Here is a 54637-nt window from a genome sequence, read left to right on the forward strand (position 1 = left end):
GAAAACGGTCGTGTGGCCCTAGAAAAACTGCAAACCGTCCAGCCAGAGCTAATCCTGCTGGATCTAATGATGCCGGAACTAGACGGTTTTGGTTTCGTCGCAGAATTACAGCGCCACGAAGAATGGCGATCGCTCCCCATTATTATCATCACCGCCAAAGACATCACTGCCGAAGACCAGTTTCGCCTGCGCGGCTACGTTGAACAAATCCTGCAAAAAGGAGCCTACAGCCAGGAAGACCTGCTGGTGAGAATTCGTCAGTTGGTGGCTGCCTGCCAGCAATCCGCATGACAGCCAGGATTGAGAGATAAAGAGATGATGGGAGGAGACTTTGAAAAATGCCTAAGATACTCTTGGTAGAAGATAACGAAATGAATCGGGATATGCTCTCGCGGCGGCTGCTGCGGCGGGGCGCAGAGGTGCTAATTGCGGTAGACGGGGCGCAGGGAGTGGAAATGGCACAGGCAGAGCAACCAGATTTGATTTTAATGGATATGAGCCTGCCCGTGATGGATGGCTGGGAGGCGACGCGCACGCTCAAGGCAGCGGCAGACACAAAGGAAATTCCCATTATTGCCCTGACGGCTCACGCGATGGCGGGAGATCAGGAAAAGTGTCGAGAAGCAGGATGCGATGATTACGATACAAAACCAGTGGACTTTGCGCGGCTGACAGGCAAAATTCAGGCGATTTTGGGGGAAGGCTCGCTGAAATGACTCCTGAGCAAGGCGTTCTGCTAGTTGTTGATGACAACGAAATGAACCGCGATTTGCTGTCTCGGCGGCTCCAGCGCCAGGGGCATACGATTGTGACGGCCAACAACGGGCGCGAGGCGATTGACAAAATGCGATCGCAGCCCTTTGACCTCGTGCTTTTGGACGTGATGATGCCGGAGCTAAACGGCTACGAAACGCTAGAGCGGCTAAAGCAAGACCCCAATCTGCGTCATATTCCCGTCATCATGATTTCGGCGCTGGATGACATCGAGAGCGTCGTGCGCTGCATCGAGCTGGGCGCAGAAGATTATCTGTTCAAGCCCTTTAACCCGACGCTGCTGAAGGCGCGAATCGGCGCGTGTCTGGAGAAAAAGCGGCTGCGCGACCAGGAACAGTCCTACCTGAAGCTCATCCAGGCAGAGCAGGAAAAATCTGAACGACTGCTGCTGAACGTGCTGCCCAAGGCGATCGCCGACCAGCTCAAGCAAAGCTCCCAAACCATTGCTGAAAACTTCACCGAAGTCACCGTTCTGTTTGCCGACCTGGTGAACTTTACCGAACTCTCCTCCAAGCTCTCGCCCGCAGAGCTGGTAGAGCTGCTGAACCAGATTTTTTCCACCTTCGACCAGCTTGCAGAACTGCACGGTCTAGAGAAAATCAAAACCATTGGCGATTCCTATATGGTCGTCGGCGGGCTGCCTTTGCCCCAGACGGATCACGCTGAGGCGATCGCCCAGATGGCGCTGGATATGCAAACGGCGATCGCCCAGATCAACACCAGCCATATCCACCCCAGCTTTGGGCCACTGCAAATGCGCGTCGGCATCAACACGGGCCCCGTCGGCGCAGGCGTAATTGGCATCAAAAAATTCACCTATGACCTTTGGGGCGACACAGTGAACATCGCCAGCCGCATGGAGTCGCTCTCGCTGCCCGGCCGCATCCAGGTTAGCGCTGCCACTTACGATCGCCTGCACGCCAAGTTCCAGTTCGAGAAGCGCGGCGCGATCGAGGTTAAGGGCAAAGGCGAGATGACGACGTACTTTTTGCTAGGAAGTTAGCAGAGGAAAGAAAGAAGAACGAAGAGGGAAGAGAGAAGACGGAAAAATTTTCGTTTTTCGTTTTTCGTTCTTTGTTTTTCCTTCTTCCTTCTTACGTCATGCTGAGGGACATCAGCTCGTCCGACATTTCAAAATTGGCGGTGACGGACTGCACATCGTCCAGGTCTTCTAGCGCATCCATCAGCCGCAAAAGGTCAGAAGCCTGGGCGGGGTCGCTGACTTCGACGCTGTTGTTTGGGAACCAGCGCGGCTCTGCCTGGATGACCGGATAGCCTCGGTCTTTGAGGGCTTGGGTCAGGGCTTCTAGGTTGGTCGGATCGGTGAAGACTTCTGCGCCGGGAATATCGTCTTCCAGCGAAATTAGTTCATAGGATTCTGCGCCCCTTTCACGACACATCCTCGTCAATCACAGGCAGTTCCTTTTTGCTGGCAGGCGGCGGGCGCTTTCACCCGTCACCACGCCCTTTTGCTCAAACATCCAGCCGACGCAGCCCGTCTCGCCCCAGGTTGCCGCCGCGTTTGCTGAAGGCAGCCCGCAGGGTCGGGCGGGCAGTGCGGTTGCGTCGGTCAGCGCTTTCGATTAGGATGGCGATGCCGCCGGGACCATAGCCCTCGTAGCGGATAGCTTCCCAGGGTTGTCGCCCGCCCAGCTTGCCCGATCCTTTGGCGATCGCCCGCTCGATGTTGTCATTGGGAATGCCTGCCGCCTTTGCATTTTCGATGGCCGTGCGGAGATGAAAATTGCCCGCCGGATCAGGCACGCCGTTTCGCGCTGCGATAATAATTTGTCGAGAAATTTTTGCGAACGTTTTGCCCTTGACGGCATCCACACGAGCCTTTTGCCGCTTAATGTTCGCCCACTTACTATGTCCTGCCATGCACTCGATTGGTAAAACGCTTCTCTACCAGTTCCTGTAGTTTAGTTCCCGGAGTCCTTGAAGAGCCTCGAAACCCGTTTCCGAAACCCATCTCCTGAAGTTGCGTTGCGCCCCGGAACCTGCCAAAGCAGCCTACCTAACGCAAACACTATCCTAGAATAACTAGACTCAGATTCAACTGGAGGACACTCCGATGGTTGTTTCAGAATTGCAACGGTCTAAGGCTTCCGCCGCGCCCCAGTGGGCGATCGCCCTGCCGCCTGCCCTCCGCACCTGGCTAGAAGCAGCATTGAGTCATCTATCTGTGCCCCTTTGCTTAGATTTTTGGGGACGCGAGCAACTCTGGGTTCACTGCGATGCCAACAATCCGCCGCCGCTGACGCTCCAGATTCGGCATCCCGGCATCGTGCGATCGCTCTTGATGCGCCACGATCCGCTGGTGCTAGTGGAGGGCTATCTCAACGGCGACTGTGACTTTGTGGGCGATTTGGAAACACTGGTTATTGCAATGCAGCAGTTGGGCCGAGTGCCCATGCCGCTCAACTTCGCTACGCTGCAAGCCGCTCGCGCCGCCCTGTCGCTGCCCTCCCTCAAACTCCAGCCCAGTCCTTTCCCTGAAAAGACCCGCCACACCCCAGAGCAAGATCGAGCCGCTATCCATCACCACTACGACATGGGCAACAATTTTTATCAGCTCTGGCTCGATCCACAGATGGTCTATTCTTGCGCCTATTTTGAAACCGAGCAAATGTCGCTCGCCCAAGCACAAGAGGCAAAGCTAGACCTGATCTGCCGCAAGCTGCGCCTGTCGCCAGGGGAAACGCTGCTGGACATTGGCTGTGGCTGGGGGGCGCTGCTGCGCTGGGCGGTGGAGCGCTACGGCGTGCGCGGCTTTGGCATTACGCTCAGTCAGCAACAGTTCGACTATAACCAAGCGAAAATTGCGGAACGGGGCTTGGGCGATCGCCTCCAGGTGCAGCTCATGGACTATCGCGATTTGCCTCAAACGCCCACGTTTGACAAGATCGTATCTGTGGGCATGGTGGAACACGTCGGTCGCAGAAACCTGCCCGTTTATTTTCAGAGCATTGGGCGATCGCTCAAACCCGGTGGTCTGTTTCTCAATCACAGCATCACCGCCAGCACCGAGTGGAACGGCAGCAGCCTGGGCGAACGGTTTATCAACCGCTACATCTTTCCCCACGGTGAGCTGCTACAAATTTCGACGCTGCTGGCGGCGGCCGAAGCAGCAGGTTGGGAAGTTGTAGATGTAGATGCCTGGCGACTCCACTACGCCAAAACCCTGCGCTGCTGGGAAGCCAATTTGCAAAACGCTGCTGCTCAGGCAAAACGCCTCCTGGGTGAGGCGATGCTGAAGCGCAACCAGGAAAATAACGGGCGATCGCCCGCAATGTTTAGCGATGTGCCTCAAAGCCACCCCTATCGCTATCTGCAACTCTGGCGGGCCTATCTGCTTGGCTCTGCCCTCGGCTTTGAACAGAATCAGATGGGGCTTTATCAAACGCTGCTGCGTCCAAAGTCTGAGACCTGCTGGAATTTGCCGCTGACTCGCGCAGGCTGGCTGGCTTAGCGCCATGACGTGATGAAGTGATGAGGTGATGGAATCTTGAAGCAAAGGCGCAAAAACTAAATCCGGCCTTGCAAGTCCCAAAACCACTCGCTGGGCGACGCTTTAGGCAGCGCTGTCTGTGAGTAGCTTCAAGACTTGCAAAACCGGATTCTGGAGATCGCGCTCTGGCGATATTGGCAAGCTGATGAGGTTTGTTAGAGCGAATTTAGAGCGAATGTGGAATGCTCAATAGGGCGATCGCCCCACGACTCATCCCGAACCATTAACCCCTGAACCCCACTAGCGGCGACCGCGATAGGGCACCTTGTTCAAATAGTCGATATCGTTGGCGCGGAGCGTTTGAGCATAGTTGCCCTTGGCACCCACAGCGGCGGCCATGTCGCGATACTTGCGGGGGTCGCCCTCGGACAGCATCCGCTCCTGGAACTTGCGGCTGTAGAACTTCTCCACCACAAAGCGCCAGTCGGTCTTGGTGGTTCCCACTTTGTCGCGAAACTCTTCGCCGTAGCGCGGCGTGACCAGGTTAAACGGACGACCCTCGTCGCGGTTGCCCATGCGCTTGCGCTGGTAGGGCACGGTGTAGTCGCCAAAGGCGTTGGTATATTCCTCGCTGTCTAGCAGCGCGTCCACAAAACCGTCGAAGCCCTTGGTAGCGATGACGATTGACCAGGCAATGGTTTCGTCTTGGTTGTAGGCTTTGCGACCCAGCAGGCGGCGCAGCGTAATGTCCACCAAGCGATAGTTGTCGTTCACGCTGACGACCTGGCTATAGAAGCGCTCAGACAGCGCCAGCCCGCGCACAAAGTCGCGCACGGTGATCACACGGTTCTTGAGCTGAGATTCCAGCGCGGGCTGCCGGTTGAATTTGAGGATCTGATGTTCGCTAAACACCTGGCGATAGGCCGCCCAGATGACTTGCTGCATATCGGAATCGTCCGCAGCGTCTTCGAGGCGATAGATGTACGGAGTGTCCTCGTTCTGGTCAGCAGCGCCAAAGCTGCGAACCCGTTGGTTCTGAGTGGTTGGTTTGTATTCAAGCAACGGCAACGCCATTCAAGTATCTCCCTTCAGTTTTATGGAACGTCTGAAATGGTTCAAGCCAGCGGTTCTAACGATAGTTCAACGATGGTCTTTGGCTTATTATCCCGTGGATTGAACCCCTAGACTCCATCTGCAATCAGCTTTTTTGCAAATGGAATCCAGCTTATCCGGTGGCTCCGGGCAGCGAACTCACCAGCGCCAGCACCGCCAGCATCAGCACCAGCGCTAGCACGACAATCGACACACGCCCCCAGTTGGCCGTTTTGAGGAAGGTTTGCAGGTCGAAGGGCTGGTCAAAGTTCAGGGCAAATCGACCTACAGGGACATAGAGGCGGGGCTTCGGCAGCTTGTCGCGGTAGGCGGCTCCGTAGCGCGGCGTGAAGCTGAAGGGGCGATCGCCCATCCGTTTGCGCTGGTAGGGCACCACGTTGTCGCCAAAGGACTGAGTGTATTCGTCGCTGTCAACCAGTGCATCTACGAACCCGCCCCAGCCTTTTGTCGCAATCACAATCGACCAGGCGATTTCTTCGTCTTTGTTGTAAGGCGCACGACCAAGGAGCCGCTTCAGGCACATTTCCACCAGGCGATAGTTGTTGTTTGGCTCCACCACCAGCCGATAGAATCGCTCCGACTTGGCCAGCCCCCGAATGAAGTCTCGCACGGAAATGGAGTGATTGCGAAGCTGAGTTTCCAGCGCAATTTGCCGGTTAAACCGAAGCTGCTCTTGCTCGTTAAACACCTGGCGATAGGCGGCGTTGATCAGCTCGTCTACTTCATCGGCACCACGAGAGTCTTCGAGCCGATAGACATAGAGAATATCGCCGTTGGTATCGACCGTGCCGAAGCTGGAAACCCGCTGGTTTTGGGTGGTTGGCTTGTAGTCTAAAAGAGGCAATGTCATCTCGATTTCTCCTTCAATATCTGAAAGGTGAAGAGACTTCTTGCACAGAGTTGAGAATCAGGAATTTACGCTGGTTTGAATCAAAACGAGCAGTGTTTTAGTTCAGGTTTAGGGAACTGGAGGGATTGGATGCGGTGAGCAGGCGATCGCCCTTTATCCAAAAAACTGTAAGCCAAAATACACACGCTTTAAAACAAAAGAACAAACTCCTGACAAAAAAACGAACGGTTCTGAAATGCAGCTTAGTCAACGTTTAGGAAGCTAGCGAGAAAACTAGCGTGAATTATATTTTGAATTGACTAAACCCAGTTGCTCTCATGCAAGAGGTCACAATGTTAGGACGGGACGTGTAAAACGAGAAAGCGCATATCTTAAAACCGGATTTCAAGTGTTGGTGGTTGATCCGCAGCCTGCACAAAAAGCCCATACCCAAAAGCCCGTACAAACCACCAACCCCTGAAGTCCAGACCTTTAGCGGACAGGGAAGCTGGCCGAAGGACTGATCGATACGGGCACGCCCGCTGGGGTGCTGCTGCGGCTCATGTCGGGAATTTTGATATTCGCCGTAGACACCGAAGTAAATTGCATTGGCTTTGGCTGCACGGACTTGGCCATGTCGAGGAAGTTGCGAATATCACCCCACTTGTAGCGCTCGGCTTCCAGGCGATCGCGCCAGTAGTCGCCATAGCGCGGCGTGACCAGGTTAAAGGGGCGATCGCGATAGCGCCGCCGCTGATAGGGAACCGTGTTGTCGCCAAAGTTGGTGCTGTATTCGTCGCTGTCGAGCAATTGATCGACAAAGCCCTCAAAGCCTTCGGTGGCGATCACAATCGACCAGGCGATTTGCTCATCCTGGTTGTATGAGGCACGGCCCAACAGACGCTTCAGCGTAATGTCCACAATTCGATAGTTGGAATTGGTTTCCACCACCAGCTTGCGGTAGGTTTCCGACTTGGCTAGCCCGCGCACAAAGTCGCGCACAGTGATCGAGCGGTTCTTGAGCTGCGACTCCAGGTCGCTCTGACGGCTGCTCTTGAGAATGACGTGTTCGCTAAACACTTGGCGATAGGCCGCCCAGATCAGTTGCTCGATGTCGGAATTATCTGCCGCATCTTCCAGGCGATAGATGTAGGGGGTGTCTTCGTTGCCGACTTCATAACCGGGCACGCGCTGGTTTTGGGAAGCTGGCTTGTATGCAAGAAGGGGAATGCTCATGTTTTTTGAGGGATTAGGGATTAAGGGTTGGAGGTCAGGGGCCGGAACGGGAGAGAGGGTCAATAAAACAAGTCATTGCCTGACTCCTGACCCCTGATCCCTGACCCCTCTCTCCTAGTTCTTCTTCAGCGGCGGGATGTAGCTGTAGGGCAACCGAGCGGCGACGGGCTTAACGGTGGGCTTGGGGGTGCCGTTGTCTTCGCGGCTCATGTCGGGCACCTTGATGGCGCTGGAGGTGGAGCGGGCGACATCGCGCTGGGGCGTAAGCTGGGGCGTGATGATGCCTTTTGCCATGATGAAGAAGGATGCTGGAATCGCTTGCCGCACCACTTTCTTGTCGAGTTCGCCCGCCTGATACTGCCGCACTTGGTAGTAAGAGCGGGTCATCATTTCCCGCTCCAGCAGGCGGCCGCGCCAATAGTCGTTATAGCGCGGGTTCACCAGATTAAACGGTCGTGCCTCCATGCGGCGGCGCTGGTAGGGCACGATGTCGTCGCCAAAGTTAGAGCGATATTCGTCGCTGTCTACGATCGCATCGATGAAGCCGTGCAGACCCTTCGTGGCAATCACAATCGACCAGGCGATTTGCTCCTTTTTGCCGTAGGAGGGGCGACCCAAAAAGCGCTGCACCGTCAGCTCGACGACTCGATAGTTGGAGTTGAGTTCGGCGATTTGCTCTCGATAGACTTCCGACTTGCCCAACCCCCGAATAAACTCGCGCACAGAAATCGCGCGGTTCCGCAGTTGCGATTCCAAAAACGCCTGCCGATAGCTTTCCAGAATCAGATGCTCACTAAAAATCTGGCGGTAGCAGGCCCAAATGATGTTGTTGACATCGGTGTCGGAGGTGGCATCCGTCAGGCGATAGATCCGAGCGTCATCTTCATCTGGAACGTCGTAGCCGGGCACGCGCTGGTTCTGGGTTTTGGGTGTGATTTCGAGCAGGGGAATTGACATGGTGATTAGGGATTAGGGATTAGGGATTGGGGGTTAAGGGGCGATCGCCCGCCCTTCTCTTTCAGGAAAGCTATCGGGAACAGGCGGTGGAGATTGCAGCGTGGCGATCGCCCACCGAATGCGCGCCTGCACGGCAGTATCCGAGTCTTGAAGTGCTTGCAGCGTCTCGACAATCTGGGGCTGCAACGCCGAGGCGGATTGTCCCAGGGCGTGCAGACCGGCGATCGCCGCATAGCGGATTGACCAGTCGGCATCCTCCAGAATGCGAACCAGCGTGTCGTAGGTGCGGGATTGGGCGATCGCCCGCTCAGGCTCCGCCAGCTTTAGCCAGTGCAGTTGCCCCAAGCCCCTGGCAGCAGCGCGGCGCACGCTGGGGGCAAAGTCTGTCTCGGCGGCCGACAGCAGCACGTCCAACGCTCGCGGATCGGCGATCGCCGCCAGCGCCCGAATTGCGTAGGCCCGCGCGCCGTAGTTGTAGTCGTCCAGCAGCGTCAGCAGGGGCATCACCGCCGCTTCGCCCATCTGCACCAGCCCTTTCACCGCCATCACCGCCGCACCGGGATTGTTGAACCCCAGCGAGCGAATCAGCGTCGGAATCCCTTCCTCCAGGCGTGCCGCCGCTAGCGCCTGCACCGCCGCGATCAACCGTTCCGGCGAATCGGCCTGGTCGATGTCGGCGATGAGGGTGGCGAGGGGAGTGGGCATGGGGGAGGGGTGGATGGGTGATGGGGTGTTGGGGTGATGGGGTGTGGGAGCGATGGGGTGTAGGAGCGATGGGGTGTTTTCTCCCCCTCCCGCTCTCCTTTTACAACCTGCCTACAGCATCCCGTCCATCAGCGTTATTACCCGAATAGCATCGGCGCTGAGGGTATCGGGCGACTGACGGACGGCGCGTTCTAGCAATCCTTTGAGGGAAAAGAGCTTGAAGCTATTTTCGGTGGCGGCGGTGGCGATCGCCTCGGCGGCGGGGAGATAGCCCACAGCGCCCAGGTCAGACAGGGCGACGCGGCGCAGGTTAATGTCATCGCTTTGCAGCGCGGCCACCAGGCGATCGCCATAGGCGGCCTCTTCTGTAAGCTGGTACAGCGCCCGCACAGCGGAATATTGCACACGCTGAATCGGATGCTCCGCAAACGGTCGAATCACATCAACCGCTTCCACAGCACCCAGCGCACCCAGCGCTTCCAGGATGGCTTCGTAGGGCTGCGCCAGATGGGGCCGCCCCGGCACCTTCACCGCGGCCGCCACGCCGCCCGCCAGCAGCCCCAACAGCGCGGGCACGCAGGACGAATCGCCCAGCATCCCTAGCGATTGTGCCGCTGACTCGCGCACGTAGAAGTCTTCACAGCCAAGGCACTCGGTCAACCCCGGAACGGCACGGCGATCGCCCAGCTTGCCCAGCGCCCGGGCCGCATTCCGCCGCAGCGGATAGCCGCCCAGTTCCGTCCGGTCAGACTCGTCGCGCAGCGCTGCAATCAGCGCATCCACGGCCGCCGGATCAGACACGCGAAATTTCCCCAACCACCAGGCCGCGTAATAGCGCAGGCTGGTGTCGGGGTGAGCAAGATTGGCGATCGCCTGCTCCACCGTCAGCGTTTCTGCGCCAGCGGCTTCCGATACAGCGGTCGATTCCTCAAACTGCGTCTCCGATGTTCCGTCAAGCATTCCTGAACCTGGGGGGTCGCGTTCCGTCCAAAGGGGCGATCGCGTGCTTACGAGTCGCTCGTTAGCGGTTCGATCTTGACAATCTTGCCGCCCATCCGCAGGATGCGCTGCATCTCTTCGTTCATGCGGTTGTAGGGAACCGTGAAAAAGACGCTGCCGCTGTTGCGAATCGCATAATTGTTCTTGTCTGTCTCCTGGCTTTGGCGCAGACCCACCACTTCATAACGAAACATCCGCGCCCCCGAAGGCGAATTTGCGGCACTTCCTACAGCAGTTTGACCGTACATACTCTGTTCTCCATTGTTTTAGAGGGCAAAGGGAGGGATCAGAGGTCAGAGCGCTTAGGCCGAACCTAAAGCCTAGAAGCCTGTTAAAGGCTCAAGCCCGAACCCCCAACCTCTGATTCCTGAAACCTAGTTAGCGCTTGCCAGCGACACGCTGACGATCCGGCCGCCCTGGCGCTGGATTTGCTGCATCCGGGCAGAGAGCTGATCGTAGGGCACGAGGTAGGCGGTGCTGCTGCGGCGCAGCTTGGGATAGCCAACGCCAGAGCCGCCGTTCCGCAGACCTGCGACTTCGATGCGATAGACGCGGGCGCTTTCGCCCACAGAGCCGCCCAGGCACTTGCTGGGAGCCACGTCATCCGAAGCACGGAAGAAGGCAAAGCTGCCAACCCCAGAGGGACTGACGATGGAGGTCGGCTTGTTTTGGGCTAGGTCACGGGCGAGATGAGAGACGCGCCCCTCCGCCTGAGAGCGATCGCTATTGGCATAGCCGCGATAGAGACGGAACATGCGGTTAAAGGCGACCGTGCGGGCCCCGGCATAATACTCAAAGCCGCGATAGTAGGGCACGATGCTTTCGCCGAAGTTGGACTGATACTCCTCGGAGTCGATGTAGGAGTCGATATCCGCATCAAAGCCCTGAGTTTCGTAAAGATCCAGGTGGAAGATCACTTCCGACTCGTCGTAGGGCGCACGACCCAGCAGGTGCTTGTAGTTCAGCTCGATCACGCGGGTCTGGAAGTTGCCGTAGAGGAACTTCTGCTTGTACAGGTCAGACTTGGCAACGGCGCGGACAAATTCACGAACGCTGATATTGCCGTCGCGGAGGAGCGATTCGGCGCTGGTGAGTCGTTCGGACTTCATCAGGTAGTCGTTGCCCAACACCTGCCGATAGACGGCGCGGATGACGTTTTCGACATCCTCTTTGGTGTAATTGGGGCGGAGTTCTACCCGGGGCGCTCCGTCATACGGAGATGTTCCCAAACGGGATGCTGCTGCGGTAACTGGCACGGTCGATCTCTCCTTCGTGTTTGCGAATGGCTTGGAAGCGGTTGGCGCTTGAAGCTGACCCCAAACCCCAACCACTAGAAACCGGAACTCAAACGGGTAGCGGGCGATTCTTGAGGCTACCCTGAACCCTTAGACGGCGCTGATGCTAAGCACCCGGCCGCCAGCGCGATTGATCTGCTGGAGGCGTGTGGAAAGCTGATCGTAGGAAACGAGCAGGTCACGATTGCTGAGCCGCAGGGGGGCCCGGCCGCTGGCAGCGGACTGGGTATAGCGGACTCGATAGAGCTGGTCGCGATCGCCCGCTGCGGCACCCACCAACCCGGCTCCCGTTCCGACAAACTCGCTGACGCGACCCGTCGAAGGCGGCTGGATGGGCATGGGCAGGTTGCGAGCCACTTCCTGCGTCAGCCGGGGGCGGTTTTTGCCATACTGAGCGCGATCGCTGTTGGCATAGCCCCGATACAGCCGAAACATGCGCGTAAAGCCGACGGTCTTTTGCCCCCGCTGCGAGTTGAACCCGCGATAGGACGGCACGACCGAATCGCCAAAGCTTTCCTGATATTCTGCCGAGTCGAGGTAGGAGTTGATCTCTGCCTCGTAGCCCTGCTGGTTATACAGGTCAACATGGAAGGCGATCTCGGACTCATCGTAGGGTGCGCGACCCAACAGATGCTTGTAGTTCAGTTCGATGAATCGAATCTGGGGATTGGAATAGAAAAACTTTTCCTTGTATAGCTCAGACTGGGCGATCGCCCGCACAAAATCGCGGACGCTGATTTGCCCCTGCCGCAAAAGCGACTCTGCACTGGTCAGGCGCTCGCTTGCCATCAGGTGATCATTCCCCAGCACTTGACGATAGGCCGCCCAAATCACAGCTTGCACATCGTCTTCTGTCCAGCTTGGACGCAGCTCTACGCGATCGCTCGGCGAAAAAGCAGAAATACCCAATCGATCTGCCGCAACTAGACCGCTCATCTCAAATCCCTCCTCCTAAAGCTGACACTCGGTATTGAAAAAGCCCTTGTGACTAGAGGATGCTTGATCTTCAGCGTCCAGCGCAGAGAATCAACTTGATAAAGCTGAAACGAAAACCAAGAACAAAAGTCGAAACGCTTCACAAAGCTAGACTTTGCTGTTCCTGACAACTTGCGCTCCTAGACCACTCCGCTCTTGCCACAAGCGCGTCGAAATAAAACACAGATCCTCAACAGAGCTTCAGATCTTCAATCAAAATCAAAGATCGGCGTGAATATTGCTGGCAGCGACAATCCACCGCAGAGATTAGCTCAGATATCGCAAACCAGACCTCGCCTACAGATATAACAATGCCCGGAAAGGTAAACCCCTGCCAGTTGTGAACCAGCAATTGCTTACCTTTCCGGGCAAGCACAATCAACTAGCTCAGGGCGTTGATTGCGTAGTCGATGTAGGTGTTCGCTTCGTTCGCAGCCTGACCCGACAGACCGTGGTTAGCCTTGATGTACTTCAGAGCTTCCACGTACCAGCTGGGAGACAGATCGAAGGTGCGGTTGATTTCATCCAGACCAGCGATCAGGTACTCATCCAGAGGACCGGTGCCACCTGCAACCAACGAGTAGGTGATGATCCGCAGGTAGTAGCCGATGTCACGAGCGCACTTGGACTTGCCGCGAGAATCGGAAGCAAAGTTTGCGCCCTGCATCTGGGTGGTGTAAGGGAACTTCTGATACACGGCATTAGCAGCACCGTCGATCAGTTGCTGAGCGTTGTTGGTCAGCGCACGAGCAGCTTCCATGCTGGCAGCGGCACGCTCAAAGCGACCGTTGACAGCTTGCAGCTCGGTGTTGCTAAGGAAACGGCCTTGGGTATCTGCTGCGGCGATCGCTTCAGTAATCGGGGTCTTCATAGTCGAGATATCTCCCTAAAAAACCTAAAGTTGTCCTTGAGTATTTTGAAAACCGTCGGCATAAAGCCGAGAACTTAGGCTAGAGCCTGAGGCTGCACAGGACAGCGGTGGCCCATCACCAAAGCCAAATTACGCAACCGCAGCAGCAGCGCGATCGAAGTAGCTAGCGATTTCAGACACCAGCGCAGAGCAATCACCCTTGGTGATGCCGTTGGGGTCATTAACGATGGCGATCGCAGCGTCCTTCATTTTGGCAACACCAGCAGCCACAGAGCCACCGGGCACGCCCAGCGCTTGATAGGTTTCGCGCAAGCCGTTCAGGCAGCGGTCATCCAGAACACTGGAATCACCCGCCAGAGTTGCGTAGGTCACGTAGCGCAGGATGATTTCCATGTCGCGCAGGCAAGCAGCCATCCGACGGTTGGTGTAAGCATTTCCACCGGGCTGGATCAGCTGGGGCTGCTCTTCAAACAGAGAGCGAGCGGCGTTTGCAACGATAGTGGAAGCGTTGCTGGTCATGCGGTTAACGGCATCCAGACGCTTGCTACCATCCTTGACCACGTTGCTCAGAGCGTCGAGTTGGGCGCTGCTCAGAAACTCTCCCTTCGTGTCAGCCTGGGAAACGACTTTAGCGAAAGCATCTAACATGGACTCAATCTCCTAATCGTTTTGGTTGAGTTCGGTCTTAAAAACTGGATGAAAGGTAGCCCAGTCTTCACTGTTGCTGACGAATCGCAGTGCTGGGTTAACACAGCGACACATACAGCGTGGAATGGCTCCCACAGATGAGAGAGAACAGCTTAGCCGCTGGACTCATCTTCCCGGACGCAAGGTGCTTCTCATAAATCTGAGAAAAACTTCACAGTTAGATGAGAAGGTTTAGAACCTGGCAAACCAGCGAATTGTCGTACTCTGTCTGTGGTTTGTACCCTTCCGAATCTCTTTATACAATGCGGTTAACCCATTTACTTGTTACAAGTTATTAAATTGTATAGAACCGCTCAGATATTCCCGCTAAGCCTTGACAGGTAAGGCTTTTTGGCATGTTTCTGCAAATCATTTTCGGCATATTTGTTTACATTTCCGCCCCTGCCAGTTCCTCATAGAAGCAGGGTTTGGAATTTTAGATTCTCTTAAGAATTCTGGAAACCTTTGCCTGGACAAAGGTATAAATACTCTCTGAGGGCGGTCTGAGTCCACTCATAATTTTAAGCAATGTAAACAAGTCCTTCGCTAATTTGAGATTTGTCACACAAAACGCTGCCGCAAAACGCGCAAAAGCGTCGAAAAAGAGTCCGGCGGCGGGGCGATCGCCTCAATCTCTTTCTCAGAAATCGGGTGTTGCAGCCGCAGCTTCCAGGCATGGAGTGCCTGCCCCGGCAAGTTCACGCCGACGGATTTGCCGCCGCTGTAGACCGAGTCGCCTACCACCGGATGCCCCAAGTGGGCGCTGTGGACACGGATCTGGTGCGTGCGCCCCGTTTCCAGGTCAAATTGCATCAGCGTGTAGTTGCCGAGGCGCTCGATGACCTGCCAGTGGGTCACGGCTCGTCGCCCGCCGCGCTCTTCCGGCACGATCGCCATTTTTTTGCGATCGATTGGGTGGCGACCGATGGGCGCATCTACCGTGCCCGACTCTGACTTGGGCGCACCGTAGACCACCGCTAGATAGGTGCGTCGGGCGGTTTTGGTTTTGAACTGAGCCTGCAAACGCTGATGCGCCTGATCGGTCTTGGCGATCGCCAGCGCCCCACTGGTGTCTTTATCCAGCCGATGCACGATGCCGGGTCGCTGCACCCCGCCAATGCCCGCTAGGTCGGGACAGTGTGCCAGTAGCGCATTCACCAGCGTCCCCGTGGTGTGGCCCGGCGCAGGATGCACCACCAGACCCACGGGCTTATTCACAATAATCAGGTGTGCGTCTTCAAACAGGATGTCGAGGGGAATAGCTTCGGCTTGGAGCGTCATCGGCTCGGAAGGCGGAATAGACACAGTGAGGCGATCGCCCATCTGCACCTCTGCCTTTTTAGAGGTACAGGGAACTCCGTTAACGCACACCTGTCCTTGCTCGATCAGCTTTTGCAGGCGGGCGCGAGACAGGTCAGGCAGGTGCGCCGCGAGATAGCGATCGAGGCGATCGCCCCCATCGATTCCCGCATCCACCACTAGCTCCAGATCGGCTACATCGGCGGTTACATCGACGGCTGCATCAATGCCTTGGGACGCTGGCTCTAGGTCGTCAAACGCTTCATCGTCAACCGCTTCATCGTCAAAATCGCCTGAATCAATGCTCGGACGGTTAACCACAGTGCCTCCGCAGGCTGTCCCCATCAATGCCAGGTATCTTACTCAACATCCGGGCCGATTCCATCTTCTGGAAATACCCACTTGGGCGGCTCCATCGCTTTGCGGCGCAGCGCTTCCTCTGCCATTTCCAGCATCTTATCCAGCGACGTGGTTTCGATAAACTGCGATGCCTGGTTGCGATATTCCTGATTGGGACAGCGATCGCCCAGAACGCAGCCGTTTTTACACGCTTCGGCGCAGTTAATTTCGGTGGGGGTCATGGGGTGTTCTCCTTTTGAGTCAAGCGTTCAACGAATTTGGGCAGAATCGATTTTGGATTTTAGATTCTGGATTTTAGATTTTGGATCGCTAAACGAATCTGGACAGGATCGATTTTGGATTTTGGATGGATGACTTTGGATCGCCAATTGACCTACATCAGTCTCGCATAGCGCTCTTGATGCTTCCACCCGCAACCGAAGCCCCAAATCTCAAATCTCAAATCTAAAATCCCAAATCTGCCCCTCTACCTCAACCCTTCCCGCTGCCTAGCGGTCGAGCGGCTTGACCATCCAGATCGACTGTGGCACAAAGCCCAGTGATTCGTATAGCCGTTGGGCAGGCTGGTTTTGGCAGAACACATGCAGCCCCATCTGGCGATCGCCCCTCAGCCTGGCCCAATCTTCGGCTTGCCGCATCAGGGCCGTGCCAATTCCCCGGCGGCGATGCTCTGGTGCAACGTAGAGCAAGAAAATATGAGCATGGCGATCGCCCCGCACCTGATCCACTGCACTGCCCATCCACAAACAAGCCACCGGATCAGGAATTCGCAGGCCCCTATCTGCATGAGAACGAACCCACCACAGCGGCGTGTCGCCAGAGAAATATTGCTCGACGGTGTGCGCGAGATGGTCGAACCCTTCGCCAGGAAACAGTTCGCGGTAGGTGTGCTGCATAAACTTAACCAGCAGCGCTTGCTCAATTCCTGTGCTGCGGTAGATCAGGTATCCGGGGCACAAGTCGGCAGTGTCAATCACGGGTTACTAGAACGGGTTGCAACTGCTTAGCTTGCTGGGGCGATCGCCGCTTCATCCGGCAGCCCATGAATCAGCACATCCAGCGAGGAAGCCGTTTCTAGGGCAGTCAGATTGTCGGAATGACCCAGCCCAACTTGTTCCCCTGCTTCAATCGGCGCGGGCGCAGCCATGTCTTCGGGCAAAAAGATGCGGGCGCTCACTACCACCAGCGCCAGCACAAACATCAACACCACCAGCAGCGGCGCAATGTATTGACGAAAAATGGCCATTTCCTTCAGATCCTCTCGCGTATGGATTGGGGGTCTACTCTCATCCTATCGCTGCTGAGGGGGCAGCACGGTATCCGGGCGATCGCCCCGCCAACTCGCCCCGCCAACTACCCAAACCCACCCAACCCTAAATCTCAAACGACGGCTGCGGAATCTGCATTGCCCGCGCCAGTTCAGCCGCCACCAGCGGACGAGAAAACTCTGGCGGTGGCAGTTGTCCGTTTCGCAGCATTTCCCGCACCTTCGTCCCCGACAGGTGAATTCGTTCTTCGGGGGTGCTGGGGCTGGTTTTGGTGGTCGCCATCTGGTTGGTGCGGGTGCAGTAGAAAGCGTGTTCAAACTTCAGCGGCGTGATGCCCAGCGCTAGCGGGTCAAATTCGTCGAAAATATACTGCGCGTCGTAGGTTCCGTAATAGTCGCCCACGCCCGCATGATCGCGCCCCACGATGAAGTGTGTACAGCCATAGTTTTTTCGCACCAGCGCGTGGAAAATCGCCTCTCTAGGGCCGGCATAGCGCATTGCAGCCGGGTTGATCGCCAGAATCACTCGATCCTTCGGGAAGTAGTTTTCCAGCATGATCTCGTAGCAGTTCATCCGCACGTCGGCTGGAATGTCGTCCTCTTTGGTTGCGCCCACCAGGGGATGCAAAAACAGCCCGTCCACCACTTCCATCGCGCATTTGATAATGTATTCGTGGGCCCGGTGGATGGGGTTGCGGGTCTGGAAGCCGACGATCGTTTTCCAGCCCTTATCTCGAAACAGCGCCCGCGACTCGGCCGGGTCGATTTGATAGGTGGGAAAACGCGGATGGGCATCGCGCTGAAGCAGCCACACCGGGCCGGCCAGGTTCACCGGCCCCTGGCGATAAACCACCTTTACACCGGGATGCTTTTCTTCATTGGTGCGATAGACATGCAGCGCCTCGTGAACCTTGTCGTAGGTGTACTTTTGCGTCAGTTGCAGCACGCCAACAAACCGCCCCAGAGAGTCATCCAGCCGCACCAGCATCCCCTCTTTCAGCGGCGTGGCTTCTTCTTCCGTCACCGACAGCGTGATTGGGATCGACCACGGCAGCCCATTGGCCAGGTGCATTTCATCGACCACGCGCTGATAGTCTGCCTGCTCCATGAAGCCCGTCAGGGGGCTAAAGCCGCCGATCGCGATTAGCTCCAAATCTGACACGGCCCGCTCATCGAGCCGGAGCCGGGGCAAAAAGTCGGCTTTATCCAAAAACTCTTGCCGCTGCTCTGGCGTGCAGATTCGGTTAATCAACGTCCCGCCGTGGGCAGGGGCCGGATCGGGGAAGTGAGTCATGACTGCTTTAGGTTTTGTTTAGATTTGCTACTAGCCTTCATCCTACCAGCAGGGGCGATCGCATTTGAATTGCCCACTGGCTCCTCCCAGTCCCTCTAGCCCCCAGATCCTCTCCAAAGCCATGCCGCATAATCGAGTGATAGAAGGCAAGCATCTGAGCGAAATGCAATCCTTATGGTTTGAAATATTGAATTTGAGAGATTGAATTTGAAATATTGAACTAAAAATATTGAACTAGAGGTTGAATGATGGTTTCTCAACTTGCCCCCCCACTAAATCAACGCATCCCGGCCTCTCTTGAGCAGATTGCTGAGTTTTGCCATCGCTGGAAAATCATCGAATTTGCCCTCTTCGGTTCCGTGTTGCGAGACGACTTCCGCTCTGACAGCGATATTGACGCACTTGTGACCTTTGCCCCCAGCCCAGGTTGGAGCTTATTTGACTGGGTGGATATGAAAGATGAACTTGAAGACCTATTCAGAAGAAAAGTGGACATAACCGATAAAGAAAGGCTGAAAAATCCCTATCGACGGCATGAAATTTTGCGAACCCATCAGGTGATTTATGCAAGCAAATAACCGCGATGTCGGGTCGCTATGGGATAGGGTCAGCGCTATTCGCCGAGTTCAGGAATTTACTGCAAGCCTAACCTACAGCATTTTCTTGCGGGGTGAGGCACACGCTGCCCTCACAAGGCAAGGGCTTATTGACCATCCGTGTGCCTCACTAGCTTCAAAAATGCTGTATGAGGCTTATTTGGATAATATTCTTGTCCAAAGCGCGGTAGAAAGACAGCTTGAAATCTTAGGAGAAGCCGCCCGCAGACTATCGAACGAATTTCGACAAGCCCATCCCGAAATTGGCTGGCGCAGAGTTATTGGATTACGCAATATCCTGATTCACCGTTATGACGAAATCCGCCAAGAAACCATTTGGAAAACAGCTATCTCAGAACTGGAACCGCTACGCACTCAACTAGAAACGTTGTTATCCTCATGGCCTGATTAAATCTTTTATGAAGTTCTGGGTAGGGGACGATTCGCGCATTGTCAGTGACCGATCGGGGTATGCCATATTGGACGTGTCAGATCAGGATGCTGAATCTGGATATCCTGAGTCTTTAACGGCTTTACCCCAGAATTTTCTGAATCTAAGTCTCATGCTGCGTGGCAAATTATTCCTGACCTGTGCTGTGGTGATGTTTGCAAGTACGCCTGCGATCGCCTGCGACGAGTCTGCCTTTGCTCAAATTCCCTTTTGTGAAATTGCCGAGCGCGAATCTGACCCTGCGGTGATTGCCCGCTCCTGTCCCTTTGTCTATTTTTCTATGGGTGAAAATGAGCAGCCCAGCGGCTTTTTCTTGCACCTGTCTCAGGACAATGCCGAGCTAGAGCAGCGATTGCAGATGGAGTGCGGCGGCTATGCTGGCAGAATTATGGAAACGGTCGCTTTTTTTGAGCAATATCCAGACATGCGAGTTTATTTAGGAAGATCGAATTAGGGCGATCGCCCATCCTTTTCCTGCCATCTCTACAGAACTGTTCTGAACTATTCAGAATCCATACGTGAGGTGAAATCTGAATGAACCGCCTTCAAAAGATTGCCATCGGTTGCGGAACGCTTGCTTTGGGGGGCGTACTGCTGCTGGGATGGATGATGGGAGCAGCCCCGTGGCGATCGCCCCGCAACTTGGTAGAACGCATGATTGGTGTTTCTCTACCCCACGGCGTTACGCCAGAAGTGAACTTTAGCGGGCTGCTCGGCCCCATTCCGACAGACATTGAATATATTGCCCACGTCAATTTTGGGATGCCTGTGGACAACCTGGAAGCCTTTGTAAACACGCTGGGCTGTCCTGTTCCAAGTGCAGAGAATCAGTACGAATGCATCTTGGACTTTCCACAAGGTCCAGGCGGAACACCACCCAAGAGCGGCACAGCGGAGTCTCGGTTGTTCCAGTTCCGGCTTCAGGAGAATGGAACGGTTCGAGTGCAGATGCGCCTACTGGCCACGTGAGGCTGATTCTGGAGAATTTGTCACGAGAATTCATCATGAGAATTCACTGCGGACATTGCGCCTTCGGGTTTACCATTTCCCTTTAGGACTTACGCAGTTGGAAGTGGATGATTCATTCGCGGTGTTGCCATTGACCCATGCCTATCGCGGGCGACTCGCGCCAACACCCAGCGGGCACCTGCACCTGGGTCATGCCAAAACATTTTGGACGGCGCAGCAGCGGGCTGTGCAGCATGGCGGCGTGCTGGTTTTGCGAATCGAAGACCTCGACCGCGATCGCTGCAAACCCGAATATTCTGACGATTTGCTGGAAGATTTGGTCTGGTTTGGCTTTTTCTGGCAAGAAGGGCCCGACGTAGGCGGCCCATTTCAGCCCTACAGGCAGCGCGATCGCCAGTCGTTCTACCACCAAACCTGGCAGCAGTTGAACCATCTCGGCGCGATTTATCCCAGTCCCCACTCTCGCAAAGATGTGGCCAATGCGCTCCGTGCGCCCCATGAGGGCGATCGCGAAGTGATCTTTCCCGTCGAATTGCGTCCTGCAACGTGGGAAGCAGCGACGGAACCCGGCGAGATGAACTGGCGCTTTCGCGTGCCCGATGGCGAGGCGATCGCCTTTATAGACGAACATCTAGGCCCACAGCGCTTCATTGCAGGGCAGGACTTTGGCGACTTCATGGTGTGGCGGCGAGACGGGCTGCCCAGCTATGACCTGGCCGTCGTGACCGACGACCACACAATGGCGATTTCCGAAGTGGTGCGCGGCGAAGACCTGCTGCTTTCCGCCGCCAAGCAGATTTTGCTCTATCGCACACTGGGCTGGGAAATTCCGGCGTTCTATCACTGTCCCTTAGTGCGCGATGCAGCAGGCAAGCGACTGGCAAAACGCGACGGGGCCCGTAGCCTGCGATCGCTCCGGCAGCAGGGCATTACCCCAGAACACATTCGAAAATCGTGGGAACTGTTCCCGGAGTCTTGAACTCAAAGCCAGACCTCTCAGCAATGGGGAAAGTTCCGGCTCTGACCAGCGAAACGGTAATCCTTCTCTGACTAATCCTGCTCTGACTAATCCTTCTCTGACAAGGCGTACCTCCTGTACGGTAAACATGAGAAGCAGGCTATGATCGGCGATCGAGCGGAACTCTAGCTCATCCGGGTGCATCGATAGACCTGCCCGTATTCCTTCTTGAGTCCAACCGTCCCGTTCAAGGAGCTATGCCCCATGCCCCGGTTTTCGCTGAAGCGGGCGATCGCCCTCTGGCTCGTTCTATCGGCGGCGCTGGTCGCGCTGCTGATTAGCGAATCGCCTACGCTGGCCCACACGCCCTTTGCCAGCATCGAGATTCAGCCCAGCGCCGGCCGGCCGATCCATCTGCCCAACCGCATTTTTGACTGCACCCAAGGTGCGGCCCAGTGGCAGTGCAGCGCTGCTCTGGCCGAACAGCCGCTCGACCTGACCTGGCGCTATAGCCCAGCATTTCCTACTGAACTGGGGGACTGCGGCGCAAGCTATGCAGGGCGAATCGTCTCTTGCCACGGAGCGGGAATGGACTATGTACGCGGGTTGCAATATCGCTATGCCTTGCAGGGCGATCTGGGGCTGGGTGCGGCGCAGCTAGACGGGCTGCGGTGGCAATATTGGGGTATTAACCTGCTGATGTCCCTGCGGGAGTTGGGGCTGATTGGGCTGGGGTTGGGGCTGTCGCTGGTGGGTGGGGTGCTGGTGGCGCTAGGGGCGTGGCGCAGTCCGGGGCGCTGGGCCAAGGGCATTGCCAGCTTTGCCTGCGGCATGGGGATGGCGCTGCTGGTGGCTAACTATTTTGGGCGAGTTTTGCTGGAAACGCTGAGGGGGTTCGGCATTTCCGACAATCAGTGGCAATGGCTGACCCATGGGCTGGCGATCGCCACTGGCATTGGCACCTGGATCAGCACAGCGGCGTTACTCTATTTCCCCTTTGGCCCAGTGATGCGGCTGATCGTGAGCCTGCTAGCGGGGGTGTCCCTGTTTAGCCTGCTGGCGCAGTCCGTAGGCATTGGCTACTTGCTAAGTTTTCTGGGACTTCCGATTGACAATAACCTGGCGTGGAGCCATCTACCGATTTTTATCGCCAGCGGGGCGGCGTGGCTGGCTGCATTCTGGCTCTATCGCAAACGACCTATCAACACCCGCCGTTTTCTGAGCTTTACAGGCGGCATGGGGGTCTTTTCAATTGGGTCGCTGCTGGCGCTAATGTGCTTGCTGTGGCTGGGCTATGTGGATTAGGAGTAGAAGTTCATCCCCAATCCAAAATCCAAAATCCCCAATCCAAAATCTAAAATCCCCTCCCCTCTACCCCGTGGGCAGAGCCGCCAGAGCCGCATCGGCGTTGCGAAATCGCTGGGTCACGTCTGGATCGGTCATTTGCTTCAGCCAGGTGGCAAAGTCGGAGCTGCACTGGAGGCATTGATCCAGATCGATGCGAAATCCTCGGTGGGGCAGATTCATCGGTTCTATTCCGGTTAAACCTGCAACCAGCGTCATACCAAGGCTGTAGAGATCGGAGGCGGTCATGGCGCGGCGACCAATTTGCTCTGGCGCGATGTAGCCTTCGGTGCCCACAATGCTAAAGGTCGTTCCGTCGGCGGGCGTGAGGGATTTTACCGAGCCAAAATCGACCAAACTGACCTGAGTGGCGATCGCCCCTTCATCGTCCGACAGCAGCACGTTGCTGGGCTTGATGTCCCGATGCACAATGGGCGGCTGCTGTGCGTGCAGATATTGCAAAATTTCCAGTGCCTTCCGCGCAACCTGTTTGGCTTCGGCTTCGCTGAGGGTGCGCTTGGCTTTGAGGTATTTATCGAGCGAGGTTCCCGGCAAGTAACTCTGGATCAGCGCCAGGGCCTTGCCGCCGCGAGGCAGGTCGATTTCAAAGTAGCCCAGGTAGCGCGGCGTGGCAGGGTGGGCCAGCACTTGCAGTGCATCGGCCTCGCGGGTAAACAGCTTGAGATCGTCGGGGCCAAGGTTTTCGTCGATAAAGACGACCTTGAGGATGACGGGTTCCTGGGTCATTAGATCGCGGGCTAGCAGCGTCCAGCGGCCAGACTTTTTGCCGAGTTGCTGTTCCACTTCGTAGCGATCGCCGAGTATCTGACCTGACATAATACAAAGGTTGAGGGTTATGAATGTTCGTCTAGCGCACTGACTGCACTAGACGTGCTGCCTATCGTCGTAGCACCACTGCACAGTTTGCTCTGCGGAATCATAAAGCAACAGCCTAACTTCAAGCCTATCGCTAGAGCCGCCTCTCGACACCCGTACTCACGATTTAACACCATGTCTTTTTCCGTTTCGTCGTCCGCTTCCCAGTCCGACTCAATCCGCCAACAGCAGCATCCCCTGATTCGCGCTCTGGCGGATCGAATCGAGGCTATATGGCAAACCCATCTGGACTTGTCGCCCTATCACCTGCCCGAAGACCTAGGCTACGTAGAAGGACGACTGGAGGGCGAACGCCTAGTGATTGAAAATCACTGCTACCAAACGCCGCAGTTTCGCAAGCTGCATTTAGAACTGGCAAAGCTGGGCACTGGGCTGGATATCCTGCACTGTGTTATGTTTCCCCGGCCGGACTATGATTTGCCCATGTTTGGCGCAGATTTAGTAGGCGGGCGCGGCCAGGTAAGCATGGCGATCGCCGATTTGTCGCCCGTGCGGGGCGATCGCAGCCTGCCCGGCAGCTACGTGGGCGAATTGGAATCTCTGCCGCCGCTCCAGTTTTCGCAGACGCGCAGTTTCCCCACCTGGGGCACGATTTTTTCCAGCTATTGTCTGTTTATCCGCCCAGAGTCGGAGGATGAACAGCAGCAGTTTCTCGATCGCGTCGAAGCGTACCTAAAGATTCACTGTGAACGGGCGATCGCCACTCCCGCCACCCCCGAAAAACAGTCTGAAATTCTGGCGGGACAGCAGCACTACTGCACCCAGCAGCAGCAAAACGACAAAACCCGCCGCGTCCTAGAAAAGGCCTTTGGCGAAGACTGGGCAGAGCGCTACATGACCACGGTGCTATTCGACTTGCCCACAGGGTAGCAGCGCATCTCAATCTCAATAGCGAACCGCACAGCGTCGTTAAATCCGTTATCCCCGCCGACGGGCGGCCGCCTTCTGTTCCAGCCGAAAGAGCCACACCATCAGCGCCACCAGCCCCAGTTGCAGCGCCAGATTGGGCAGTGTGTCGCCGTCGCCCCGCCCGGCCGCAAGCTGCGTGGCAAAAATGAACGCACCGATTAGCCCGGATGCACCAAATGCTAGATAGACAAACTGCCGCAGCCCCCGATAGGGCGCTTTTGATTCTGCCACCAGCCGAGCATAGGCTTCTGGATCACGCTCCTTCAGCTTCTCGCCCCGCTCCCGCAACCGATCTGTCATGGCTATTCACCACCCTGGCAATTGTTCAGGTAAAACTCAGCGGGCGTGATAGCCCCGCCTATCTACCATAGCCCTCGTTTGCCGCTGGGGTGAACTGTTGCCCAGTTGGTTCGCGCTAGCGCTAGTTGTTCGTCGCTAATCTTGGCTCCGGTCAGGTCTGCGCCGCAGAGGTTTGCCCCCCGCAGGTTGGCGTGGCTTAGATAGGCATAGCTCAGATCTGCCCCCCGCAGGTCTGCTCCCTGCAAATCCGCATGGCTAAGATAGGCCCGCGCCAAGTTTGCATTTTTCAGAATCGCCTGATTCAGACTGGCTCGACCAAAATCAGCATTAAACAGGTTTGCGCCCTGAAGGTTCGCCTTATGCAGTTTGGACTGGTGAAAGTTTGCCCCTGTGAGCGCGACCTTAGACAGGTTCAGCAGGCTCAGGTCGCGAGAGGTAAAGTCGCGCTTACCCTTGGCGTAGTCGTTCAGCAATTCATCCGCCCGTAGCTTAGGCAGCAGCGCCGGATGTCCGCCAGAGTTGCCGCTGCTGCCGCCCGACGCGCCCCGACCACGCTCGACCGTACTGACAGAGGCGGGTTTTTGGATGGCGGTGCGGCGCTGTCCTCCCGTGTAGGGCGAACCGCCGGAATCTCCTACAGACTTGGATTGCCGTGCGCGAATCGCGGCCGCCATGCGGGCAGAGGGCGAAGAGGGAAAGAGATTGCCGCTGAGGTCACCAGAGGGCGTGTGGTGATGAGGAGAGATCTCCGGCTGACGGGCAGAAGGGCGTGCAGGCTTCACCATGCTCTGGGCTAGGCTGTCGAGGTATGGCTCTAGATCCAGCGCCCGCAGCACTTCCCCCGCGTTCTGATAGCGATGGCGAACGGAAACCTCCAGCATCTTTTCCAACACGCCCGCAAAGTGTTCGCTGATGTGAACCTGTTCGCGCCACAGAATCTCACCCGTGGTCGGGTCGTAGTCCATGTCCTTCGGCGCTTTGCCCGTCAGCAGGTAAATGCAGGTAACGCCCAGCGCGTAGATATCGCTGGCATAGACGGGGCGCATGGCCATTTGCTCTGGCGGGGCATAGCCAGGAGTGCCAATGGCGTAGGCCGTCAGGGCAGTTTGCTCCGTTGCACCTGCTCGCACAGGGTTGACCTGATCTTTCACCGCGCCGAAGTCGATCAGCACCAGCTTTTTGTCTTGAGTGCGACGAATCAGGTTGGCGGGCTTGATGTCGCGATGAATCACCTGCTGAGAATGCACGTACTGCAACATCGGCAGCACTTCGCTGAGAAACTGCTTGACCCCGGCTTCGCTGAAGGGGCCATTTTGCTTCACCTCTTGCTGGAGGGTGGAGCCGCTAATGTATTCCTGAATCAGGTAAAATTCTTGGTTTGCCTCGAAGTAGTCGAGCAGGCGAGGCACCTGGGGATGGTTGCCGATTTTACCCAGCGTTTTGGCTTCTCGGCGGAATAGCTCCCGTGCCATTTGCAACACATGGGGGGAGGAGGCGACTGGACGAAGCTGCTTGATTACGCAGTAAGGACTGCCGGGAAGCGATTCATCCTTGGCTAGAAACGTGGCTCCAAATCCGCCATGCCCAAGGGACTGCACCACCCGATAGCGATCGCGCAACAGCAGCTTGGAGCCACAGGCCTGACACAGCTCAGTATGAGTCAAGTTCTCTGGTTTTGGACAGGCAGGATTTAAGCAGTAGCTCATTCGGCATCACTCGTTAGGTTGACCGCCGGGCGTATATCTCAAAGTGAGAGCATGCACCTCTTCTACAATTATCGGCCCAAGAGCATGAAGGTAGAGTGCAGTTCTCTCGGGGAAACCCTTGAAGACTTGCTAAAGATCGCGCTGATTCGCTTAAAGTCTCAGTGAACACCCATAAATACACGGGACAGCATGTAGCAATTCGCCCAAGTGCTTACTCAAAAGGCTGACGAAGCATCCAGACGGAATGTTGCTAAAACTGCCGGAGGAGCAAGATTCAGCGGGTAAAAGCATTTAGCCTCTATAGATTGTTTAACAGATTGTTGTTGGATGTGCTAGGGGGTAGAAGCGTGTTCCGAGGCAACCGGGCGGTAGAATTGGGAGGGCTAAGGCACGAGATTTGGCGGCTTATTAGCCGCTTCATTTGGGCTAATGTCTGGATGTAGCCGTGCCAGGGCTGGACTAGATTAGATTTTGACCACGTTAATTTTTGTTGGGCAGAAAGGCACGATAGGCGATGCGAATTTCTCTGAACTGGTTGCGAGAGCTAGTCGATATCAACGTATCTCCAGAAGCGCTGGCGGATATGCTGACGATGGCGGGGTTTGAGGTAGAAGAGATTGAGGATCGCCGCACCTGGGCGGATGGCGTAGTGGTGGGTCGAGTGCTGGATCGTCAGCCCCATCCCAATGCTGACAAGCTGAGCGTGTGTAAGGTGGACATCGGGGCTGACACGCCTTCCACCATTGTCTGCGGTGCGGCGAATGTGCGGTCTGATATCTACGTTCCGGTGGCGACGCTGGGGACGCATCTGCCCATGATTGACCTAACGATTCGCCCCCGCAAGCTGCGGGATGTGCCCTCGGAGGGGATGATTTGCTCACTGGCGGAGGTGGGGCTGGCGAAGGAGTCAGAGGGCATTCATATCTTCCCGCAAGACTCGCTTCAGGTAGGCATGGATGCCCGTCCGCTGCTGGGGTTAGACGATGTGATTTTAGATCTGACCTCGACGGCAAACCGAGCCGATGCGCTGAGCATGGTGGGCATTGCGCGGGAGGTGGCGGCGCTGACGGGCGCAAAACTCAAGCTGCCGACAGTGCCCGAGTTGCCCGTCAAGTCTGCTGGAAAAGAACTGGGGCTGCGGATTTCGGAGCCGGGAGCCTGCCCGATTTATATAGGAACCGTTGTTGAGGGGGTGGCGATCGCCCCTTCTCCTGAATGGCTGCAACGACGGCTCCAGGCGGCGGGCACTCGTCCGATTAACAACGTGGGTGGACGTGACCAACTACGTGCTGCTGGAGTGGGGGGCAGCCGCTACACGCCTTTGATGGCGATCGCCTCCGGTCTATTGCGGGTTCTTCAGATTTAACGCTTGGTGTGCGCTTTGCCCGCAGCGGCGAGACGCTGACCACGCTGGACAGCCAGGAGCGAAAGCTGACCGACCAAACGCTGCTGATTACGGCAAACGACCAGCCCGTAGCGCTGGCGGGCGTGATGGGTGGCGAAAACAGCGAAGTTTACGCAGACACGACGAATCTGGTGCTGGAAGCAGCAGTTTTTGATTCGGTAGCCATTCGGCGATCGGCGCGATCGCAGGGACTCCGCACTGAGGCCTCGGCCCGCTACGAGCGTGGCGTGAACTCTGCGGAACTCGAACTGGCCTGTCGGCGGGCGCTGGCGCTGCTGGTAGAACTGGCGGGCGGTACGATAGGGGCGCAGACGGTAGCCGATGCGCGACCGGGCGGCGCGATGGCAACGCGCACGATTGAACTGCGGCTGGAGCGGCTGAACCAAGTGCTTGGCCCCATCGAACTAGACAAAGAGGCGCGTCCGGGCGAGGGCGAAATTGGCGACTTGCCGCCCGCCGAGGTAGAGCGGATTTTGACGGCGCTGGGCTGCGAACTAACCCCGATCTCGGCAGCGGGCGACGTGTGGCGGGTGAGCGTGCCGCCCTATCGTCATCGAGATCTGGAACGCGAAATCGATCTGATCGAGGAAGTGGCACGGGTTTACGGCTACAACAACTTCTGCGATACGCTGCCTGCCAAGACCGAACTGGGCTTCCTGTCGCCCGACTACGCCCTGACACGACAAATCCACAGCGCCTTCAAAGCGGTGGGTCTGACGGAGGTGATTCACTATTCGCTGGTGAAGCCGGACGGCGATAACCAGATTGCCCTCAGCAACCCGCTGTTTGTGGAATATTCTGCGCTGCGGACTGAAATGCTGACAGCGCTAATCGATGCCTTCCAGTACAACCTGGAGCAGGGCAACGGGGCGCTGAATGCCTACGAAATTGGGCGCGTGTTTTGGCGCGAAGAAGACGGGCTATATGAGGGCGATCGCCTCGCTGGGATTCTGGGTGGTGATACATCGGTCGGGCGCTGGGTTCGCAGTGGCCGCGAACAGCCGATGACCTGGTTTGAAGCCAAGGGCATATTGGAGAGCGCGTTTCGACAGCTTGGCGTAGCGGTTGAATTTCAGCCCGATCGGCGAAACCCGCTGCTGCACCCGGGGACGGACTGCCTCGCTTTGGGTACAGGGGCGAGCGGCTGGGCACGTTTGGACAGTTACACCCCCAAGAGCGCCAGCGCCGGGGATTGCCGGATGAAGTGTATGCCTTCGAGTTAGACCTAGATCTGCTGCTAGAAGACATGTCCGACGAAGCCAGGGTCACGCCTGTCTTCAAGCCCTACTCGGCCTACCCGGCCTCTGACAGGGATCTGGCGTTTTTTGCGCCCGTGCAGTTTTCAGTTGCGGAAATTGAGCGGGCGGTTCGCAAGACGGCAGGCAAACTGCTCGACTCTGTAGAACTATTTGATGAATATCGTGGCGAGTCAGTGCCCGAAGGCAAGCGCAGTCTGGCGTTTCGACTGGTCTACCGAGCCGACGATCGCACGCTGACCGACGAAGACATCGAGCCAGTGCATCAGAAAGTCCGCGAAGCGCTCCAAGAGAAGTTCCAGGTGAGCTTGCGGAGTTAAAGATAAAAAAAGAAGAGCGAAAAAAGAAGAACGAAAACCGACAATCCTTTTCTCTTCTCTCTTCGTTCTTCTCTCTTCTATCTTCGTTCTTCCCTTTTCCTCACTCCACCGCTTCCAACTTCTGCAACGCCAGCGCCGCCGCGTCTGATACGTGGGGGTGGCTGTCGCGCAGCAAGTATCGCAGCGCGGCAATGCTCTTGGGCGTGGGCAGGTTGCCCAGGGCTTCGGCGAGGCGCTGGCGCACCAGCCAGTCGGGCGAGTCTACAAAGCGCAGGATTGCCTCGACCGCTTCTAGGTCTTGGAGTTCTCCTAGCGCGGCGATCGCCGCCTGATGTAGCACCACCTCATCGCTCTCCAGCGCTTGCAGCAGGGCGTGGCGGGCGCGGGGGTCTTTCAGGTTGCCCAGCGATACGGCAGCGCTAAAGCGCACTAGCCAATCCGTATCTTCGTAGAATGCTCGCAGCAGCGGCTCGACCGCACGAGAGTCACCCAGATAGCCCAAAGCCCCGGCCGCATCGGCGCGAATGCCATAGTCGGGGTCGTTTTCCAAAATCTGCGCCAGGATGGGATAGCACTCGTCTGTTTGCTTGACCCCTAGGGCAAACACCGCCATCGAGCGCACTTGCAGGCTTTCGTCATCCAGCACTTTGAGAATCAGCGGCACGGCCGACTCTGAAGGGATATCGCGCAGCATGGCCAGGGCGACCATGCGATCGCTCGACTTGGGACTGTCGAGCTGGGTCTTGATCTGCTCTAGGCTGAGTTGGCTCATGGCGTTTTATTACGAATTATTAACTTTATGATAGCGAAGTTTTTCGGTTCCTGAGTCGCAACGGACTCGCTGTTCTTCTTGCCCCGTTGTCTCTAAGGCGTAGTTTCAATCAGGCGTAGCCGAACCAGAGGAGTCCAGCCACAATCAGGGCGATCGCCCCTAAAGAAATCCACACAAAGGAGTTGTCTTTGGTATTGACCTGGCTCAGATCAAGCGGCTCTGGATCAGGCTTGGGGCGGGGCTTCGGACGCGACGACGGGGGGCGACTGGGCGCGGCGTAGGACTTTTGATCTTCGGCGTTGGCGGCTTCCAGCCCGCCCAAGTCAGGAATCTGAGTCAGCCACTCGGGGCGCGTCCGCAGGCGTGGCGCGGTCAGGATGGTTTGCAGGCGGCGGCTCTGCTTGCGGGTCTTTACGTCGGGATGGCGCACCAGTTGCTCACAGAGGGCGATCGCCATGTCAGTCTGTCCGGCGGCCTCATAGGCCGTCACCAGCCAAATCTGCACCTCACCGCCCAGCTTGCCGCCCCGCTCCACAAGCGCAGCGGACTTTTCCAGACAGTCCACCGATTCCCGATAGCGTCCGCTTTCAAAATTTTGCTTGCCCGCTTGAAAGAGCGCTCTGGCCCGCTCCAGCGCCTCTGGGTTTGCCGCCATGCCCTTGCTGCACCTATCCCATAAAATCTGAAGCAACTAGCATAGAGCCAATGCCCGCGTCGGTAAAGATCTCCAGCAGCAGGGCGTGGGGCAGGCGGCCGTCGATGATGTGGGCTGCCTTGACTCCCTGGGCGAGCGATCGCACGCAGCAGTTGACCTTGGGAATCATGCCGCCGGAAACAATGCCCGACTCGATCAGCCGCCGCGCTTCCTGGATATCCAGTCGAGGAATCAGCGTCGAAAGGTCGTGGTAGTTTTTCAAAATGCCCGGTGTGTCGGTCATCAGAATCAGCTTTTCGGCTCCTAGCGCGGCGGCTAGTTCGCCTGCTACAGTGTCAGCATTGATGTTATAAGCTTGTCCTTTGTCGTCTGCCGCCACGCTAGACACGATGGGAATATAGCCTTCCCGCACCAGCGCCTCGATCAGCTTGGTATCTATACTTTGCACCTCACCTACAAAGCCGATGCCCTCTTCGCCCTGGGGTCGCGCCTTGATCAGGTTCGCGTCTTTGCCGCATAGCCCGACCGCCGAGCCGCCCGCTTGGTTTACTAGCGCCACTAGCTCTTTATTCACCCGGCCCACTAACACCATTTCCACCACATCCATCGTGGCCGCATCGGTCACGCGCAACCCGTTTTTGAACTGCGCCTCGATGCCCAGCTTGTTCAGCCAAGTGTTGATTTCGGGGCCGCCGCCATGCACCACCACGGGCCGCAACCCCACGCAGGAAAGAAACACGATGTCGCGGATGACGGTTTCCTTGAGGTTGCTGTCTTTCATGGCTGCGCCGCCGTATTTCACCACCACGACGCGCCCTGCAAACTGCTGAATGTAGGGCAGGGCTTCGCTAAGAACCCGAACGCGAGTGGCTTCGGCTTTTTCGATGTATTCGCTGGTCAGCATGTCAAGATGTCAAAGATTGAGGGTTGGGGATTGGGGACAGGGTGGATGAACAGCCTAAACCTACAGATCCCAAGTTTTAGCTTGCAAATTTTGATTTGAAAGCAGTTTATAGCAGATTGTGGTCGGGAAGTGTTGCGCCTTTTGCTGTTCGCTGCGGCCGACTACGGGTTCGGAAACTGAACCGTGTTGGCGTTGAGCGATTGCTGTCGCCACTGCTCAATCCAAAGCTGGGCTGGCGCGTAGGCGGGGGTGCGGGGGGGAATGCCTTTGGCAATGGCGATCGCCCCTTCTAGGCTCTCGGCGGCGGTTTGCTGGGCAATTTGCAAGACCTGATCGCTCCATTCAGCAATTAGGCGATCCGCTTCGGCACGCTGGGTGCTGGTGGTGGGAATTCGGTCTGCGGTTTGAATCGCAGAAATCAGCATGGAGGGCGTACCGGCGCTGGCAGCGCTCTGGGCAAGTTGGAGCGTCGAGCGATCGACGGACGCGAAATCTCGCGGGTTGCCCTCGGCAGCATTGCTGACCCCAGAGGGCGCGGGCACCGTGCGGAGGGTAGACGGCAACCCGTTGTCTAGCACGACCGGATCAGACGGGCGCGGTGCAAACACAGGAACCGTTTCGACAGGGGGCGGCGTTTGTAGGGCAGTGAGTTGCTGCTGCCAAGTCTGGATGCGATCGCGGGCTTCGGCAGACAGGGCGCGACCAGAACCGATTTGGCGGGCAATGCTGATGGCCGCTTGCAGCGAATCGGCATCGCCTGCGCGGGCAATTTCCTCGGCCTGGGTCAGCGTGGGGCGGTCTTCTCGTAGCTCGATGTCGGTGATCCAGCGGCTGGCGAGGCGGCGGGCTTCGCGGCTGCGGGGATTCCCTTGGGGAATGTTGTTGACTTCGGCGATCGCCGCCCGCAAGTCGCTCACGGTGCCCAAATCCGCATATTGCTGGGCGCGGGACAGATGCACTAGATCCTGTAGCTCGACGCGCCAATAGCTAATCAACTGCTGGGCCTTGCCATAGAGCGGGCGATCGCGGCGAATGCGGAGCGCCTGGGCGATCGCGGCTTCGATATCCGAGGCGCTGCCGTCCCATGCCTGGGCCCGCGCCTGGGCCAAAGCGGTGAAGTCCTGAATTTCTGCCTGCACTCGCGCCCCTTCAGGAATCTTGCGAACCAGATCCATTGCGCCAGGCAGGTCGCGCCGATTCAGGTACTCGTCTGCTAGATTCAGCACATCTTTGCCCAAGCTGTTGAGCAACCGCTGAGCCGCGGGATAGGCAGGGCTGGTTTTCTTGATTTCCTGCACCAGGGCGATCGCCTCTAGCAGGTTACTCGCACCGCCACGCCGCGCCATTCGGCGAATCTGCGCCAATTTTTTGCCGTCTTCCCGCGAGGCCGTGACCAAATCCACCATTTCCTGATATTTGGTGGTTTTCCAATATTCGTTGTCCACATCGAGCAGCTTCACCGCCAGATCAAAGGCTTTGGTGGGGTCGTCGTTAAACAGGGCTTCTTCTGCCTGCTTGTAGAGGGCTTCGGCGGTTGCCCAAGTCTTCTTCCAGGACTGGATGCGCTGCTCGACTTGGGCAAAGGCGGGCGTGTTGTCGGGAATGCGCTCGGCGATGGCGATCGCCCCCTGAAGATCGCCCTTGTGAAAGGCTTTCTCAGCCAGTTTCAAGATATCGTCTGACCACTGCGCGATGTAGCGATCGGCTTCGGGACGCATGGCGTGGTTGGGCGGCAGCGTATTCACCAGGGCGATCGCCTCCAGCAGGTCGTCCACCGTTTGCTTATTAGACGCAAGCTGGGCGCAGTAAATCCGCAGAGAAGCCGAGGCCGTCGGCCAGAAAATCGACGGACAGTTGGGCAGTGCGGGCAGTTTGAACAGCAGCGCCGCCGCCAGCACGCCCGCCCCAATGCAGCCCGTCGTCGCCGCCAAAACCCAAAGCTGCCAGCTTGTGAAAAACCGCACCAGGGGACTGCGGGGCCGCACCGATGGTTCATCCCTGTTGCGGTCGGTGGGCACGGCAGGAAGCGTCTGAACCTTGGGCGATCGCGCAACCGAAGGCACAACCCGTAGCGGGGGCTGGGCAGACGACGGCATCCCTTCGCCAAACGGGCGATCGCGCCGAGCAGACGCAGCCCGACTGCGCGACTCGTACCGACCTGTCTCTCGCGGCGGGGCATCTGCGGGCCGAGCGCTCCGAGCCGCGCCCCGACGAGTCCTAGCGTTTTGGGACGCAGGCAAACGGCTGGGCAGGCGACGCACCTTGTCTGCCTCCCCGTCTCCTGATGCCTGTCGGTTTCTCGTCATGCCCTACCTTCTGTCTGACCTTTTTCTCAGTTCTAAACCCTGGTGCTAAACCTTCAACGGTCTGGTGCAATGGGCTTAGCGCTCTGGCAGTCGCTATTCTAGTGCATCTAGGCTAGCTCGTTTCCAGAGAATAGCGGAACTCAACGGGTTTGACTGTCAGCTTGCTCACCTGACTCAGCCCCGTCCGCCGGGGTTGATGCTGACCTGGCAGCCCTGAGGCTCTCACCGCAGGCACCTAACACCAGCCTTCATCCGTGGCGCTCCGGATAAAACTGCTCGAGGCCGCGAATATGCATAGACTGATTACAAAATCGCAAGTCCAAAATTGCAAATCCAAAATCAAGAATTGCCATAAGTCCTGATTCTAAGAGATTTTGGGCGAACAGCTACTGGCAGGGGGGGGCTGCAATCTAAATAGGCATAGAATGCGAAGCTGCACAGACAGACGATATAGCAACAGAGACGCGCCCAGTCCAAGGGCTGTGCCCACAATGATGTGAATGACAGGCTGGTTAAGGTTCATCCCTTTTTGCAGGACAATCCTGGTTGCGGCAGTAAAAATCGTATGAGCCACAAAAATTTCTAAGGAGCGCAGCCCCCAAGTTTGCAGAAAGGAAATTCGCTGGAGATCCTCTAGATAAGCGGCAAGCGACAGGCTGGCAACAATACCCAGCACCGCCAGCGGAAACAGCCAGGCTTCGAGGCTGGTCAGATTGACGATGGCAGCCAGCGCAATGAGACTGAACCCCAAAAAGGCGCTGGGCAGCAGGATCGAACGCTGCACCTTTTGCAGCCGCCCAACCCAATCAACCCCGCTGGCGATCGCCCCCAAGGCAAAGTAAACTGCGTTGAGCCGAATCATGTACAGCACCGGCCAGGGGCCAAGGCTGAGGTCGATAAACTCGGAGGCAAACAGCAGCGCAAATCCTGCGAAGCACACTGCAACAGGAACCTTCAGCTTTCGCAGCAGCAGGTACACGAGCGAAACCGCAAACAAGACGTAGAGAAACCAGAATTGCAAAATTGGGGAATAGACGATGCGCCAAAGGCTGCTCAGGGGCTGGTCGCTGATGCCTGCGAGGTGGCGCAGCGTTTCCTGAATTGCGGACCACAGGAAATAGGGATAGGCGATCGCCCGCAGTTTGCTAGAAACCACTGTGCCGAGCGGTTTTGAGACGGAACGCTCGGCGAGGTAGCCAGACAGAAAAAAGAACAGGGGCATGTGGAAGGCATAGATCCACTGGTCGAGGGCTTGAGTTAGGGCGTTTTCCTGCAAAACAGTGCCAGTTAGCCCCCGGAGGACGTGCCCAAAAACCACCAGAAAGATGCCGATGCCCTTTGCATAGTCAATCAAAGCGATGCGCTGGGACTGAGCGCCGGTGCAGGATGCATCAACCGTCGCCCGACCGAGTGCAGAAATGCCTGGCGGATTCATGATGTCGATTGGTCAAGATTGATGAACGGGAGTCCCATCAGGGTTTGGATTCAAAGACAGCACAGATCCGGCAGGGTACAGATTTGGGGGTTTAGCAGAGTGCATAGAAAGGGCGATCGCCCTCTAGCCCTCTCAGTAGTTTTTCTAGGACTTGCCTACGTATATTTACAGTTCATCCAGATCTTAAAGGAGGATCGCAAAGTTCTGAAATAGCCTGCACAACATTTTTTCAGGCAACGGATTAGCCACAGATCAGCGGCAGCCTGATGGCAACAGGGCTGTAGCGGAAAAATAAAAGCATCGAAAAAATAAAACCGGGCCATCAAGAGTCCATAGCCCGGTTCGAGAGGCCGATTCGAGAGGTAGGTTTCGCAGTCAGGCAGCGGCGGCTAGCCAACCGATTCGGTTTGCAACTCTTGAATCAACTGCTCCAGCTCGTTGCTGCTAGCACGATAGACTTCGTTGCAGAAATGGCAGGTGGCTTCTGCACCATCGTCTTTAGCGATCATGTCGCGCAGTTCCTCTTCGCCGAGCAACTTCAGTGCGCCCAGCATCCGGTCAAACGTGCAGCCGCAGTGAAACCGCAGCATTTGGCTTTCGGGCAAGATTTCCAAATCCATATCGCCCATCAGGTCGGCGAAAATTTGCGGCAGGGTCTTCCCGTCCTTGAGCAAGCTGGTAAAGCCAGATAGCGCAGCCAGTCGAGATTCTAGCTTTTCGACCAGAGCTTCGTCGCGGGCTGCCTTGGGCAACACCTGCACCAGCATTCCGCCCGCTGCCGTCACCCCGTCCGGATCGACAAACACGCCCACCAGCAGTGCCGACGGCGTTTGCTCCGACACGACGAGATAATTCGCCACGTCTTCGCCAATCTCGCCCGACACCAGTTCCACAGTGCTGGAATAAGGGTAGCCAAAGCCGATGTCGCGCACCACGTAGAGAAATCCTTCGGAGCCAACCGCCGCGCCCACGTCGAGTTTCCCCCGACTGTTGGTAGGGAGTTCTACCCCAGGATTTTGCACATAGCCGCGCACGGTGCCATCTAGCCCCGCATCCGCAAAGACTACCCCCAAGGGGCCGTTGCCGCGCACGCGAATGTTGACCCGCGATTCGGGCCGCTTCATGCTGGAGGCCAGCAGCAGCCCGGAAACCATTGTCCGCCCCAGGGCAGCCGTGGCGACATAGGAAAGCTGGTGGCGCTGGCGGGCTTCTTCTGTGAGGCGGGTGGTGACTGCGCCCACAACCCGAATGCCACCTCTGGCTGCGGTTGCCCGCACGAGCTGATCTGCCATGTTGAAATACTTCTTAATACACACTCCTATTTTACCGATTTAGGGGCGGGTCGGTTTGAATGAATGCTTCGTCAGGAATTCATGATTTTGCGCTGAGTGTCGGGCTAAGATTGGGGAAACTCTAGGTAATCCATTAAGTGATTCAACGGAGTCTAGATTTTGAATAAACGGTATAAATAGCTTCTGAAAGGCAAGTCTCTGGAATCCCAAAGCGTTTGGGGTTTTGAGAAATGACCGGATCAGGTTTTTTGAAACTTGAATCTGTCTGTATGACTGCGGATACAAGCGCCTTAGTGTAGACCTAGCGACCGGAAACTAGCGACTAGAAATCGCGAAAGACAACACAAGTTCGCTGGGGCACTGAACTTCGATCGCCCTAGTCTACAAACCTGTGAATACCCATCTGTTCGTAAAACGGCGTTTGCTGCCCTGGCACTGGGCTTGCAACAGGCTGTGGACTCCAAGCTTGCTCCTGTGCTTCTCTAACCCTGAATCTCCGGATGATTAGTGTGTTCTCTAAGCGCAACAGTGTGCTGCCAACCCCAATGTCTTCTGCCGTGATTCAAGACCGTATTCTGGCTGCGATTGATGTTGGGACGAACTCAATCCACATGGTGGTGGTGAAGATTGACCCCACGCTGCCCGCATTCACCATCATTAATCGAGAAAAAACGACGGTGCGTCTGGGCGATCGCGATCGCGCGACAGGCAATCTGACTCAGGCGGCCATGCAACGGGCGATCGCCACGCTGCGCCGCTGCCAAGACATTGCCCAGACGCTCCATGCCGAGGCGATCGTGGCCGTAGCCACCAGCGCCGTGCGCGAAGCCCCCAATGGACGCGACTTTTTGCAACTAGTAGAAAACGAGCTGGGGCTGGAAATTGACCTGATTTCGGGTCAGGAAGAGGCCCGGCGAATTTATCTGGGCGTACTGTCGGGGATGGCCTTTAACGAGCAGCCCCATGCGATTATCGACATCGGCGGCGGCTCGACGGAGCTAATCTTGGGCGACGGCCATGAGCCGCGCTGCCTCACCAGCACCAAAGTCGGCGCAGTCCGGCTGACGACGGAAATGGTCAGCACCGACCCCATCAGCAGCAGTGAGTTTAACTATTTGCGAGCTTATGTGCGCGGTATGTTGGAGCGCTCGGTGGACGAACTGCTGAGCAAAGTTCGCGCTGGGGAAACGCCGCGCTTAGTAGGAACCTCCGGCACCATTGAAACGCTGGCCGCCCTGCACGCCCGCGAGCACACGGGCACCGTGCCCGATCCGCTGCATGGTTATCAAATTCCCCTGGCCGACTTGCGCGAAATGGTGACTCGGCTGCGCCGCATGACGATGGCCGAGCGAGCCGCCTTGCCAGGAATGTCGGATCGGCGGGCAGAGATTATCGTGGCGGGGGCGCTGATTTTGCAGGAAGCGATGGAGCTACTGCGGCTGGATTCGGTAACGATTTGCGAGCGATCGCTCCGGGAAGGGCTGGTCGTGGACTGGATGCTGACCCACGGGCTGATCGAAGACCGCCTGCGTTTCCAAAGCTCGATTCGCCAGCGCAGCGTCCTCCGTGCCGCTCAAAAATATCAGGTGAACCTGCCCTATGCTGAACGGGTGGCGACCCTGGCCCTTAGCCTGTTTGACCAGACCCAGGGCATCTTACACAACTGGGGACACGAGGAGCGAGAGCTGCTGTGGGCAGCCGCCATGTTGCACAACTGTGGACACTTTATCAGCCACTCTGCCCACCACAAGCATTCCTACTACCTGATTCGCAATGGTGACCTGCTGGGTTATACAGAGATTGAAATCGAGGCGATCGCCAATTTGTCTCGCTATCACCGCAAAAGCTGTCCCAAGAAAAAGCACGACAACTACCGCAGCCTGACGACCAAAAAGCACCGAAAAGTCGTCGAACAGCTCAACACGCTGCTGCGGATGGCGGTCGCCCTGGATCGTCGCCAAATCGGCGCAATCGACCGCATCACCTGCGAGGTAGTGCCCGCTCACCAGGAGTTTCGCCTGCTAATCCATCCAACCCACCCCAACGACGACTGCGCTCTGGAACTGTGGAGCCTGGATGGCAAAAAGGGCTGTTTTGAAGAAGAATTTGGGCTGAAAGTCGTGCCTCAGCTAGTGCTGTTGCCCCCTGACGCTGGCTCCTACTTGAGCTAGGGCTGTGATGAAAGAGCGGTTTGGTACGGGAATGAGAACCCAGCGAGTCCAAAAAACCGACCCCCACTCCTGAATCGCTTGCCATACCATAATGACTGTCAGCCATCAGTCGTCTGAGGTTCGGAAACGCCCCGTCCAACCAACCAGCTAAACCAACAAAAGCTCACTCCCTTATCGGAAGTGTTGGCGAGGCAACGACTCAGACGATAACCCTAACTAGCGTTAATTCCACATTCTTAAACTATTGTTTCTAGGAGGCGATGGATATGGCACTCGTTCGATGGGAACCATTCCGTGAGATTGAAACGCTACAACGGCAAATGAATCGGCTGTTTGATGAGTTCCTGCCAGCGACTACAGAAAACCACAAGCTGACCAGCTTCATGCCGCTGGCAGAGATGGAAGAAACGGGTGAAGCGATTCACCTGAGGCTGGAAGTTCCTGGCATGGATGCCAAAGACCTCAATGTTGAGGTTTCGGCAGAGTCCGTTAGCATCAGCGGCGAACGCAAGTCGGAAAGCAAAACCGAAGAAAAAGGCATGACCCGAACGGAGTTCCGCTATGGCAAGTTTCAGCGGGTGATTCCGTTGCCGAGCCGCATCCAAAACGATAAGGTAACGGCTGAATACAAGGACGGTATCTTGAACCTAACCTTGCCGAAGGCCGAGGAAGAAAAAAATCGCGTCGTCAAGGTGAGCCTTGGTTGAGGGAGAGTTCTAGGTAACCTCCCGGTTGCTTCCCCCGCCGGGGTTGCGGCGAGCCAAGATAGTCCGTCTAGCTGCTAAACAGCACGCAAGAGGTCACTTATTGAAGACCTCCTCAAGCGTGAGTCGCTGCTGTGAGTCGCTGCGCTGCTATTGGCTCAGCAAGCTCACGTTGAACCTGGAGAGCAACGAGCCATTTACCCTTAGGGCTGACAGGGCAATGGAGTTGCTCTCTTTTTTTTGACTTACGCAGCCAGACGATAGTCCTGGTTTTTGTTGACGGTGTGATGTGCGGCGCAAAAAGCGGGAAACCTTACTAGCGATTTAGGCAATTCACGCAATTTACGCAATTTACAACTCCACGATTACTGGCGTGTGGTCGCTGGGCTTTTCTAGCTGGCGCGGCGCTTTGTCGATGATGCAGCTTTTGGCCTCGGCATAGAGCGGCGGGCTGAGGTAGTGGTGGTCGATACGCCAGCCCAAGTTGCGGCGAAAGGCTGCGGCGCGGTAGTCCCACCAGCTAAACTGTCCGTCTTCCTGGTTAAACTTGCGAAACGCATCCGCCAGCCCCAAGTCGAGAATGGCCCGCAGCGCCTGCCGTTCGGCATCGGTAGCCATGACTTCTTTTTCGCGCCCGGTGGGGTCGTGGATATCTCGATCTTCCAGCGCCACGTTGAAATCGCCGCAAACCAGGAGTTTGGGATTCTCCTCCAGCAGCTTTGCCAAATACTCGCGCAGCACCGCCAGCCAGTTTAGCTTGTAGGTGTATTTGTCGCTGCCGACGCTGGAGCCGTTGGGCACGTAGAGGTTAACAATGCGAACCTGATCGAGAACGCCTGTGATGACTCGCTTCTGTTCATCAAACGGCGCGGCGATCGCCCCTCCTAGCACAGGCTCGAACCCACAACTGACCGACTCCAGCGGCGTTTTGCTGATCAGCGCCACACCGTTGTAGGACTTTTGCCCAGAGACGTAGCAGGTATACCCCAAATCGGTAAACGCAGCCAGCGGAAAGTCAGCATCCACTACCTTCGTTTCCTGAGCGCACAGCACATCCACCGGATTCTCCGTCAGCCAGTTGATGACGTGTTCTAGACGGGTGCGAATGGAGTTGACATTCCAGGTGGCGATCTTCATGCGGGAGAACGGGAGAGGGCGTGATGAGTAGTTTACTGCATCCCTCCGTCACTCCATGACTCCATCATTCCTTGACCACCAGTTCCAGGCTCGGTGGCATCGATAGATTCACTCGGGGTGTAGCGGGCGGGGCAGCCAGTTGGAGCGTGGTGTCGGTCAGTCCGAAGGTGGTTTGCAGGGAAGCTTGCAGGGTTTGCAAGAGGCGATCGCGCTCTGGGCCATCCTGCGGGTTCACCGTCAGGTGGGCAGTGAGAGCCATCTGACCTGGGGCGATCGCCCACAGCCTCAGATTCTCAACCGCTTGCACGCCTTCGGTTTGTAGCAGATGGGCCTGCACAGTGTCGGGGTCGAGGTGGGCGGGGGCTTTTTCCAGCAGGATGTTCAGGCTTTGGCGGATGAGCGGGATGGCTCCGACCAGAATCAGCGCGGCGACGAGCAGGCTAATAGCTCCATCGGCCCACGCCCAGCCAAAGAGCCAGACGGCGATCGCCGCCAAAATCACGCCGACTGACCCGATCGCGTCGGACACCATGTGCAGAAATGCGCCTTTCAGGTTCAAATCATGGTGGCTGTGGTCGTGCAACAGCGATGCGTTGACCAGGTTGATGCCTAGCCCAACAGCGGCGGTAATCAGCATCGGCAGTCCCAGAATTTCCGCATCGGGGTGTTGCAGCCGTTCGACTGCTTCCCAGCCAATCCAGAGGGCGATCGCCACCAGCCCCAGTCCGTTTGCCAGCGCTGCCAAGATTTCGACTCGCCGATAGCCAAAGGGAGCCTGCGCCGACGGCGGCCAGCCCGCAATCCACGTCGCCAGCAGCGCCAGCGCCAGCGCGGCCACATCCGACAGCATATGCCCCGCCTCTGCCAGCAGCGCCAGACTGTGGCTCGACAGGCTGACCGCCAGTTCTACCAGCGAGAACCCGCCAATCAGCCCCAGCGCCATCCACAACAGTTTTGCTTTTTTCTGGACATCCACCGTGTGGGGATGGGGCGCTTGGCAGCCCTCTGGGCAGGCGGCAGTATGCATGAAGGCGGAAAACACAGCAAAAGACCTTTTCTAGGATCATCCCACAGAATTCCCTGAGCAGCCACGACGCTGGACGGGAGCGGCGGGTTCCGGCTAGACCGCAGAAGCAGTGGGGAGCGGATGGGATAAGGTGATTCTGGAGGGTTTTCTCCAGCCTTGCAGTTCGCCCCATCACCCCGTCACCTTGTACCCCATGCTAGATTTTTGGGCAAAAACCAGCGGCACCTGGATCAACGTTGCCACGGTTCTACTGGGGACTGCCCTGGGGCTGCTGCTCACCGGGCACTTGCCAGAGCGGATGCAGCGGATGATCAAGCAGGGGTTGGGACTGACAACGCTGTTTATCGGCATCAGCATGGCAGGCAGCCTGAACCAGTCCAGGGGCGGCATTGTAGACGGCGTGATTTTGGGGCTGTTGGCGCTGGTGGCAGGCGGGCTGCTGGGCGAGTGGTGGCAGATTGAGGAACGGCTGGCGATCGCCGGAGATTGGCTGAAACATCGGGTCAAAGGCAAGGGTCGCTTTACCGATGGCTTTGTCACCGCCAGTTTGCTGTTTTGCATTGGCCCGATGGCCATGATCGGCAGCCTAAACAACGGGCTGGTGGGCGATGCGCGGCTGCTGACGCTAAAGGCGACGATGGACGGACTGGCGGCGATCGCCCTCACGGGCAGCTACGGCATTGGTGTCGGCTTTTCGACCCTGACAATTTTGCTGTATCAAGGCGGACTGTCGCTAGCCGCCGGACTCCTGGCCCGCGCGCTCCCCGATCCCGCCAGTTCGCCGCCCGTGCTGCTAGCAACAGGCGTAGGCGGCCTGATGATTCTGTCTATCGGGCTGAACTTGCTAGAAATCGGCAAGGTGCGCGTCGGCTCCTTCTTGCCAGCCCCCTTCCTCGCACCGCTGGTCTATTGGCTTGCCACATGGCTCACAGCCGCCTTCGCGTGAGGCCTTGCCCTGAGAAATCGCCCTGAGAAATCGCACTGAGAAATCGCACTGAGAAATCGCACTGAGAAAGTGCCCCAGAGGCAGGCAATTTTTGCAGGCAACAGGGGCGATCGCCCCCGTCATCCGTGCAATGCGAAGCGACCTCTCTCTAACTCACCGAAGCGCCCTTCGGAGGGGGGTTTGGGGGGAAGCGGGTTCCCAAGCGGGGGGGTTGGGGGGGAAGCTCCCCCCCAAGGCTGTTGGCTCGGCAGAGGAGAACCGCCCAAATCTTTAAAGCTTTTATTTATGCAGAGATGCCGTAAATGTACAACGTTACACACGACATCCCCAATTCAGGCGGCTAACATGGCGCTTAATGTCCTCAACACAGAATCGCCTGAGAACCTCTATGGACGCGATCGCAACACCAGAACCGCACCACGTCGTCATCATTGGCGGCGGATTTAGCGGTCTATACGCCGCCAAAACGTTGGGACGCGCAAAAGACATTAAGGTAACGCTAGTAGACAAGCGCAACTTTCACCTGTTTCAGCCCTTGCTATATCAAGTGGCAACGGGCACGCTGTCGCCAGCCGACATTTCTTCGCCCCTGCGCGGCATTCTCAGCGACTACAAAAACATTACCGTGCTGATGGATGAGGCGGTTGATCTTGATCCACAGGCACAAGTGCTAAAGCTGCGAGAGCAGGAGCTTCCCTACGACACGCTGGTTGTGGCAACGGGTGTCAGCCACCACTACTTTGGCAACGACCAGTGGCGCGACACGGCTCCGGGGCTGAAAACCATTGAAGATGCCCTGGAAATGCGCCGCCGGATTTTTGTCGCCTTTGAAGCGGCAGAGAAGGAAACCGACCCCGAAAAGCGCAAAGCATGGCTCACCTTTGTCATTGTGGGCGGCGGGCCGACGGGAGTAGAGCTAGCCGGGGCGATCGCCGAACTGGCCTACCGCACGCTCAAAGAAGACTTCCGCAACATCGACACCTCAGAAACCACCATCCTGCTGCTGGAAGGCATGGATCGCGTCCTGCCACCCTACGATCCTGACCTGTCGGCAAAGGCGGCTGAATCGTTATCCCGTCTGGGCGTGACCGTCCGCACCAAAACCCTGGTGACGCAGATTGAACCCAGCGACAGCGGCGACGTGGTAACGCTGAAAAGCGGCACGCCGGATAATCCCGTGATTGAGACAATGACCGCTCGCACCATCCTCTGGGCGGCAGGGGTAAAAGCCTCTGGCATGGGCAAGGTGCTGGCCGATCGGGCGGGTGCGTTGTGCGATCGCGTCGGGCGCGTCATCGTGGAACCTGATTTCAGCATCGCGGGTTATCCCAATATCTTCGTCATCGGCGATCTGGCCCACTATGCCCACCAAGGCGATCGCCCCATTCCGGGTGTCGCACCGGCCGCCGTGCAGGCCGGTGAATACGTCGCCAAGACCCTCCAGCGACGCATCCAGGGGCAGTCCGTAGAACCCTTTGTCTATAAAGATCCAGGTAGCTTGGCCATCATCGGGCAAAATGCTGCGGTGGTTGACCTGGGCTTCGTCAAGTTTTCTGGGCCACCCGCCTGGTTTGCGTGGGTCTTTGCCCACATTTACTATCTAATCGAGTTCGACAACAAGCTTATTGTCATGCTCCAGTGGGGTTGGAACTACTTCACCCGCAAGCGCGGCGCACGGCTGATTACGGGTGAGGGCGGCGTGGCGACCGCAGAGTCCGCAGGGACGTATCGGACTAGGGTGAAGGAGCCGGTGGAGGTGTAGAGGAAGCGGGAAGAGGGAAAAAGGAAAAACGAAGAGGGAAGAACGAAGAACGAAGAGGGGAGCGGGAAGAGGGAAGAACGAAGAACGAAGAGGGAAGAACGAAGAGGGAAGAGGGGGAGCGGGAAGAGGGGGAGCGGGAAGAGGGGAGGGCGATCGCGCTGGCTTGTATTGGCCGGTTCGGATTGCTGATTCGTTTTACAATGAAGCTTCCATAGATTTAATCTCTGATCACCAAGCCCTAGACCAAATCCAATGGCGAGCGAAGACCAAATTGACTTATTCAGTCTGGCGGAGGTCGCCACGCCTGCCGCATCTGCCAGCTTCGACCCGTCCCAAATTCCCACCAGCGTCCGCATCCCCATTCCACCGGGAACCTACGCCTCGATGGAGGAAATGAAGGCGCACTGCGACCAATGTCAGCGCTGCGAACTGGGGCAAAATCGCACCCATGCAGTCATTGGGCGTGGCGGCCTGGCTGCGCCCGTGATGATTGTCGGCGAGGGGCCAGGGCAAACCGAAGACGAAACCGGGCTGCCGTTTGTGGGCAAGTCGGGTCAGTTGCTCGCCAAAATTCTAGAATCGGTGCAGTTGAGCGATGAGGACGTGTTCATCTGCAACGTGGTGAAGTGTCGCCCGCCGGAAAACCGCACCCCCACCGCCGCCGAAGCCGATGCCTGCAAGGGCTACCTGATGGAGCAAATTCGGCTGATTAACCCCAAGATTATCTTGCTCACCGGGGCTACTGCGCTGAAGGGCTTGCTGGGCATCAAGCAGGGCATTACCAAGGTGCGCGGCCAGTGGATCGAGCAAGACGGCCGCTTCTATATGCCGATCTTTCACCCCGCCTATCTGCTGCGAAATCAGTCCCGCGAGAAGGGCAGCCCGAAGTGGCTGATGTGGCAGGATATCCAGGCGGTGCGGGCAAAGCTGGATGAGATTCGCGGAGCTTAGTGCGTGAAGAAATAGTAAACAGTTTCTCTTAGAGTTGTTTAAGCTCTTAATCCAGAGCTAAGCTAGTGCAGAAATACTAACTTGATGTGTAGTAATGCCTAAACTTACTTGTATTGAGTGCGGCAAGAAAACTACAGCAAAGCACCCAATCCTTGAAGTATCTCTTTGTAGAGCTTGTAGATCTGAGAATTCAGAGAAGTACGGTTTTGTTACTAAAACTCGAGCTGTAAGAGAGTATCGTCTAAAGCCTGATGAACTTTATGCACTAAAGTTTATTGAGGAGAAAAACCCGCACTGGCGTACTGGCCCTCATCCAATGCATTTATTTTTGCATCAACAGGTAAAGGGACTCTCTGAGCAAAAGTGGGGCAGTGCTGAGCCATATACGGTTACTTTGTCTCAGTTTTCTGAACAGCTCCTTTCATGGTTCCTTGAGGACTTAGATAGGTTAAAGCAACTTCCTCCAGACAAGTTTCAGTATTTTGTTGCAGATAGACTGGAACGCCTGGGATTAGAACCTAAACTGGTTGGAGATGTCTATAGAAAAGATGGTGGCGTAGACATCATTGCATATCCAAAGAACCTCACAGTTCCTTTTCTGTTAGCTGTTCAAGCAAAGCATCATCGTAAAGATCGCAAGACTTCAGTGAGTGATGTTCGTGATTTTCATGGTGTTTTAAATTCACACACTTCTCCCTTTCATATGGGTATGCTAGTCACTAATACTAGCTTTACCCCAGATGCAAAATGGTTTGCTAATAATAACCAAAAGCTTCTGCGATTGAGGGACATGAAAGATTTATGCCGCTGGCTGAAAGAAGATTTTACGAATGAGCATGAATGGCGCGAAATTCCTGAAGAAGTTGAGCTGGCACCAGGAATACGTATCCAGATCCCTAAACAGAAAGTGTGGTTAACCGATAAATCTTAGTTTTCTGCTGCCGCTTGCCATAATAGAGGGTCTAACTCCCCCTGGCGATCCAGTGCGTAGAGATCATCACAGCCGCCGATGTGCTGGTTGTTGATGAAAATTTGAGGCACGCTGCGGCGACCGTTGGCGCGTTCGGCCATTTTGACGCGGGCGGCTCCGTCGCCGTCGATTTTGTATTCGGTGAAGTTTACGCCTTTCCAGCGCAGCAGCATCTTGGCGCGGATGCAGTAAGGACAGGTTTGCCAGGTGTAGATTTCGACGTTGGCTTTGACGTTTTCTGGGTGTCGGCCGAGGAGGGTGTTGAGTTTTTCTAGCATGGCGTTGGGGAATGGGGAAAGGATGAGGAGATGATGGAGATGAGGAGAGAGGGAGATGAGGAGAGAGGGAGATGAGGAGATGAGGCAACTTCTTTCTCATCATCCCATCATCACCTCATCCCATCATCCAAATCCAGTTGCGGATTCAGCCGCCCGCCAAGCTGTTGCAACTCGTAGAGCTTTACGCCGATCTGGTATTCGTACTGGCTGAGCAGGCGGGCGTAGATGTAGCCGGGGCGGCCGTCGAGGAAGCCGAGCCGCAGGATGTAGAACAGGATGAAGCGCAGGATGGGGCGAAACGGCAGGCGTACCCACAGCAGCTTGAGGAAGCGCTTGCGCTGGACGGCGTTGCTCCACCAGCCGGAGGTGCGATCGCCCAATGTTCCGGCTTCATCCATGCCATTGAGTAGATTGTAGTAGACGCGGGCTTCCCAATTGGAGTAGCGGTTGTGGCGCTCTAGCCAGTGGTAGAGATCCCGATAGTCGATGTGGAGCATATCGGTGGTGAGGTAGCCTGCGGTTCCTTCCAGGAAGACGTGTTCATGCACTTCGTTGTCGCCCGTGTTGGGGGCAGTGTCAGTGTGCAGATTTTCGTAGCGTCCTTTGGCATGGCGAAACAGGCGCAGGTTCCAGTCGGGATACTTACCGCCGTGGCGAATCCATCTGCCCAGGAAGTAGACGCGACGGTTTAGGTAGTAGCCGTTGACGGCTGGATTTTGGATAGCTTGGGCGATTTCGTTCCAGAGGGCAGGCGGGATGCGCTCGTCGCAATCGACAATCAGCACCCACTCGTTGCGAAAGGGGAGATGGTCGAGGGCCCAATTTTTCTTTTTTGGCCAGCGCCCGCTGAAGTGGAACTGTACGACCTTTGCGCCATAGTCTGCGGCAATTTCGGCGGTGCGATCGCCGCTTTGCGAATCCACCACGAAAATCTCATCAGCAAGGGCAAGGCTTTCCAAACAGGCAGGCAAATTTAGCTCCTCGTCTTTGGCAGGAACTAGCACCGAGACGGGGATGCGGTTGGGCAAATGGGTCATTTCTAGCGGCCAGGAAATCGTCCAACTGCGTAAGTTCTAACAAAGTTTCATCCTGAACCGTAGCAAAACCCTTAGACCGAGCTTAATATGAGTTAACAAAGCCAAGCCTGAGTGATGTCCTGACTGCGGAGAACCGTTCTCGCTCCCCGATTTCTAAATATGCCCAGACGCACTTCGCCGAACGACTTGCAGCATTGGGAAGACGCTTCCGATCTAGAGCATCTGGTGGTAGACAAGCGATCGCACAAGCGGGCCACGCCCGCCAAAGGTCGTCGCCGCAACCGTCGCTACGAAAAGCGGCTGCTGAACCACTATCTAGAAAATTCCGAAGATTTGGAATTGGAACTGGATGCGCCTGGTGGTGAAGCCAGTGCGCCGGTGGTTGAATAGATTGCTGGCGCAGACGGGCAGTTGCCTCTCTCGCTAGGATTGAGAGTGGTGGGCTGATTGTCAGGGCTGATTTTCCAGGCTGACTTTCAAGCGTTGTCACAAGCTCTGGACGCAGGTAAGGGTGGATTTTGACTGTTGATCAGGCATCTGAAATGACTGATTCTCAATCGTTGGAGATGACCGAAGAACGGGCGATCGCCACGCTGTCTCAGGCTGCGGCGGCCTTTTGCAATGGCGGCGATCGCCCCTCAGCGCAAACGCTGGTGGCAGCCATGCTGGCAGCAGAATCGGCAGCACGACACCAAAAAATGCCCCTTGCATTTGAAAATTTATTAGGACAGTGGCGGCTTTGTTTTACCACCACCGCCCGCAAAGCCCGCAGGCGAGGCATTCGGCTGGGGTCGGGCTTTTATTGGCCCCAGTTTGTGCCCGCGCAGATTGGCTTTGCGTCGGATGAGGCAGCGACAAACCAAGGCATGATTACCAATCAGGTGACCTTGGGCGGGCTGTGGCTGCGGTTTACTGGCCCCTGCCGCTTTCAGTCCAAAAAGAACCTGCTGGCGTTTGACTTTACCAAAATGGCAATTGGCGCGGGCGATCGCCCCCTGTGGCAGCGCACCCTGCGCGAAGAATCAGCGGCAGCATTTGCGGCACAGGCGATCGCCAAGTTGCCTTTCTTTGCCTTTTTTCAGGCTACGCCCCACTTTTTGGCAGCACGGGGACGCGGCGGTGGTCTGGCAATCTGGGTCAAGCAGTCAGACTTCTATCAGTCAGACTGCTAGGAGACGGGCGCTTCTGACGCATCGTCTGGCGCAATGCCGGAAGTTAGAGCATCGGCCGTAGCTTGGGGCGTTTCGCCTCTGGGTTCATTAGGGATTGCATTAGGGATTTCGTCAGGGGTGTCGTCGGGGGTGTCGTCGGGAACCGTGGAGTCAGGGCGATCGCCCTCGACCTCCTCAGTGACAGGCGCAGCAGCGATGGATTTCGACAAAAGCTGTTCGATTTCAACTGAGGGCTGGGGCAAGGTTTCCACCTCGGCAATGCGCTCCGGCATCAGACGGGCGTTGGGGTTGCTGCCGCCCAATCGTTTCAGCATTTTGGATTTGGGATTGTGCCACAGGTACAAGAGGCGATCGCCCTCCTGCAAGACCTCCGTCGAGGCAACCTGAAGCTGCCCGTCGCGCTCTACCAGCAGCGGCATCAGCTTGCCGTCCGCAATCAGCGTTGCCAGATGCACCTGCTGCTCGACCAGGATCGGCTCCTGAAGGACGGTTTCTCCCAAGCGCACATCGCGATCCTCCAAGTAACGGTTCCAGGTTTTCAGCGGCATTTTGGGCACAAAGGCGGGCTGCACCTTGGGCGAGGCGGGAGAGGTTGTGGAGGCGCTAGCAACACTGGTGGTGGTCGCCACGGGTTCAGTCTCCTGGCTCAAATCTCCCGGCACAACGGCCAGCACGCGGGGCGGCTGAAACTCCTCCGCAGCCCGCTGCGCCAGCACTTGATTCACCTGGCCATTGCTGGTCAGCGCCAAAAAGGTGCCTGCCCGCCCCAGTCCCGCCTGCTCCAGCACGTCGGTATCGAGCGCACTACTGGCGATCGCCCGCAAACCCTCCTGTTCCGCCAGTTTGCACGCCGCCAGGTCAGTGTCGATCAGCACCACCGACTCGCCCCGCTCCTGAAACATGCGCCCAATTAGCAGGCTTAGCGGGTTGCAGCCGACAATCACCGCCCCCGTCGCCTGCTTAGACGTAATATCTAACCATTCTGCCACCCACCGCGCCGTCAGCCCCTGCAAAAACACGGTCGAAAGGATCGTCAGAAACACCAGCGCCTTAATCGCCTCGCCACCGCTGATGCCGCGCTGAGTCAGCAAAATCGCAAACAGCGAGGCCACCGATGCAGACACAATGCCCCTGGGCGCAACCCAGCACATGAAGAGCTTCTGTCGCCAGTTCAGCCCGCTGTTCCAGGTACATACCGCCACATTCAACGGCCGCACGACAAACATCAGCGCCAGCACCGTCAGCCCAGCGCCCCAGCCCAGCGCAAACAAACTGGCGATCGACAAATCCGCTGCCAGCAGCACGAATAAAATCGACACCGCCAAAATTGTCAGTTGCTCCTTAAACCGCCGCAGCAGCCGCTCATCAGGAATCGACGAGGCCCGCAGCACCAACCCCGCCAGCACCACCGTCATCAACCCCGACTCGCTGCGGATGCTCTGGGCCAGCCCAAACAAGCCCCACACGCCTGCCAGCACGACCAGATTTTTCTGCCCTTCCGACAAAAACTTCGCCTGTTTGAGAAATTGCCCCAGCAGCCAGCCGCCCAGTGCCCCAATGCCGCCGCCAATGCCCAGCCGCAGCAGCAGCCCACTGGCTACCGACAGCGGCGCTGCGTTGCCATTCAGAATCACATCCAGCACCACCACCGCCAAAATCGCGCCCACCGGATCGATCAGCACGCCCTCGCCTTCTAGCAAGCTGGATACCTGGCGATCGACCTGCACTTGCTTCATGAGCGGGCTGATCACGGTCGGTCCGGTAACGACGACCAGCGAGGCATAAAGAAAGGCGATCGCCCAGGGAAATTCGCCTAGCCAGTGGGCCGCCATGCCGCCGCCCAGCAGCGTAATTAGCGTACCCAGGGTGACAAGGTTCCGCAGGCTGCCTGATACCGTGCTGAGCTGCCGCAGTTCCAAGTTCAGCCCGCCTTCAAACAAGATCAGCGCCACCGACAGCGCCACAATCACCTCCAGACCCACACCGAGGGACTGCGGATGCAGCCAGTCCAGCCCGTCGCCCCCCAGCACAATGCCAAAAATCAGCAAAAACACAATGCTGGGCACGTTGAAAAAGGCCGCCACCACCTGACCGCTAATGCCCGCCAGCACCGCAATCACAAATTGCAGCATCAGCGCCAGCGGCGTTTCGGGCGTGGGCGACAATCCCTCAATCATGGCAACAGGTGGGCACTTGCCGCCCCAAAACACGGTTTACCACGATGCCTTTAGCCAAATGCCTGAATCTGAAGACGGCTTTGAATAGGGTCTGACTCATCATTTTCTAACTGTAATCGGCAACGGGCGGCATAGACCGATCCTAGCTTTCCCTGCGGACCCCAATTCTCTTCACAAGAGGAATCCAGCTGGCTCTACAGGGGCGATCGCACTTCTTAAAAATCGCCTACACAAATCTCGCGCAAATCTTACGCTCACTCCCAGCCGCACCCAGAAAAGCTATACACTGGGCAATGGCTTGTCGTTTTTCTCACCCGTGACCAGCTTTGGGAATTGAGCTTCGCAGCTACGTTTATATTGACCGCTTACAATCCCAGCACGCCGCCTACATGGGCACCGTCGCCGTTGGGTTTCTGCCATTGCCGGGTGATGCCTCTCTGTGGATCGAGATTTCGCCAGGGATTGAAATCAATCGCCTGATGGACATTGCGCTCAAGTCTGCCGTCGTGCGGCCGGGTGTGTTGTTTACCGAGCGGCTATATGGCTTGCTGGAGGTACATTCCAGCAGCCAGGGCGAAACGCAGGCGGCAGGCCGGGCGATTCTGGCGGAATTGGGCGTGCGGGCGCAAGATTGCTACAAACCGCGCATCATCTCCAGCCAGATCATCCGCAACATCGACCCACACCACGCCCAGCTCATCAACCGCAACCGCCGCGGGCAAATGCTGCTGTCGGGACAAACGCTATACGTGCTGGAGGTCGAGCCAGCCGCCTACGCCTCGCTGGCCGCCAACGAAGCCGAAAAAGCCGCACTGATCAACATCCTGCAAATTTCCTCCGTGGGCAGCTTTGGGCGGCTCTATCTAGGAGGCGAAGAGCGAGACATTATCGCGGGTTCTCGCGCAGCAATCGAGGCAATCGAGAACTCGTCGGGCCGGCCGTTCCCGGACGCGGGACGCAAAGAGTAGGGCACGGGAGCGGGCTATGGCAAACGCCGAGCATGTGGCGCTGCTGCGGACAGGGGGCGATCGCTGGAACGAGTGGCGATCGCATGCTCCCGACATCACGCCAGACCTCAGCCATGCCAACCTCATCGGATTCGACTTGCAGGGCCTCAATTTGCGCCATGCCAACCTCCAGAACGCCAATCTTGCCTTTGCGCTGCTACGAGCTGCTAACCTCAGCCGTGCTGACCTGACGCTGGCAACCCTGCACAGCGCTCAGCTTCAGGCGGCTGACCTGTCTGATGCTCTGCTGGTTGGGGCCACCTTGCAACAAGCCGATCTGCGAGATGCCAGCTTTTATCGCGCCAACCTGACCGGAGCAAATCTCAGCTATGCCAACGCCCGCGCCACAAACTTTGCCTACGCCAATCTAGAGCGCAGCAGCCTCGCCTATGCCAACCTGCAACGCGCCACGCTAAACCACGCCAACCTGTGCAAAGCCAATCTGCTAGAAACAGAGTTGATTAATGCCTATCTCTTCGAGGCACAGCTTCAGGGCGCACAGTTGGTTTCCACCCACCTCAGCCGCGCTTACCTGTTCGGAGCCAATTTTCAACAGGCAACCCTCATTCAGACAGATTTGCGCTGGGCAACCCTGAGTTACGCCACCTTAGAAGATGCAATCCTACAAGACACCGACCTCAGCCGTTCCACCTTACAGCCCCGCCCGCCCCAGTGCTAGCCTCAACGGTAGTGCCTTTTAGCAAAGGACAGAGGAAAAGCTAAGCTCTTCCCGCTCTGCCAACTTCTCTCTGACATGGCAATTGTAGTCGTGGATGAACATCCAGATCGCACCGATGTGGTTCTCTATCTTCTTGGAAAAAGACAACGTCTTCCTCACCAACCGTGAAATCCGCTGTCTCAGGGTGATGTTCAGGCGTTCGATGTAGCTCGTCAATCCACTCTCTTTGCCAACAGCCGCATGGCGTTTGCTTGGGATGACGGTGACATAGGCCTCCCAGTCATCGGTATAGACTTTGGCACACTGTCGATAGACCGCCGGGGTGGACTGCCAGAGGGCGATCGCCGATACCCGAGAGCGCTCACCGATGTGGCAGCCGATGATTTCTCGGGTATCGGCATCGATTGCCGCTTTGGGCACAGCTTTGTAGCGCGCGTTGGCGTAGATCTGGAGCCAGCTATCCGAGACACCGCTGACCCTGGCAATACCGGCTAATGGAATTTTTTCCAACAGCAGTAGATTGACGAAAGCCCGGGTGTCCTTATCTTTCGGCTTCCACTGGGGATCTTCTACGAATTGGCGGTTGCAGTCTCGGCACTTGTAGTTTTGCTTGCCACGCCGAGTGGTGCCGTTCTTGGAGATGTCGTGAGACCCACAGGTTGGACAGATCCTCTCGATGGTCATGGAGCCTACTCCCCCAAAATCTGCGAATACGACAGCGTTACCTTTTTCTGTATCCTTTACGATAATCTACTACCTTTTAATCTTTGACTTTTTCCCTTCGCCTGCGCTTACTCCTGCCAAAACCACTCGAGGTTGAGCACAAATCCAGGCAAAACAGACTCTTCCGAAAGAGCTGCCGGAGTCTGCAAAATCTCTGGAGGATAACCCGGACGGTAGATTTCGACCTGTCGCTGCTTGCGGTCAATCAGCCAGCCGAGCCTCACGCCGTTGTCTATGTATTCGCGCATCTTGGCTTGCGCTGCCTCCAGGCTGTCGGTGGGAGACATTAACTCCAGCACAAAATCGGGGGCAAGGGGGGGAAACTTTTCTCGCTGCTCTGGGATCAGATCCTCCCACCGCTCCTTCGCAACCCATGCAACATCCGGTGAGCGATCGGCTCCATTGGGTAGCTTGAAGCAGGTTGAGGAGTCAAACACTTTTCCAAGTTGCGTCTGGCGATTCCAGATAACGAAGTCTGCATTGATTTCTGAATTGCGATTCCCGGTTTCTCCGCCTGTGGGTGGCATGAAAATGAGTGCTCCTGTTGCCGAACGTTCAATTCTTAAATCAGGATTTGCCCGACACAGGTCATAAAACTGGTCGTCGCTCAATTGCGTGGAGATGGGCATCTGAAGTGTAAGCGTGTCCATTGGCAGCGAGGAGAATTACCCGAATTAGAAATGATTCGAGCTTTATCGAGGTGCTTTCTTTATCGAGGTGCTTTTCAGTCTATCCCACTCCTGGGGTCGAGTTTAGAGGGGCATCGGTGGGATTTCAATCCTGATACGGCCTCAGCCCGAACTGCTAATCACCTGCTATACCTGGAGGAGAGACCTCTTTCTTCCCAGAATTCCCATGCAAAAGCTAAAACCCGAAGACGTGCTGCTGAGCGTGGCGACGGTGCCGCTGCTGGCGGGGCTGGTGGCGGCGCGGGCGATCGCCCAGGTGATGGTGTCTGTGGGGCAGACCAGCGAGGAGCTATTTCGGGGCGATCGCCTGCCCACGCTGCATGTCCATTCCTCCCACGATTCCTCAGTCTGAGCGAGTCCCCCAAAAATAAGCCAGAAAGCAAAACGGGAGAGAACGTTGCGTCCTCCCCCGGCTGGTTATTTCGATTGCCGCGCTGTGGCGGGCGATGCTTTGGTTGGTCGGAATCCGATTGCTTGAGCCTCTGGCTGAGCGCTTTGAACTGTTTCCGCAGTTGCCGCTGGCGGGCACTGCCGCCTTTGCCCTTGGCATTGCGCCCTTCTCGCCGGGGAGATTCCCAGCGCTTGAGTTGTCGTGACACTTGCTTTGCCTCCCTGGCATT

General features: G+C 56.8%; 59 protein-coding genes and 1 pseudogene (1 of these 60 cut by a window edge). 26 read left to right on the forward strand and 34 right to left on the reverse strand.

The window, feature by feature from the left end; all coding sequences use genetic code 11:
- The 3 genes in view from O77CONTIG1_RS10510 to O77CONTIG1_RS10520 are tightly spaced (at most 47 nt apart) and all read left to right on the forward strand, a layout consistent with a single transcriptional unit that may run on beyond the window.
- Positions 1 to 291, forward strand: partial view of a response regulator gene (locus O77CONTIG1_RS10510; protein ID WP_068510385.1) — the final stretch only. The gene continues 2808 nt to the left of window position 1, outside the view; only the last 291 of its 3099 coding nucleotides appear in the window; its start codon lies off the left edge, out of view; its stop codon occupies positions 289 to 291.
- 47 nt (positions 292 to 338) lie between these two features.
- The gene (locus O77CONTIG1_RS10515; RefSeq protein WP_068510386.1) at positions 339 to 716 is read left to right on the forward strand and encodes a response regulator; all 378 of its coding nucleotides are present in this window, start codon (positions 339 to 341) and stop codon (positions 714 to 716) included.
- Complete coding sequence (locus O77CONTIG1_RS10520) at positions 713 to 1777, forward strand: adenylate/guanylate cyclase domain-containing protein (RefSeq protein ID WP_068510388.1); 1065 nt, start codon at positions 713 to 715, stop codon at positions 1775 to 1777. Before O77CONTIG1_RS10515 ends, O77CONTIG1_RS10520 begins: the two co-directional genes overlap by 4 nt.
- A gap of 91 nt (positions 1778 to 1868) precedes the next feature.
- Here O77CONTIG1_RS10520 and O77CONTIG1_RS27855 read toward each other — a convergent pair whose 3' ends face one another.
- Both O77CONTIG1_RS27855 and O77CONTIG1_RS27860 read right to left on the reverse strand, forming a co-directional pair.
- Positions 1869 to 2174: a YebC/PmpR family DNA-binding transcriptional regulator gene (locus tag O77CONTIG1_RS27855; RefSeq protein WP_317134246.1), complete on the reverse strand. Its 306-nt coding sequence runs from the start codon at positions 2172 to 2174 to the stop codon at positions 1869 to 1871.
- 73 nt (positions 2175 to 2247) lie between these two features.
- Positions 2248 to 2655 carry a YebC/PmpR family DNA-binding transcriptional regulator gene (locus O77CONTIG1_RS27860; RefSeq protein ID WP_317134247.1) on the reverse strand — a complete coding sequence of 136 codons (408 nt, stop codon included), beginning with the start codon at positions 2653 to 2655 and terminating at the stop codon, positions 2248 to 2250.
- 193 nt (positions 2656 to 2848) lie between these two features.
- Here O77CONTIG1_RS27860 and O77CONTIG1_RS10530 point away from each other — a divergent pair, with 193 nt between their 5' ends.
- Entirely contained in the window at positions 2849 to 4246 is a 1398-nt protein-coding gene (locus O77CONTIG1_RS10530) for a class I SAM-dependent methyltransferase (protein ID WP_068510391.1), read from the forward strand.
- Between the two features lie 279 nt (positions 4247 to 4525).
- Here the strand turns inward: O77CONTIG1_RS10530 and O77CONTIG1_RS10535 are convergent, their stop codons facing one another.
- The 16 genes from O77CONTIG1_RS10535 to sat form a co-directional block, all read right to left on the reverse strand.
- Positions 4526 to 5299 carry a phycobilisome rod-core linker polypeptide gene (locus O77CONTIG1_RS10535; protein ID WP_068510393.1) on the reverse strand — a complete coding sequence of 258 codons (774 nt, stop codon included), beginning with the start codon at positions 5297 to 5299 and terminating at the stop codon, positions 4526 to 4528.
- Positions 5300 to 5450: 151 nt separating this feature from the next.
- Positions 5451 to 6188 carry a phycobilisome rod-core linker polypeptide gene (locus O77CONTIG1_RS10540; RefSeq protein WP_068510394.1) on the reverse strand — a complete coding sequence of 246 codons (738 nt, stop codon included), beginning with the start codon at positions 6186 to 6188 and terminating at the stop codon, positions 5451 to 5453.
- A 471-nt stretch (positions 6189 to 6659) separates the two neighbouring features.
- Positions 6660 to 7403, reverse strand: a complete 744-nt coding sequence (locus O77CONTIG1_RS10545) for a phycobilisome rod-core linker polypeptide (protein WP_068510395.1) — start codon at positions 7401 to 7403, stop codon at positions 6660 to 6662.
- A gap of 114 nt (positions 7404 to 7517) precedes the next feature.
- The gene (locus tag O77CONTIG1_RS10550; protein ID WP_068510398.1) at positions 7518 to 8360 is read right to left on the reverse strand and encodes a phycobilisome rod-core linker polypeptide; all 843 of its coding nucleotides are present in this window, start codon (positions 8358 to 8360) and stop codon (positions 7518 to 7520) included.
- Positions 8361 to 8393: 33 nt separating this feature from the next.
- Positions 8394 to 9065 carry a HEAT repeat domain-containing protein gene (locus O77CONTIG1_RS10555; RefSeq protein WP_068510399.1) on the reverse strand — a complete coding sequence of 224 codons (672 nt, stop codon included), beginning with the start codon at positions 9063 to 9065 and terminating at the stop codon, positions 8394 to 8396.
- 111 nt (positions 9066 to 9176) lie between these two features.
- Positions 9177 to 10025, reverse strand: coding sequence for a HEAT repeat domain-containing protein (locus O77CONTIG1_RS10560; RefSeq protein ID WP_084782495.1), 849 nt, complete (start codon positions 10023 to 10025; stop codon positions 9177 to 9179).
- Between the two features lie 47 nt (positions 10026 to 10072).
- Positions 10073 to 10312 (reverse strand): phycobilisome linker polypeptide, encoded by a 240-nt coding sequence (locus O77CONTIG1_RS10565; RefSeq protein WP_068510401.1) that lies wholly within the window; start codon positions 10310 to 10312, stop codon positions 10073 to 10075.
- A gap of 126 nt (positions 10313 to 10438) precedes the next feature.
- Positions 10439 to 11320 (reverse strand): phycobilisome linker polypeptide, encoded by an 882-nt coding sequence (locus O77CONTIG1_RS10570; protein ID WP_068510403.1) that lies wholly within the window; start codon positions 11318 to 11320, stop codon positions 10439 to 10441.
- A gap of 129 nt (positions 11321 to 11449) precedes the next feature.
- Positions 11450 to 12295, reverse strand: coding sequence for a phycobilisome rod-core linker polypeptide (locus O77CONTIG1_RS10575; RefSeq protein WP_068510405.1), 846 nt, complete (start codon positions 12293 to 12295; stop codon positions 11450 to 11452).
- Between the two features lie 421 nt (positions 12296 to 12716).
- The gene (gene cpcA, locus O77CONTIG1_RS10585) at positions 12717 to 13205 is read right to left on the reverse strand and encodes a phycocyanin subunit alpha (RefSeq protein WP_068510412.1); all 489 of its coding nucleotides are present in this window, start codon (positions 13203 to 13205) and stop codon (positions 12717 to 12719) included.
- Positions 13206 to 13334: 129 nt separating this feature from the next.
- The gene (locus O77CONTIG1_RS10590) at positions 13335 to 13853 is read right to left on the reverse strand and encodes a phycocyanin subunit beta (protein WP_068510414.1); all 519 of its coding nucleotides are present in this window, start codon (positions 13851 to 13853) and stop codon (positions 13335 to 13337) included.
- Between the two features lie 600 nt (positions 13854 to 14453).
- On the reverse strand, positions 14454 to 15512 hold the full coding sequence (locus O77CONTIG1_RS10595; protein ID WP_317134248.1) for an RluA family pseudouridine synthase: 1059 nt from the start codon (positions 15510 to 15512) through the stop codon (positions 14454 to 14456).
- Positions 15513 to 15550: 38 nt separating this feature from the next.
- Complete coding sequence (locus O77CONTIG1_RS10600; protein WP_068510416.1) at positions 15551 to 15772, reverse strand: hypothetical protein; 222 nt, start codon at positions 15770 to 15772, stop codon at positions 15551 to 15553.
- A gap of 267 nt (positions 15773 to 16039) precedes the next feature.
- The gene (locus O77CONTIG1_RS10605) at positions 16040 to 16528 is read right to left on the reverse strand and encodes a GNAT family N-acetyltransferase (RefSeq protein ID WP_286132653.1); all 489 of its coding nucleotides are present in this window, start codon (positions 16526 to 16528) and stop codon (positions 16040 to 16042) included.
- Between the two features lie 26 nt (positions 16529 to 16554).
- Positions 16555 to 16797: a hypothetical protein gene (locus O77CONTIG1_RS10610; protein WP_068510417.1), complete on the reverse strand. Its 243-nt coding sequence runs from the start codon at positions 16795 to 16797 to the stop codon at positions 16555 to 16557.
- A gap of 127 nt (positions 16798 to 16924) precedes the next feature.
- A complete protein-coding gene (gene sat / locus O77CONTIG1_RS10615; RefSeq protein ID WP_068510418.1) occupies positions 16925 to 18112 on the reverse strand; it encodes a sulfate adenylyltransferase in 1188 nt (395 codons plus the stop codon).
- Between the two features lie 245 nt (positions 18113 to 18357).
- Here sat and O77CONTIG1_RS10620 point away from each other — a divergent pair, with 245 nt between their 5' ends.
- From O77CONTIG1_RS10620 to O77CONTIG1_RS10645, 6 genes are all read left to right on the forward strand, one after another.
- A complete protein-coding gene (locus tag O77CONTIG1_RS10620) occupies positions 18358 to 18690 on the forward strand; it encodes a nucleotidyltransferase family protein (RefSeq protein ID WP_068510419.1) in 333 nt (110 codons plus the stop codon).
- A complete protein-coding gene (locus tag O77CONTIG1_RS23480; RefSeq protein ID WP_084782498.1) occupies positions 18677 to 19120 on the forward strand; it encodes a DUF86 domain-containing protein in 444 nt (147 codons plus the stop codon). Before O77CONTIG1_RS10620 ends, O77CONTIG1_RS23480 begins: the two co-directional genes overlap by 14 nt.
- Positions 19121 to 19271: 151 nt before the next feature.
- Positions 19272 to 19613, forward strand: coding sequence for a hypothetical protein (locus tag O77CONTIG1_RS10630; RefSeq protein ID WP_068510420.1), 342 nt, complete (start codon positions 19272 to 19274; stop codon positions 19611 to 19613).
- A gap of 80 nt (positions 19614 to 19693) precedes the next feature.
- Positions 19694 to 20128, forward strand: coding sequence for a hypothetical protein (locus O77CONTIG1_RS10635; RefSeq protein ID WP_068510421.1), 435 nt, complete (start codon positions 19694 to 19696; stop codon positions 20126 to 20128).
- Positions 20129 to 20231: 103 nt separating this feature from the next.
- Complete coding sequence (locus tag O77CONTIG1_RS10640; protein ID WP_197673366.1) at positions 20232 to 21107, forward strand: glutamate--tRNA ligase family protein; 876 nt, start codon at positions 20232 to 20234, stop codon at positions 21105 to 21107.
- A gap of 207 nt (positions 21108 to 21314) precedes the next feature.
- Positions 21315 to 22391 (forward strand): hypothetical protein, encoded by a 1077-nt coding sequence (locus tag O77CONTIG1_RS10645; protein WP_225894741.1) that lies wholly within the window; start codon positions 21315 to 21317, stop codon positions 22389 to 22391.
- A gap of 66 nt (positions 22392 to 22457) precedes the next feature.
- Here O77CONTIG1_RS10645 and O77CONTIG1_RS10650 read toward each other — a convergent pair whose 3' ends face one another.
- Positions 22458 to 23267, reverse strand: a complete 810-nt coding sequence (locus O77CONTIG1_RS10650) for a serine/threonine protein kinase (RefSeq protein WP_068510426.1) — start codon at positions 23265 to 23267, stop codon at positions 22458 to 22460.
- A 174-nt stretch (positions 23268 to 23441) separates the two neighbouring features.
- Between O77CONTIG1_RS10650 and O77CONTIG1_RS10655 the strand changes: the two genes are divergently transcribed.
- A complete protein-coding gene (locus O77CONTIG1_RS10655; protein ID WP_068510433.1) occupies positions 23442 to 24197 on the forward strand; it encodes a phycocyanobilin:ferredoxin oxidoreductase in 756 nt (251 codons plus the stop codon).
- Between the two features lie 48 nt (positions 24198 to 24245).
- Here the strand turns inward: O77CONTIG1_RS10655 and O77CONTIG1_RS10660 are convergent, their stop codons facing one another.
- Positions 24246 to 24536 carry a DUF3493 domain-containing protein gene (locus O77CONTIG1_RS10660; RefSeq protein WP_068510435.1) on the reverse strand — a complete coding sequence of 97 codons (291 nt, stop codon included), beginning with the start codon at positions 24534 to 24536 and terminating at the stop codon, positions 24246 to 24248.
- A gap of 62 nt (positions 24537 to 24598) precedes the next feature.
- Positions 24599 to 26200, reverse strand: coding sequence for a serine/threonine-protein kinase (locus O77CONTIG1_RS10665; RefSeq protein WP_317134249.1), 1602 nt, complete (start codon positions 26198 to 26200; stop codon positions 24599 to 24601).
- Positions 26201 to 26756: 556 nt separating this feature from the next.
- On the opposite strand from O77CONTIG1_RS10665, the gene ytpR reads away from it, so the two are divergent.
- From ytpR to O77CONTIG1_RS27875, 3 genes and pseudogenes are all read left to right on the forward strand, one after another.
- A complete protein-coding gene (gene ytpR, locus O77CONTIG1_RS27865; RefSeq protein WP_317134250.1) occupies positions 26757 to 27608 on the forward strand; it encodes a YtpR family tRNA-binding protein in 852 nt (283 codons plus the stop codon).
- Positions 27587 to 28699, forward strand: a pseudogene (locus O77CONTIG1_RS27870) (phenylalanine--tRNA ligase subunit beta); the annotation flags it as partial. The gene ytpR and the pseudogene O77CONTIG1_RS27870, both read left to right, overlap by 22 nt.
- Before the next feature lie 140 nt (positions 28700 to 28839).
- The gene (locus O77CONTIG1_RS27875; protein WP_317134251.1) at positions 28840 to 29223 is read left to right on the forward strand and encodes a hypothetical protein; all 384 of its coding nucleotides are present in this window, start codon (positions 28840 to 28842) and stop codon (positions 29221 to 29223) included.
- A gap of 100 nt (positions 29224 to 29323) precedes the next feature.
- Here the strand turns inward: O77CONTIG1_RS27875 and O77CONTIG1_RS10675 are convergent, their stop codons facing one another.
- From O77CONTIG1_RS10675 to hslO, 6 genes are all read right to left on the reverse strand, one after another.
- Complete coding sequence (locus O77CONTIG1_RS10675) at positions 29324 to 29995, reverse strand: HEAT repeat domain-containing protein (protein ID WP_068510439.1); 672 nt, start codon at positions 29993 to 29995, stop codon at positions 29324 to 29326.
- A 109-nt stretch (positions 29996 to 30104) separates the two neighbouring features.
- On the reverse strand, positions 30105 to 30650 hold the full coding sequence (locus O77CONTIG1_RS10680) for a hypothetical protein (protein ID WP_068510440.1): 546 nt from the start codon (positions 30648 to 30650) through the stop codon (positions 30105 to 30107).
- A gap of 13 nt (positions 30651 to 30663) precedes the next feature.
- A complete protein-coding gene (argB, locus tag O77CONTIG1_RS10685; protein ID WP_068510442.1) occupies positions 30664 to 31554 on the reverse strand; it encodes an acetylglutamate kinase in 891 nt (296 codons plus the stop codon).
- Between the two features lie 161 nt (positions 31555 to 31715).
- Entirely contained in the window at positions 31716 to 33860 is a 2145-nt protein-coding gene (locus O77CONTIG1_RS10690; protein WP_156435151.1) for a tetratricopeptide repeat protein, read from the reverse strand.
- A 364-nt stretch (positions 33861 to 34224) separates the two neighbouring features.
- The gene (locus tag O77CONTIG1_RS10695; protein ID WP_068510445.1) at positions 34225 to 35295 is read right to left on the reverse strand and encodes an acyltransferase family protein; all 1071 of its coding nucleotides are present in this window, start codon (positions 35293 to 35295) and stop codon (positions 34225 to 34227) included.
- A 389-nt stretch (positions 35296 to 35684) separates the two neighbouring features.
- Positions 35685 to 36587 (reverse strand): Hsp33 family molecular chaperone HslO, encoded by a 903-nt coding sequence (gene hslO / locus O77CONTIG1_RS10700; protein ID WP_068510447.1) that lies wholly within the window; start codon positions 36585 to 36587, stop codon positions 35685 to 35687.
- A gap of 545 nt (positions 36588 to 37132) precedes the next feature.
- Between hslO and O77CONTIG1_RS10705 the strand changes: the two genes are divergently transcribed.
- Both O77CONTIG1_RS10705 and O77CONTIG1_RS10710 read left to right on the forward strand, forming a co-directional pair.
- Positions 37133 to 38758, forward strand: coding sequence for a Ppx/GppA phosphatase family protein (locus tag O77CONTIG1_RS10705; RefSeq protein WP_225894742.1), 1626 nt, complete (start codon positions 37133 to 37135; stop codon positions 38756 to 38758).
- A gap of 266 nt (positions 38759 to 39024) precedes the next feature.
- Positions 39025 to 39465 (forward strand): Hsp20/alpha crystallin family protein, encoded by a 441-nt coding sequence (locus O77CONTIG1_RS10710; RefSeq protein WP_068516410.1) that lies wholly within the window; start codon positions 39025 to 39027, stop codon positions 39463 to 39465.
- A gap of 348 nt (positions 39466 to 39813) precedes the next feature.
- Here O77CONTIG1_RS10710 and xth read toward each other — a convergent pair whose 3' ends face one another.
- Together xth and O77CONTIG1_RS10720 are read right to left on the reverse strand one after the other, a co-directional pair.
- Entirely contained in the window at positions 39814 to 40599 is a 786-nt protein-coding gene (xth, locus tag O77CONTIG1_RS10715; protein ID WP_068510451.1) for an exodeoxyribonuclease III, read from the reverse strand.
- A 64-nt stretch (positions 40600 to 40663) separates the two neighbouring features.
- The gene (locus O77CONTIG1_RS10720; protein WP_084782500.1) at positions 40664 to 41626 is read right to left on the reverse strand and encodes a cation diffusion facilitator family transporter; all 963 of its coding nucleotides are present in this window, start codon (positions 41624 to 41626) and stop codon (positions 40664 to 40666) included.
- A gap of 193 nt (positions 41627 to 41819) precedes the next feature.
- Here O77CONTIG1_RS10720 and O77CONTIG1_RS10725 point away from each other — a divergent pair, with 193 nt between their 5' ends.
- The 4 genes from O77CONTIG1_RS10725 (at position 41820) to O77CONTIG1_RS10740 (ending at position 46216) form a co-directional block, all read left to right on the forward strand.
- Complete coding sequence (locus tag O77CONTIG1_RS10725) at positions 41820 to 42572, forward strand: DUF554 domain-containing protein (RefSeq protein ID WP_068510454.1); 753 nt, start codon at positions 41820 to 41822, stop codon at positions 42570 to 42572.
- Positions 42573 to 42960: 388 nt separating this feature from the next.
- On the forward strand, positions 42961 to 44334 hold the full coding sequence (locus O77CONTIG1_RS10730) for an NAD(P)/FAD-dependent oxidoreductase (protein ID WP_068510456.1): 1374 nt from the start codon (positions 42961 to 42963) through the stop codon (positions 44332 to 44334).
- 252 nt (positions 44335 to 44586) lie between these two features.
- Positions 44587 to 45285 carry a uracil-DNA glycosylase family protein gene (locus tag O77CONTIG1_RS10735; RefSeq protein WP_068510458.1) on the forward strand — a complete coding sequence of 233 codons (699 nt, stop codon included), beginning with the start codon at positions 44587 to 44589 and terminating at the stop codon, positions 45283 to 45285.
- Positions 45286 to 45379: 94 nt separating this feature from the next.
- Positions 45380 to 46216: a restriction endonuclease gene (locus O77CONTIG1_RS10740; RefSeq protein WP_084782502.1), complete on the forward strand. Its 837-nt coding sequence runs from the start codon at positions 45380 to 45382 to the stop codon at positions 46214 to 46216.
- Here the strand turns inward: O77CONTIG1_RS10740 and grxC are convergent.
- Together grxC and O77CONTIG1_RS10750 are read right to left on the reverse strand one after the other, a co-directional pair.
- On the reverse strand, positions 46213 to 46533 hold the full coding sequence (gene grxC / locus O77CONTIG1_RS10745; RefSeq protein WP_068510462.1) for a glutaredoxin 3: 321 nt from the start codon (positions 46531 to 46533) through the stop codon (positions 46213 to 46215). The two genes, O77CONTIG1_RS10740 and grxC, sit on opposite strands and share 4 nt — an antisense overlap.
- Positions 46534 to 46643: 110 nt before the next feature.
- Positions 46644 to 47570 (reverse strand): glycosyltransferase family 2 protein, encoded by a 927-nt coding sequence (locus tag O77CONTIG1_RS10750; protein WP_068510464.1) that lies wholly within the window; start codon positions 47568 to 47570, stop codon positions 46644 to 46646.
- Positions 47571 to 47729: 159 nt separating this feature from the next.
- Here O77CONTIG1_RS10750 and O77CONTIG1_RS10755 point away from each other — a divergent pair, with 159 nt between their 5' ends.
- Both O77CONTIG1_RS10755 and O77CONTIG1_RS10760 read left to right on the forward strand, forming a co-directional pair.
- Positions 47730 to 47960, forward strand: coding sequence for a hypothetical protein (locus O77CONTIG1_RS10755; protein WP_068510466.1), 231 nt, complete (start codon positions 47730 to 47732; stop codon positions 47958 to 47960).
- Between the two features lie 152 nt (positions 47961 to 48112).
- Positions 48113 to 48742, forward strand: a complete 630-nt coding sequence (locus O77CONTIG1_RS10760; RefSeq protein WP_225894743.1) for a hypothetical protein — start codon at positions 48113 to 48115, stop codon at positions 48740 to 48742.
- On the opposite strand, the gene O77CONTIG1_RS10765 is transcribed toward O77CONTIG1_RS10760, so the two are convergent.
- The gene (locus O77CONTIG1_RS10765) at positions 48739 to 50919 is read right to left on the reverse strand and encodes a cation:proton antiporter (RefSeq protein WP_084782504.1); all 2181 of its coding nucleotides are present in this window, start codon (positions 50917 to 50919) and stop codon (positions 48739 to 48741) included. The genes O77CONTIG1_RS10760 and O77CONTIG1_RS10765 overlap by 4 nt on opposite strands.
- A 326-nt stretch (positions 50920 to 51245) precedes the next feature.
- On the opposite strand from O77CONTIG1_RS10765, the gene O77CONTIG1_RS10770 reads away from it, so the two are divergent.
- Together O77CONTIG1_RS10770 and O77CONTIG1_RS10775 are read left to right on the forward strand one after the other, a co-directional pair.
- Complete coding sequence (locus O77CONTIG1_RS10770) at positions 51246 to 51887, forward strand: hypothetical protein (protein ID WP_068510470.1); 642 nt, start codon at positions 51246 to 51248, stop codon at positions 51885 to 51887.
- 16 nt (positions 51888 to 51903) lie between these two features.
- A complete protein-coding gene (locus tag O77CONTIG1_RS10775; protein ID WP_068510472.1) occupies positions 51904 to 52605 on the forward strand; it encodes a pentapeptide repeat-containing protein in 702 nt (233 codons plus the stop codon).
- An 18-nt stretch (positions 52606 to 52623) separates the two neighbouring features.
- On the opposite strand, the gene O77CONTIG1_RS10780 is transcribed toward O77CONTIG1_RS10775, so the two are convergent.
- A complete protein-coding gene (locus O77CONTIG1_RS10780) occupies positions 52624 to 53289 on the reverse strand; it encodes an IS1 family transposase (protein WP_068510473.1) in 666 nt (221 codons plus the stop codon).
- A gap of 107 nt (positions 53290 to 53396) precedes the next feature.
- Positions 53397 to 53978: a Uma2 family endonuclease gene (locus O77CONTIG1_RS10785; RefSeq protein ID WP_068510475.1), complete on the reverse strand. Its 582-nt coding sequence runs from the start codon at positions 53976 to 53978 to the stop codon at positions 53397 to 53399.
- Positions 53979 to 54183: 205 nt separating this feature from the next.
- Between O77CONTIG1_RS10785 and O77CONTIG1_RS10790 the strand changes: the two genes are divergently transcribed.
- Positions 54184 to 54369: a hypothetical protein gene (locus O77CONTIG1_RS10790; RefSeq protein WP_068510477.1), complete on the forward strand. Its 186-nt coding sequence runs from the start codon at positions 54184 to 54186 to the stop codon at positions 54367 to 54369.
- A 118-nt stretch (positions 54370 to 54487) separates the two neighbouring features.
- A complete protein-coding gene (locus O77CONTIG1_RS26800; protein WP_286132654.1) occupies positions 54488 to 54613 on the forward strand; it encodes a hypothetical protein in 126 nt (41 codons plus the stop codon).
- The last annotated feature ends 24 nt before the right edge of the window (positions 54614 to 54637 follow it).

Origin of the sequence: Leptolyngbya sp. O-77 (assembly GCF_001548395.1) — a bacterium.
Classification (GTDB): Bacteria; Cyanobacteriota; Cyanobacteriia; order Elainellales; family Elainellaceae; genus Thermoleptolyngbya.

Bases quoted from the DNA above. Each gene is read 5' to 3' on its own strand.
- O77CONTIG1_RS10515 (WP_068510386.1), top strand. From the start codon at position 339: ATGCCTAAGATACTCTTGGTAGAAGATAACGAAATGAATCGGGATATG.
- O77CONTIG1_RS10520 (WP_068510388.1), top strand. From the start codon at position 713: ATGACTCCTGAGCAAGGCGTTCTGCTAGTTGTTGATGACAACGAAATG.
- O77CONTIG1_RS27855 (WP_317134246.1), bottom strand. From the start codon at position 2,174: ATGTGTCGTGAAAGGGGCGCAGAATCCTATGAACTAATTTCGCTGGAA.
- O77CONTIG1_RS27860 (WP_317134247.1), bottom strand. From the start codon at position 2,655: ATGGCAGGACATAGTAAGTGGGCGAACATTAAGCGGCAAAAGGCTCGT.
- O77CONTIG1_RS10530 (WP_068510391.1), top strand. From the start codon at position 2,849: ATGGTTGTTTCAGAATTGCAACGGTCTAAGGCTTCCGCCGCGCCCCAG.
- O77CONTIG1_RS10535 (WP_068510393.1), bottom strand. From the start codon at position 5,299: ATGGCGTTGCCGTTGCTTGAATACAAACCAACCACTCAGAACCAACGG.
- O77CONTIG1_RS10540 (WP_068510394.1), bottom strand. From the start codon at position 6,188: ATGACATTGCCTCTTTTAGACTACAAGCCAACCACCCAAAACCAGCGG.
- O77CONTIG1_RS10545 (WP_068510395.1), bottom strand. From the start codon at position 7,403: ATGAGCATTCCCCTTCTTGCATACAAGCCAGCTTCCCAAAACCAGCGC.
- O77CONTIG1_RS10550 (WP_068510398.1), bottom strand. From the start codon at position 8,360: ATGTCAATTCCCCTGCTCGAAATCACACCCAAAACCCAGAACCAGCGC.
- O77CONTIG1_RS10555 (WP_068510399.1), bottom strand. From the start codon at position 9,065: ATGCCCACTCCCCTCGCCACCCTCATCGCCGACATCGACCAGGCCGAT.
- O77CONTIG1_RS10560 (WP_084782495.1), bottom strand. From the start codon at position 10,025: ATGCTTGACGGAACATCGGAGACGCAGTTTGAGGAATCGACCGCTGTA.
- O77CONTIG1_RS10565 (WP_068510401.1), bottom strand. From the start codon at position 10,312: ATGTACGGTCAAACTGCTGTAGGAAGTGCCGCAAATTCGCCTTCGGGG.
- O77CONTIG1_RS10575 (WP_068510405.1), bottom strand. From the start codon at position 12,295: ATGAGCGGTCTAGTTGCGGCAGATCGATTGGGTATTTCTGCTTTTTCG.
- cpcA (WP_068510412.1), bottom strand. From the start codon at position 13,205: ATGAAGACCCCGATTACTGAAGCGATCGCCGCAGCAGATACCCAAGGC.
- O77CONTIG1_RS10590 (WP_068510414.1), bottom strand. From the start codon at position 13,853: ATGTTAGATGCTTTCGCTAAAGTCGTTTCCCAGGCTGACACGAAGGGA.
- O77CONTIG1_RS10600 (WP_068510416.1), bottom strand. From the start codon at position 15,772: ATGACCCCCACCGAAATTAACTGCGCCGAAGCGTGTAAAAACGGCTGC.
- O77CONTIG1_RS10610 (WP_068510417.1), bottom strand. From the start codon at position 16,797: ATGGCCATTTTTCGTCAATACATTGCGCCGCTGCTGGTGGTGTTGATG.
- sat (WP_068510418.1), bottom strand. From the start codon at position 18,112: ATGACTCACTTCCCCGATCCGGCCCCTGCCCACGGCGGGACGTTGATT.
- O77CONTIG1_RS10620 (WP_068510419.1), top strand. From the start codon at position 18,358: ATGATGGTTTCTCAACTTGCCCCCCCACTAAATCAACGCATCCCGGCC.
- O77CONTIG1_RS23480 (WP_084782498.1), top strand. From the start codon at position 18,677: ATGCAAGCAAATAACCGCGATGTCGGGTCGCTATGGGATAGGGTCAGC.
- O77CONTIG1_RS10630 (WP_068510420.1), top strand. From the start codon at position 19,272: ATGCTGCGTGGCAAATTATTCCTGACCTGTGCTGTGGTGATGTTTGCA.
- O77CONTIG1_RS10635 (WP_068510421.1), top strand. From the start codon at position 19,694: ATGAACCGCCTTCAAAAGATTGCCATCGGTTGCGGAACGCTTGCTTTG.
- O77CONTIG1_RS10650 (WP_068510426.1), bottom strand. From the start codon at position 23,267: ATGTCAGGTCAGATACTCGGCGATCGCTACGAAGTGGAACAGCAACTC.
- O77CONTIG1_RS10655 (WP_068510433.1), top strand. From the start codon at position 23,442: ATGTCTTTTTCCGTTTCGTCGTCCGCTTCCCAGTCCGACTCAATCCGC.
- O77CONTIG1_RS10660 (WP_068510435.1), bottom strand. From the start codon at position 24,536: ATGACAGATCGGTTGCGGGAGCGGGGCGAGAAGCTGAAGGAGCGTGAT.
- ytpR (WP_317134250.1), top strand. From the start codon at position 26,757: ATGCGAATTTCTCTGAACTGGTTGCGAGAGCTAGTCGATATCAACGTA.
- O77CONTIG1_RS10675 (WP_068510439.1), bottom strand. From the start codon at position 29,995: ATGAGCCAACTCAGCCTAGAGCAGATCAAGACCCAGCTCGACAGTCCC.
- O77CONTIG1_RS10680 (WP_068510440.1), bottom strand. From the start codon at position 30,650: ATGGCGGCAAACCCAGAGGCGCTGGAGCGGGCCAGAGCGCTCTTTCAA.
- argB (WP_068510442.1), bottom strand. From the start codon at position 31,554: ATGCTGACCAGCGAATACATCGAAAAAGCCGAAGCCACTCGCGTTCGG.
- O77CONTIG1_RS10690 (WP_156435151.1), bottom strand. From the start codon at position 33,860: ATGACGAGAAACCGACAGGCATCAGGAGACGGGGAGGCAGACAAGGTG.
- O77CONTIG1_RS10695 (WP_068510445.1), bottom strand. From the start codon at position 35,295: ATGAATCCGCCAGGCATTTCTGCACTCGGTCGGGCGACGGTTGATGCA.
- hslO (WP_068510447.1), bottom strand. From the start codon at position 36,587: ATGGCAGATCAGCTCGTGCGGGCAACCGCAGCCAGAGGTGGCATTCGG.
- O77CONTIG1_RS10705 (WP_225894742.1), top strand. From the start codon at position 37,133: ATGTCTTCTGCCGTGATTCAAGACCGTATTCTGGCTGCGATTGATGTT.
- O77CONTIG1_RS10710 (WP_068516410.1), top strand. From the start codon at position 39,025: ATGGCACTCGTTCGATGGGAACCATTCCGTGAGATTGAAACGCTACAA.
- xth (WP_068510451.1), bottom strand. From the start codon at position 40,599: ATGAAGATCGCCACCTGGAATGTCAACTCCATTCGCACCCGTCTAGAA.
- O77CONTIG1_RS10720 (WP_084782500.1), bottom strand. From the start codon at position 41,626: ATGCATACTGCCGCCTGCCCAGAGGGCTGCCAAGCGCCCCATCCCCAC.
- O77CONTIG1_RS10725 (WP_068510454.1), top strand. From the start codon at position 41,820: ATGCTAGATTTTTGGGCAAAAACCAGCGGCACCTGGATCAACGTTGCC.
- O77CONTIG1_RS10730 (WP_068510456.1), top strand. From the start codon at position 42,961: ATGGACGCGATCGCAACACCAGAACCGCACCACGTCGTCATCATTGGC.
- O77CONTIG1_RS10735 (WP_068510458.1), top strand. From the start codon at position 44,587: ATGGCGAGCGAAGACCAAATTGACTTATTCAGTCTGGCGGAGGTCGCC.
- O77CONTIG1_RS10740 (WP_084782502.1), top strand. From the start codon at position 45,380: ATGCCTAAACTTACTTGTATTGAGTGCGGCAAGAAAACTACAGCAAAG.
- grxC (WP_068510462.1), bottom strand. From the start codon at position 46,533: ATGCTAGAAAAACTCAACACCCTCCTCGGCCGACACCCAGAAAACGTC.
- O77CONTIG1_RS10750 (WP_068510464.1), bottom strand. From the start codon at position 47,570: ATGACCCATTTGCCCAACCGCATCCCCGTCTCGGTGCTAGTTCCTGCC.
- O77CONTIG1_RS10755 (WP_068510466.1), top strand. From the start codon at position 47,730: ATGCCCAGACGCACTTCGCCGAACGACTTGCAGCATTGGGAAGACGCT.
- O77CONTIG1_RS10760 (WP_225894743.1), top strand. From the start codon at position 48,113: ATGACTGATTCTCAATCGTTGGAGATGACCGAAGAACGGGCGATCGCC.
- O77CONTIG1_RS10765 (WP_084782504.1), bottom strand. From the start codon at position 50,919: ATGATTGAGGGATTGTCGCCCACGCCCGAAACGCCGCTGGCGCTGATG.
- O77CONTIG1_RS10775 (WP_068510472.1), top strand. From the start codon at position 51,904: ATGGCAAACGCCGAGCATGTGGCGCTGCTGCGGACAGGGGGCGATCGC.
- O77CONTIG1_RS10780 (WP_068510473.1), bottom strand. From the start codon at position 53,289: ATGACCATCGAGAGGATCTGTCCAACCTGTGGGTCTCACGACATCTCC.
- O77CONTIG1_RS10785 (WP_068510475.1), bottom strand. From the start codon at position 53,978: ATGGACACGCTTACACTTCAGATGCCCATCTCCACGCAATTGAGCGAC.
- O77CONTIG1_RS10790 (WP_068510477.1), top strand. From the start codon at position 54,184: ATGCAAAAGCTAAAACCCGAAGACGTGCTGCTGAGCGTGGCGACGGTG.